At 41.2% G+C, this 57,671-nt stretch carries 55 protein-coding genes and 1 tRNA gene (2 of these 56 only partly in view); 28 read left to right on the top strand and 28 right to left on the bottom strand.

From position 1 onward, the window contains the following. The 5 genes from MJ761_RS03355 to MJ761_RS03335 form a co-directional block, all read right to left on the bottom strand. A protein-coding gene (locus tag MJ761_RS03355; RefSeq protein WP_176715015.1) for a metal ABC transporter ATP-binding protein crosses the window boundary here: on the bottom strand, positions 1 to 394 show its 5' portion. The gene continues 335 nt to the left of window position 1, outside the view; only the first 394 of its 729 coding nucleotides appear in the window; it begins with the start codon at positions 392 to 394; its stop codon lies beyond the left edge, outside the window. A gap of 201 nt (positions 395 to 595) precedes the next feature. Further along, a complete protein-coding gene (gene mnmC1 / locus MJ761_RS03350) occupies positions 596 to 2,161 on the bottom strand; it encodes an FAD-dependent 5-carboxymethylaminomethyl-2-thiouridine(34) oxidoreductase MnmC1 (protein WP_093090393.1) in 1,566 nt (521 codons plus the stop codon). Then, entirely contained in the window at positions 2,158 to 4,320 is a 2,163-nt protein-coding gene (locus tag MJ761_RS03345) for an AsmA family protein (RefSeq protein ID WP_093090395.1), read from the bottom strand. Before MJ761_RS03345 ends, mnmC1 begins: the two co-directional genes overlap by 4 nt. Positions 4,321 to 4,553: 233 nt before the next feature. Then, on the bottom strand, positions 4,554 to 5,027 hold the full coding sequence (locus MJ761_RS03340; protein ID WP_093090397.1) for a copper chaperone PCu(A)C: 474 nt from the start codon (positions 5,025 to 5,027) through the stop codon (positions 4,554 to 4,556). A 72-nt stretch (positions 5,028 to 5,099) separates the two neighbouring features. After that, positions 5,100 to 5,891, bottom strand: coding sequence for an inositol monophosphatase family protein (locus tag MJ761_RS03335; RefSeq protein ID WP_037405487.1), 792 nt, complete (start codon positions 5,889 to 5,891; stop codon positions 5,100 to 5,102). A gap of 252 nt (positions 5,892 to 6,143) precedes the next feature. Between MJ761_RS03335 and MJ761_RS03330 the strand changes: the two genes are divergently transcribed. The 4 genes from MJ761_RS03330 (at position 6,144) to clpP (ending at position 10,051) form a co-directional block, all read left to right on the top strand. Beyond that, positions 6,144 to 6,956: an RNA methyltransferase gene (locus MJ761_RS03330; RefSeq protein ID WP_093090399.1), complete on the top strand. Its 813-nt coding sequence runs from the start codon at positions 6,144 to 6,146 to the stop codon at positions 6,954 to 6,956. Positions 6,957 to 6,996: 40 nt separating this feature from the next. After that, positions 6,997 to 7,863, top strand: a complete 867-nt coding sequence (locus tag MJ761_RS03325; RefSeq protein WP_093090401.1) for a DUF1853 family protein — start codon at positions 6,997 to 6,999, stop codon at positions 7,861 to 7,863. 172 nt (positions 7,864 to 8,035) lie between these two features. Next, a complete protein-coding gene (tig, locus tag MJ761_RS03320) occupies positions 8,036 to 9,355 on the top strand; it encodes a trigger factor (RefSeq protein WP_037405494.1) in 1,320 nt (439 codons plus the stop codon). Between the two features lie 84 nt (positions 9,356 to 9,439). Next, positions 9,440 to 10,051: an ATP-dependent Clp endopeptidase proteolytic subunit ClpP gene (gene clpP / locus MJ761_RS03315; protein ID WP_037405496.1), complete on the top strand. Its 612-nt coding sequence runs from the start codon at positions 9,440 to 9,442 to the stop codon at positions 10,049 to 10,051. Between the two features lie 129 nt (positions 10,052 to 10,180). Here clpP and rodA read toward each other — a convergent pair whose 3' ends face one another. From rodA to MJ761_RS03290, 5 genes are read right to left on the bottom strand one after another with little or no spacing between them, the layout of a single operon-like run. Further along, positions 10,181 to 11,287 (bottom strand): rod shape-determining protein RodA, encoded by a 1,107-nt coding sequence (rodA, locus tag MJ761_RS03310; protein ID WP_093090822.1) that lies wholly within the window; start codon positions 11,285 to 11,287, stop codon positions 10,181 to 10,183. 8 nt (positions 11,288 to 11,295) lie between these two features. Continuing rightward, a complete protein-coding gene (mrdA, locus tag MJ761_RS03305) occupies positions 11,296 to 13,335 on the bottom strand; it encodes a penicillin-binding protein 2 (protein ID WP_093090403.1) in 2,040 nt (679 codons plus the stop codon). Beyond that, complete coding sequence (gene mreD, locus MJ761_RS03300; RefSeq protein ID WP_176715016.1) at positions 13,332 to 13,829, bottom strand: rod shape-determining protein MreD; 498 nt, start codon at positions 13,827 to 13,829, stop codon at positions 13,332 to 13,334. The genes mrdA and mreD overlap by 4 nt, the downstream gene beginning before the upstream one ends. After that, on the bottom strand, positions 13,822 to 14,712 hold the full coding sequence (gene mreC / locus MJ761_RS03295; protein ID WP_093090408.1) for a rod shape-determining protein MreC: 891 nt from the start codon (positions 14,710 to 14,712) through the stop codon (positions 13,822 to 13,824). Before mreC ends, mreD begins: the two co-directional genes overlap by 8 nt. Positions 14,713 to 14,741: 29 nt before the next feature. Further along, a complete protein-coding gene (locus MJ761_RS03290) occupies positions 14,742 to 15,779 on the bottom strand; it encodes a rod shape-determining protein (protein WP_037405504.1) in 1,038 nt (345 codons plus the stop codon). A gap of 191 nt (positions 15,780 to 15,970) precedes the next feature. On the opposite strand from MJ761_RS03290, the gene gatC reads away from it, so the two are divergent. The 16 genes from gatC to polA all read left to right on the top strand — a co-directional run bounded on the left by gatC (position 15,971) and on the right by polA (position 33,207). Continuing rightward, positions 15,971 to 16,258: an Asp-tRNA(Asn)/Glu-tRNA(Gln) amidotransferase subunit GatC gene (gene gatC, locus MJ761_RS03285; protein WP_093090410.1), complete on the top strand. Its 288-nt coding sequence runs from the start codon at positions 15,971 to 15,973 to the stop codon at positions 16,256 to 16,258. A 92-nt stretch (positions 16,259 to 16,350) separates the two neighbouring features. Then, positions 16,351 to 17,808, top strand: coding sequence for an Asp-tRNA(Asn)/Glu-tRNA(Gln) amidotransferase subunit GatA (gene gatA, locus MJ761_RS03280; protein ID WP_093090412.1), 1,458 nt, complete (start codon positions 16,351 to 16,353; stop codon positions 17,806 to 17,808). Between the two features lie 15 nt (positions 17,809 to 17,823). Next, positions 17,824 to 19,266, top strand: coding sequence for an Asp-tRNA(Asn)/Glu-tRNA(Gln) amidotransferase subunit GatB (gatB, locus tag MJ761_RS03275; RefSeq protein ID WP_255356332.1), 1,443 nt, complete (start codon positions 17,824 to 17,826; stop codon positions 19,264 to 19,266). Positions 19,267 to 19,284: 18 nt separating this feature from the next. Further along, positions 19,285 to 19,773: an LPS-assembly lipoprotein LptE gene (locus tag MJ761_RS03270; RefSeq protein ID WP_093090417.1), complete on the top strand. Its 489-nt coding sequence runs from the start codon at positions 19,285 to 19,287 to the stop codon at positions 19,771 to 19,773. Next, positions 19,770 to 20,753, top strand: a complete 984-nt coding sequence (gene holA / locus MJ761_RS03265) for a DNA polymerase III subunit delta (protein ID WP_093090419.1) — start codon at positions 19,770 to 19,772, stop codon at positions 20,751 to 20,753. The genes MJ761_RS03270 and holA overlap by 4 nt, the downstream gene beginning before the upstream one ends. Before the next feature lie 47 nt (positions 20,754 to 20,800). Then, positions 20,801 to 21,235, top strand: coding sequence for a type II toxin-antitoxin system RatA family toxin (locus MJ761_RS03260; protein ID WP_093090421.1), 435 nt, complete (start codon positions 20,801 to 20,803; stop codon positions 21,233 to 21,235). Beyond that, positions 21,228 to 21,509: an RnfH family protein gene (locus tag MJ761_RS03255; protein ID WP_093090423.1), complete on the top strand. Its 282-nt coding sequence runs from the start codon at positions 21,228 to 21,230 to the stop codon at positions 21,507 to 21,509. Before MJ761_RS03260 ends, MJ761_RS03255 begins: the two co-directional genes overlap by 8 nt. Before the next feature lie 47 nt (positions 21,510 to 21,556). Continuing rightward, positions 21,557 to 22,132 carry an aminoacyl-tRNA hydrolase gene (gene pth, locus MJ761_RS03250; protein WP_093090425.1) on the top strand — a complete coding sequence of 192 codons (576 nt, stop codon included), beginning with the start codon at positions 21,557 to 21,559 and terminating at the stop codon, positions 22,130 to 22,132. Between the two features lie 18 nt (positions 22,133 to 22,150). Further along, complete coding sequence (ubiD, locus tag MJ761_RS03245) at positions 22,151 to 23,629, top strand: 4-hydroxy-3-polyprenylbenzoate decarboxylase (protein WP_093090428.1); 1,479 nt, start codon at positions 22,151 to 22,153, stop codon at positions 23,627 to 23,629. A 55-nt stretch (positions 23,630 to 23,684) separates the two neighbouring features. Then, the gene (locus MJ761_RS03240) at positions 23,685 to 25,319 is read left to right on the top strand and encodes a phospholipase D family protein (protein ID WP_093090431.1); all 1,635 of its coding nucleotides are present in this window, start codon (positions 23,685 to 23,687) and stop codon (positions 25,317 to 25,319) included. A 57-nt stretch (positions 25,320 to 25,376) separates the two neighbouring features. Next, the gene (locus MJ761_RS03235; protein ID WP_093090433.1) at positions 25,377 to 25,970 is read left to right on the top strand and encodes an anthranilate synthase component II; all 594 of its coding nucleotides are present in this window, start codon (positions 25,377 to 25,379) and stop codon (positions 25,968 to 25,970) included. A 29-nt stretch (positions 25,971 to 25,999) separates the two neighbouring features. Beyond that, positions 26,000 to 27,061, top strand: coding sequence for an anthranilate phosphoribosyltransferase (trpD, locus tag MJ761_RS03230; RefSeq protein ID WP_037405524.1), 1,062 nt, complete (start codon positions 26,000 to 26,002; stop codon positions 27,059 to 27,061). A 73-nt stretch (positions 27,062 to 27,134) separates the two neighbouring features. After that, a complete protein-coding gene (gene serS / locus MJ761_RS03225) occupies positions 27,135 to 28,427 on the top strand; it encodes a serine--tRNA ligase (protein WP_093090436.1) in 1,293 nt (430 codons plus the stop codon). A 94-nt stretch (positions 28,428 to 28,521) separates the two neighbouring features. Further along, a tRNA-Lys gene (locus MJ761_RS03220) sits at positions 28,522 to 28,594 on the top strand. A 450-nt stretch (positions 28,595 to 29,044) separates the two neighbouring features. Then, positions 29,045 to 29,575, top strand: a complete 531-nt coding sequence (locus MJ761_RS03215; RefSeq protein ID WP_093090439.1) for an inorganic diphosphatase — start codon at positions 29,045 to 29,047, stop codon at positions 29,573 to 29,575. An 836-nt stretch (positions 29,576 to 30,411) separates the two neighbouring features. Then, positions 30,412 to 33,207, top strand: coding sequence for a DNA polymerase I (polA, locus tag MJ761_RS03210; RefSeq protein ID WP_176715030.1), 2,796 nt, complete (start codon positions 30,412 to 30,414; stop codon positions 33,205 to 33,207). A 361-nt stretch (positions 33,208 to 33,568) separates the two neighbouring features. On the opposite strand, the gene rpe is transcribed toward polA, so the two are convergent. Then, positions 33,569 to 34,264 (bottom strand): ribulose-phosphate 3-epimerase, encoded by a 696-nt coding sequence (rpe, locus tag MJ761_RS03205; protein WP_093090443.1) that lies wholly within the window; start codon positions 34,262 to 34,264, stop codon positions 33,569 to 33,571. Positions 34,265 to 34,362: 98 nt separating this feature from the next. On the opposite strand from rpe, the gene MJ761_RS03200 reads away from it, so the two are divergent. Continuing rightward, on the top strand, positions 34,363 to 34,782 hold the full coding sequence (locus MJ761_RS03200) for a Spy/CpxP family protein refolding chaperone (RefSeq protein ID WP_093090445.1): 420 nt from the start codon (positions 34,363 to 34,365) through the stop codon (positions 34,780 to 34,782). A gap of 113 nt (positions 34,783 to 34,895) precedes the next feature. Here the strand turns inward: MJ761_RS03200 and MJ761_RS03195 are convergent, their stop codons facing one another. From MJ761_RS03195 to dnaB, 6 genes are all read right to left on the bottom strand, one after another. After that, entirely contained in the window at positions 34,896 to 35,345 is a 450-nt protein-coding gene (locus MJ761_RS03195; RefSeq protein ID WP_093090447.1) for a type IV pilin protein, read from the bottom strand. 31 nt (positions 35,346 to 35,376) lie between these two features. Next, entirely contained in the window at positions 35,377 to 35,973 is a 597-nt protein-coding gene (locus MJ761_RS03190; RefSeq protein WP_141683393.1) for a pilus assembly PilX family protein, read from the bottom strand. A 34-nt stretch (positions 35,974 to 36,007) separates the two neighbouring features. After that, entirely contained in the window at positions 36,008 to 36,898 is an 891-nt protein-coding gene (locus MJ761_RS03185; protein ID WP_093090452.1) for a PilW family protein, read from the bottom strand. After that, positions 36,895 to 37,380 carry a type IV pilus modification PilV family protein gene (locus MJ761_RS03180; RefSeq protein ID WP_093090454.1) on the bottom strand — a complete coding sequence of 162 codons (486 nt, stop codon included), beginning with the start codon at positions 37,378 to 37,380 and terminating at the stop codon, positions 36,895 to 36,897. Before MJ761_RS03180 ends, MJ761_RS03185 begins: the two co-directional genes overlap by 4 nt. Before the next feature lie 23 nt (positions 37,381 to 37,403). Beyond that, complete coding sequence (locus MJ761_RS03175; RefSeq protein ID WP_093090456.1) at positions 37,404 to 38,084, bottom strand: GspH/FimT family pseudopilin; 681 nt, start codon at positions 38,082 to 38,084, stop codon at positions 37,404 to 37,406. A gap of 106 nt (positions 38,085 to 38,190) precedes the next feature. Beyond that, complete coding sequence (gene dnaB / locus MJ761_RS03165; RefSeq protein WP_093090458.1) at positions 38,191 to 39,582, bottom strand: replicative DNA helicase; 1,392 nt, start codon at positions 39,580 to 39,582, stop codon at positions 38,191 to 38,193. 213 nt (positions 39,583 to 39,795) lie between these two features. Here dnaB and MJ761_RS03160 point away from each other — a divergent pair, with 213 nt between their 5' ends. Continuing rightward, entirely contained in the window at positions 39,796 to 40,380 is a 585-nt protein-coding gene (locus MJ761_RS03160; protein ID WP_093090460.1) for a superoxide dismutase, read from the top strand. 67 nt (positions 40,381 to 40,447) lie between these two features. On the opposite strand, the gene MJ761_RS03155 is transcribed toward MJ761_RS03160, so the two are convergent. The 10 genes from MJ761_RS03155 to radA form a co-directional block, all read right to left on the bottom strand. Then, positions 40,448 to 41,260, bottom strand: a complete 813-nt coding sequence (locus tag MJ761_RS03155) for a MetQ/NlpA family ABC transporter substrate-binding protein (protein WP_051608157.1) — start codon at positions 41,258 to 41,260, stop codon at positions 40,448 to 40,450. Between the two features lie 298 nt (positions 41,261 to 41,558). Continuing rightward, positions 41,559 to 42,227, bottom strand: coding sequence for a methionine ABC transporter permease (locus tag MJ761_RS03150; RefSeq protein WP_093090462.1), 669 nt, complete (start codon positions 42,225 to 42,227; stop codon positions 41,559 to 41,561). Beyond that, complete coding sequence (locus MJ761_RS03145) at positions 42,224 to 43,237, bottom strand: methionine ABC transporter ATP-binding protein (protein ID WP_093090464.1); 1,014 nt, start codon at positions 43,235 to 43,237, stop codon at positions 42,224 to 42,226. Before MJ761_RS03145 ends, MJ761_RS03150 begins: the two co-directional genes overlap by 4 nt. A gap of 162 nt (positions 43,238 to 43,399) precedes the next feature. Then, positions 43,400 to 44,200 (bottom strand): ChbG/HpnK family deacetylase, encoded by an 801-nt coding sequence (locus tag MJ761_RS03140; RefSeq protein ID WP_093090466.1) that lies wholly within the window; start codon positions 44,198 to 44,200, stop codon positions 43,400 to 43,402. After that, the gene (locus MJ761_RS03135; protein WP_037490788.1) at positions 44,181 to 44,594 is read right to left on the bottom strand and encodes a GtrA family protein; all 414 of its coding nucleotides are present in this window, start codon (positions 44,592 to 44,594) and stop codon (positions 44,181 to 44,183) included. The genes MJ761_RS03140 and MJ761_RS03135 overlap by 20 nt, the downstream gene beginning before the upstream one ends. Then, positions 44,591 to 45,553: a glycosyltransferase family 2 protein gene (locus tag MJ761_RS03130; protein ID WP_093090469.1), complete on the bottom strand. Its 963-nt coding sequence runs from the start codon at positions 45,551 to 45,553 to the stop codon at positions 44,591 to 44,593. The genes MJ761_RS03135 and MJ761_RS03130 overlap by 4 nt, the downstream gene beginning before the upstream one ends. A 93-nt stretch (positions 45,554 to 45,646) precedes the next feature. Further along, positions 45,647 to 47,122, bottom strand: coding sequence for a glycosyltransferase family 39 protein (locus MJ761_RS03125; protein WP_093090471.1), 1,476 nt, complete (start codon positions 47,120 to 47,122; stop codon positions 45,647 to 45,649). A gap of 182 nt (positions 47,123 to 47,304) precedes the next feature. Next, the gene (locus MJ761_RS03120) at positions 47,305 to 47,955 is read right to left on the bottom strand and encodes a fumarylacetoacetate hydrolase family protein (protein WP_093090473.1); all 651 of its coding nucleotides are present in this window, start codon (positions 47,953 to 47,955) and stop codon (positions 47,305 to 47,307) included. 148 nt (positions 47,956 to 48,103) lie between these two features. Next, a complete protein-coding gene (locus MJ761_RS03115; protein WP_093090476.1) occupies positions 48,104 to 48,406 on the bottom strand; it encodes a putative quinol monooxygenase in 303 nt (100 codons plus the stop codon). A 97-nt stretch (positions 48,407 to 48,503) separates the two neighbouring features. After that, positions 48,504 to 49,877 carry a DNA repair protein RadA gene (gene radA, locus MJ761_RS03110; RefSeq protein ID WP_093090478.1) on the bottom strand — a complete coding sequence of 458 codons (1,374 nt, stop codon included), beginning with the start codon at positions 49,875 to 49,877 and terminating at the stop codon, positions 48,504 to 48,506. A gap of 902 nt (positions 49,878 to 50,779) precedes the next feature. On the opposite strand from radA, the gene putP reads away from it, so the two are divergent. From putP to secF, 5 genes are all read left to right on the top strand, one after another. After that, complete coding sequence (putP, locus tag MJ761_RS03105; protein ID WP_176715017.1) at positions 50,780 to 52,267, top strand: sodium/proline symporter PutP; 1,488 nt, start codon at positions 50,780 to 50,782, stop codon at positions 52,265 to 52,267. Positions 52,268 to 52,392: 125 nt separating this feature from the next. Continuing rightward, positions 52,393 to 53,067 carry a RadC family protein gene (gene radC / locus MJ761_RS03100; RefSeq protein WP_093090824.1) on the top strand — a complete coding sequence of 225 codons (675 nt, stop codon included), beginning with the start codon at positions 52,393 to 52,395 and terminating at the stop codon, positions 53,065 to 53,067. A gap of 125 nt (positions 53,068 to 53,192) precedes the next feature. After that, on the top strand, positions 53,193 to 53,492 hold the full coding sequence (gene yajC, locus MJ761_RS03095; protein WP_037405563.1) for a preprotein translocase subunit YajC: 300 nt from the start codon (positions 53,193 to 53,195) through the stop codon (positions 53,490 to 53,492). A 90-nt stretch (positions 53,493 to 53,582) separates the two neighbouring features. Further along, the gene (gene secD / locus MJ761_RS03090) at positions 53,583 to 55,436 is read left to right on the top strand and encodes a protein translocase subunit SecD (RefSeq protein ID WP_093090482.1); all 1,854 of its coding nucleotides are present in this window, start codon (positions 53,583 to 53,585) and stop codon (positions 55,434 to 55,436) included. A 6-nt stretch (positions 55,437 to 55,442) separates the two neighbouring features. Then, positions 55,443 to 56,378: a protein translocase subunit SecF gene (gene secF / locus MJ761_RS03085; protein ID WP_093090484.1), complete on the top strand. Its 936-nt coding sequence runs from the start codon at positions 55,443 to 55,445 to the stop codon at positions 56,376 to 56,378. Between the two features lie 175 nt (positions 56,379 to 56,553). On the opposite strand, the gene MJ761_RS03080 is transcribed toward secF, so the two are convergent. After that, a complete protein-coding gene (locus MJ761_RS03080; RefSeq protein ID WP_093090486.1) occupies positions 56,554 to 57,195 on the bottom strand; it encodes a hypothetical protein in 642 nt (213 codons plus the stop codon). A 196-nt stretch (positions 57,196 to 57,391) separates the two neighbouring features. Here MJ761_RS03080 and MJ761_RS03075 point away from each other — a divergent pair, with 196 nt between their 5' ends. Continuing rightward, positions 57,392 to 57,671, top strand: partial view of a Spx/MgsR family RNA polymerase-binding regulatory protein gene (locus MJ761_RS03075; RefSeq protein WP_093090488.1) — the 5' portion only. 74 nt of this gene lie beyond the right edge of the window; 280 of the gene's 354 nt are visible here — the first part of the coding sequence; it begins with the start codon at positions 57,392 to 57,394; its stop codon lies off the right edge, out of view.

Below are 57,671 nucleotides of genomic sequence, written 5' to 3'. Positions count from 1 at the left end.
ATTGGGCAATACTGCGCTGCTTATATTGCAGCATGCCTACCTCATTTAATACGCTCAGAATACGTTGATGCATGTTTGTAGATATACCGGAAAAAAAGCCGGTTTCATACCATAGTCCCATTGCTACCAGCTCAAAAACACTCATTGGCTGGCTGCGATCAATATCAGATTGTTGGGGTAGATAGGCAATATCCGACCGTTGCAAGTGTTGCCAGCGAATCTCACCACTATCAAGGGGGACAAGATGCATGATGGCTTTCAGCAATGTTGATTTACCCGCACCATTAGGGCCAAATATAGCCCACATTTCATTGGGATTAAAATCGATACTAATATGGTGAATAGCCGGACGGTGCCGATAGCTCACAGTAACATTCTCAACTTGAATACTCATGATGCGGATACTGCCCATGCATACATTAACCACAATAATCCAAGCATCACACCCACCCAGGATAAGCGTTTACCCACGCCACACAGCAAAAGAGAAAACATGTTATGCCCTTACCAAATTCAGTCTAGAAATAAATGTTACTATATAACATTACAGCAATGATACCTTATAACATTGCGCCAGCGCAAAATGTTATTGTGTTTAAGTTGATAATCGGAATGACTGGTGATGCGTCAGCGATCTGATGGGCAGGCGATTAGGGTGGAGTGCCTGTTGCAGCCGTACTGATAATGGTGATGGCAGGCCAAGCATAGTTGCGGCTATGGCTTCTGCACATAGTGGTGCGGTTACCAACCCACGGCTGCCATGAGCCGTATTAACAAATACACCCGGCTGCCACGGACAGGGCTGGGTAAGCGGGTAGTTTTTGTCCAGACGTAATTGTGCATACTGCACCAGCATGGCAGCTGTGTCTCCAACAGGCCCCACTACTGGTAGATGGTCGAAAGCATCGCAACGTATTGCTGCATGTCCCTGTGGGCTAGTATTCGGATTTAAGTTTGCAGCCAGATGTGGCAGCCATTGACGTAATTGTTCCCAGTTAAAATGTTCATCCGCGACGGATAAATCATCATTGGTTTGGTTAGGGTGAAATGTGGCGCCAAAGCATAGTTTATGCTGCCATGGTGGCGTAATATAGCTATTACCACTGAGTGCACACTTTATCTGAGTGGCTCCCGAGCGTAAGCTGGCTGTGGTTGTCTGCCCGCGTATCTTATGCAGTGGCCATCCAGCCACAGGATAGAGGGAGTTACTCTCAGCGCCAGCACAAATCACAATATGAGATGCATCAAGATAAAATGACTTTTGCTGATTCTGACAGCCAATCTGCCATAAATCATTCTGACGGGAGATTGTATTTGCTTTAGTGGCAGTTAACACGCTTATCAACGGATGCCTGAGTAAAGCCTCAGTTAAACTAAATGGATTAATTGCTGCACCATAAGGCCACCACAAACCACCATAAGGCACATCAATACCAGCAATCCGTTCAGCCTCAGCTTTTGTTACAGTCTGAAAAAGTGTATTGTGAGGATTTTGCTGTGCCAACAAAGTATTACGCTGCTTTTCGGCTGCGTTGTAATCCAAATGGATAACACCACAGTCCAGCCAGCCTTTCCCAGCTGGCAGACAGTTTTTCAGAAGCGCACGGCTGTACCCATAGCTGGCCAGTAACAATTCCGTTTGTATAGTCGCGTGTGCTGAGATTTTCGCATATAAAAGACCAAGATGATTGCCTGATGCCGCACTGGCAATTGAGTGTTGCTCAATCACTGTTACCGCTATACCGCGTTTTGCCAGTGCAAAAGCCGTGCTTGCTCCGGCAATACCGGCACCAATAATTACTACCGATTTAACCGGTATTGGGGTTGGCAAAGTAAGCCAAGGTTTATAAATAAATTTAGAGTATTCAGGTGTGGTGCAGACCATATTAGGATTAAACTGGCACCACTGTTCATATACTTGCGGCTGAATAAGCGTGAATTTACCGGCATCACCAAAGGGATAGCTGAATACCGGCTGTTGTTGCCAGAATACTTTTGCCTCAAGCCATAACTGTGCAATGTTCTGGCCAGCAGAAGATCTTGCTGTCAACGATTCTGGCCACTTTTCAGTCACAACCACTATCTCTGCCTGTTTATCATTGCCTAGCTGCTGGGCTAACTCATCTGGCTGTGGCCATTCATGAAAAATGTAAATACTCATTGTTGGTGTGCTGGCTCATGGTTTTCGGATGATGCACTACTTCCCTGATTCAACCACAGCCATTGCTGCTGCAATGTTTGCCGCAAACTGTCTTGTTTTTGCTGGGATGTATGCAGGCCAGCAGTCAAACGCTGATAATCAATGGTAAAAGCGGGGCGGGTAAATGTACCATTGATACGTAATGGTAACAGGTTTTGCTGTTTTTCCCGTCGTGTAGCAATCAACACATTGTAATCCATCTGCTGTTGCAACCACTTAACATTGCCCGTACCTTTAATATCAAAATTATCGGCATGCAATTCAATACGACTGTTTTTGGTGTAGCCATTATTTAATGGAATAGCCAGTTTAATAAACCGAAATGGTGTTTGGTTGGTCTCGTTATAGGTTACTGTAGTCTGGTTATCACTGTTCTGTAGAATATTATTGATATCAATGCCATTCCAAACACCTTGATGAATTTGGATTCGTGCCAGCCCACTCAGGCTGGATAACCACTGCTGACGGTTAATGCCAATACCATGAAAATCAAAGTCTGCATCGCCATTACCATCCAGATTATGCAAACCAAATGTGTCCTGTAGAAAAGACTTCATTTGCACACGTTTGGCGTGTTGCTGTACTTTCCATATCAATGGATTGGCATTAGTTACCTGCAACATACCATTACTGCTACCACCATACATTTGCACGTTGATTGGTGTCAAAGTGAAATTACGCTCATCTATAGCTAGTTGAGTTTTAAACTGGTTTAGCTGTATTGTCGGCGTGAAGATGGAATCAATAGCCAGTTGTGTTTTCAGCAAATTGTTTTTGAACCAGCGATGCCAGAGTTGTTGCCAGTCAGATGGTAGCAAACCTGTAGTCGTCTCTACGTAAGGACGTAAATTTAACTGTGCTAGGTGAATATTGCCACTTATTTTGCTTTGATGCCGGTCATTTTGGTAATCCAGTGCAATATTTATTGGTTGATTATCAAACTGACCTTGCAGATTGAGTTGGCCATTACCAGCATCATCACCTTGTACGATACCTGATAAATCACTAATAAAACGTGAATTGGGTAGGGCATTTACGGTATCTTGATGGCTGCTCACGGAAAAATTATCAATTTTCCAGTGACGCACATCCAGCCAAGATAATTGACCACTCAAGGTCAATGCAGTCTGATATAAATGACTTTGCCAGCCACTGTCGATTTGAAACTGAGGCAGAGACCAACGATTCTGCAACCAACTGATATTGCTTGCCGATAAGGTTGCATTAATTTCATTATCGCCAATCTGTGCCGTGGCCACACCATTTACCTGCGGTAAGAACAGTTTTGTCCATCCTACCTGCCAGTTTTGCCCGTTACCAGTAACATGTAATTGATTACGCTGACTGTGCCACTGCCATTGCACAGCAGTTGTCTGTAATAACTGCTGTTGCGGCAGCCAGCGAGCATTGAAATGCCACTGGCCATTACTTTCACCCAAAGCTGATAGGTAGGTTACTATACCGAGCTTAACATCCTGCCACTGCATTACTGCATCAGGGTGGTATACGGCACTCAGCTGGTATTGCATAGTTGGTATATCTGAAACACTTGATGTAGCGTTCAACTGAAGCAGACCGGTACGGCCAAGATTACGCCATTTTAGATTTAGCTGATTAATCTGTTGCAGATTAATTCCATCATGAATACGGAGACTGGCATTTTCCAAAATCAGACGATTAAGCTGTAAATTATTGCCCTGACGTGGCTTTTTCCATAAATCAGCTAAATTCCATTGTCCCTGATTATTGCGAGTCAGACTAATATGCGCATCTGTTAGCTGCAATTTTTCAATGGTCAGACGGCCAAACAGACTCTGCCAGCCTAGACCAATTTTCATATTACCAATACTGATATCATCTGTTTTGGTAGCTTTATCTCTGATGTGTACCTGATGCAAGGTTACAGTTGGACGTGGAAACATTGAGCGGCTGATATCGGAGTCAAAAACCACCTGACGTCCACTTTCAGCCACGAGTGCATTAGCACGCTTATTGATTTCTTCTGCATTAAACAAATAATGTAGCACAATCATATCAATGATTAAGAGCGAAATAATGCTCAGGCAGCTAAATACTACCAATTTCAGCCAGAATTTGCCTGAATGCAATAAGGAAATCATAAACAGTTAAAATAAAATTATTTTCAAAAAGCAGCAATCTGCTTAATACAAAATTATGTATTTAGAGAAATATCTGTTACGGACAGCAAAGATCATCTATGCTAAACGCACAGCAGAGATTAAACACTAAGTTAAACAGCTTAAATTCAACAAAAGTTACACCACGTCACCTTAACCAACTCAGGTTTGCAATTTAAGCAAGATTAGTTCAATTATCTAGCTAGGAGGCTAACTTAGTGATGCATATGCGAATGTTCTGGCATGGTTGGATCTGTTTTAGTAACAGGAGCTACACTAACCGGCACATTAAGCGTAACCGGTTTGGCATGGCGAAAAGTTAAGCGAATTGGAATAGTAGTCCCTTTTACCAGAGGTTTTTTCAAACCCAGCAACATAATATGCATTTTGCCCGGTTGTAGCTGAGTTACCTGTCCGGCAGGCAGAGACAGACCATGCGCTAAAGGACGCATTTTCATCACACCATTTACTTCAACAGTTTCATGTATTTCACTGGACTTGGCTATCGGTGAGGATGCACTCAGTAATACATCATCTTTACCAGAATGATTGTCCAAATCCATAAATACGCCGCTGGAAGACATGCCGGATACACTGAATCGTGCCCATGCATTATTGGCAATGATATCTTGTGCCATCACCAGACCGGCATATGAAGCCAACAAAGTGGTAAACAGAATTTTTTTCATGACTACTACCCCTAATCAAGGCAGATATAAAATTTGGTGGTGGTTTAACCACTTAAACCACCACAAAATATATTATATTACTAAATGTGGTGCAATTATTTGCAATAATTGTGCCAAAATTTTCGGATTGGCAGCCACAATATCGCCACTGTCCAGCCAAGTCTGCTCGCCTTGCATGTCAGTAACAATACCGCCGGCTTCCTGCACAATCAAAGCACCAGCTGCAATATCCCACGACTTCAAATTAAACTCAAAATAACCATCTACACGGCCACAGGCCACATTACATAAGTCTAGCGCAGCCGATCCTTCACGGCGCCCACCAGCTGTTTTTGCCAGCACATCTTTTAAAATAGCCAGATAAGTGTCCATCATAGTCTGATCAACAACTGGAAAACCCGTTGCAATTAGACTGCGCAGCAAATCAATGCGACTACTTACTCGAATGCGTTTATCATTCAGCAAAGCCCCCTGACCACGGCTGGCGACATACAGATCATTTTGTTCCGGCGCGTAAATTAGTGCTTCAGCTAAAGTTCCCTTATGCAGTAAAGCCATTGAAATGGCATACTGTTTATGACCATGCAAATAATTTGTCGTACCATCCAGCGGATCGATAATCCATTGATACTCAGCATTTTCGTTACCCAGATGACCAGCTTCCTCACTCAAAATGGCATGGTGAGGGTATACTTCCTGAAGAGTATTAACAATAATACGTTCTGCTTCACGATCAACATCTGAAACAAAATCATTGGCAGCTTTATTATCAATTTTAATAGTATTTAAGTTGCTGCTGGCTCGATGCATCATTTGGCCGGCCTTGCGTGCTGCTTTCCAGGCAGTAGTTAAAATAGGATTCATGCTCATTCTCGTGATAGGACTGATAAAAGCTTATAACAGATACAAAATGACGTGTGTTAAAGAACAAAAGCCGCATCTCAAAAAACATTGCGGCAATTAAACAGAATAGATAGAAAGCAATTATACGGCAAAAAGCATTTTTTCCCAAACCGGCACACCAGAGCTACCGTTTGCATAGAATGATTTTGCTATAATATACAGTATTTATCTACGTCCAGCTGCCAGAGTGCCCTCATTCTTAAAATTGCAAACATGAATAAACCCATACTCCCCGATTTTCTTAATAACATTACAGTTGTACTTACACGCACCAGCCACCCGGCCAATATCGGTTCCGCAGCACGAGCCATGAAAACAATGGGATTAAACAGATTGATACTGGTGGCTCCGAATCTGATGCAAACTCCAATGACACCACGGCCTGCCGTGTTTGATCATACCAATCCTGCTGCATTTGTTTTGCCTGAAGAAAGTTTTACTCTTGCATCTGGTGCATGCGATGTGTTGGAAAATGCACTAATTTTTGCTTCACTCAATGAAGCACTGGCTGATACAACGCTGTCGTGTGCTTTAACCAGCCGGCGTCGAGAACTGACTGCGCCATTACATACGCCACGTGAGATTATGCCATCGCTGATTGATGCCGCGCGAACAGGGCAAAAAATAGCACTGGTATTTGGTAATGAAACTTTTGGTTTGAGTATCGAAGAAGTACAAAGTTGCAATCGTCTGATTACCATCAATGGTAATCCTGATTATTTTTCTCTTAACTTGGCTCAGGCAGTGCAGGTAATCTGTTATGAACTCTTCAGCCATGTCGATATCAGCATGGCTTATTTAAAGCAGCAGCCAAATCTGGCCACACATCAGCAGACCAGTAGTATGGTGGAGCATTTACGTCAGGTGATGGATACAGCCGGATTTTTTAACCGTCGCAATGAAGAACGACTGATGCGGCGCATGGCTGCCATGTTTGATCGGGCTCAGCTAAGCACAGAAGATATCGACATCCTACGCGGCTTTTATAACACCGTAAATCAGCAAATACAGAAAAAGCAAAATTAGCATCTAATTGCAAGATTTACCGATATAGAGAGAAAAACTCATGAATTATGCTTCTGATGCACTCTGGTGGCGTTTGAAAAAAACGATTGTACGGGATTTGGCCAGTTTACTGACCGCACCATCACCTTGGATATCATCTGCTGAGCTACCGGTTTCGATATTATTAGGAGACGACGGATTTCGATTTCTGCTGTCTCTGGATGAAAAACCGGATGATTTATACCTGTTCCTGAAAAAGCATGGTGCTTACCACACTCATCTGGGGGTATACGCCGAACGTTTACTTCATTACTGGTTTTTACATGCACCACACAGCCGCTTAATTGTCCATAATCTACCTGTTCAGAATAATCAGCGCACAATCGGCGCTTTTGATTTTATCGTGCAGCTTAATAACCAGATATATCATCTAGAATTAGCGTGCAAATATTATGCTAGTCAGTCAGACAAGACAGAAAGCTTCATTGGTCTGAACAAAGCAGACCGGCTGATAGACAAAATGCACAAAATCAGACAGCAATTGGCATTAAGTACGCAGCCTGCTGCTGAAAGTGTATTGAAAGACTTGATACCTGAATCCAGCCAGTTACAACATGCAAGCATTATCCGTGGCATGCTATTCACCCCCTCAGCCAGCCAGCACTTTCAGCTACCTTTAAATCCCTTGTGTTGGCAGGGACGCCATATTGAAAACTGGGCAGAATTTGAATCTCAGGCGCACAATCGATTCTATGTACTTGATCACTTATCCTTTATATCACCAGTACGTGTAAGCAGTAATGCTATTGTTAATTTCAATCAGATTAAGCAAATCCGGCAGGGCATGATAGCATTGGTACAACAACGTAATGATGGCTATTGGTATGAAGTAGAACGGATAATGAAAACAAGCCATAACTGCAATTAGCCATAAGCAGCCACAAGTGTTTTCGTCATTACATAGGCTTTTATATAGGCTTATGGTACACTTGCCATTTAATTTTTGTCTGCATGAGTGAATGCCCGTGTGCGTACACCCTCAAGCAGTACTTTTAAGACAAATGAACCAAATCAGATCAACTGACATCTAAGGGTTTACGATGAGCGTAACAGTAGAAAAATTAGATAATTTAGAGCGTAAAATTGTTTTGGCTCTGAACTGGGAAGACATCCGAGCAAAAGTCAACGCACGCATGAAAGTGGCACAGAAACGTGCTCGCATTGATGGCTTTCGCCCAGGTAAAGCACCGCTGAGAATAATTGATTCCATGTATGGTTACGGCATTCGCGATGAAGTGCTGAATGAAATGACTCATAAAGCATTTGAAGAACTTATCGTAGCTGAAAAACTGAAAGTTGCCGGCCTGAAAAGCCTTACTGCACTGGAAGACGCTGATCAGGACGATGAAAAAGTCTATAAAATTGCGGTCGTATTTGAAGAATTTCCTGAAATTAAACTTGGTGATTTGAGTACTCAGGAAGTAACTAAATTCAGTACTGAAATTGGCGACGCGGAAATTGACAAAACCGTAGATATCCTGCGTCAGCAGCGTACCCGTTTCAATCATGTAGAACGTGAAGCGCGTAATGGCGATCGTGTAATTATCGATTTTGCCGGTAAGATTGACGGTGAAGTATTTGCAGGTGGTAGTGCAGAAAACTACCCATTCTTGCTGGGTAAAGGTCAGATGCTACCTGACTTCGAAGCGGGTATTGCTGGCATGAAAGAGGGTGATGTAAAAGAAGTTTCCGTAACATTCCCGGAAGATTACCAGAGCAAGGATATTGCCGGTAAAACAGCTATTTTCACCATTACCCTAAAAAATGTTTCTGAAGCAGTGTTGCCTGAAGTAAATGAAGAATTTGCCAAATCACTGGGTATTGAAGACGGCGATGTACAAAAAATGCGTGCTGAAATCAAGAAAAATGTCAGTCGTGAAGTAAACCGCCGCGTAAGTGAAATGACTAAAGACAGTGCCATCAATGCTTTGCTGGCTGCTACTCCGGTTGATGTTCCTTCATCAATGGTTACAGAAGAAGCAAAAACCATGGCCGCGCGCATGAAAGAAAATTTTGCGGCGCAGGGTATGGATCAGAAAGATTTGGAATTGCCATTGGATATGTTCAATGAGCAGGCAAGCCGTCGTGTGGCCATCAGCCTGATTATGGGCGAACTGGTGCGTGAAGAAAAACTGGAACCATCAGAAGAACAGGTACGTAACGTAATCAACGAGTTTGCTGATAGCTATGAAGACCCGCAAGAAGTTATCGACTGGTATTATAGCGATAAAAAGAATTTGCAGGCACCTACTTCACTGGCTATAGAGCAGAATGTAGTTGACTACGTTTTAAGTAAAGCAAAAGTGGCAGATAAAGTACTGACTTTTGATGAAGTTATGGGACAACAGGCTCAAGCCTGAATGTAATACGCATTAAACAACGACCAAAGCACCGAAGTAGTTGTGAAGCTGCTTGGGTGCTTTTATTTCAATTGAGGGAAAAACATGTCACATATTGAAAATCTGGGTCTGGTACCTATGGTTGTAGAGCAGAGTGGACGCGGAGAACGTGCGTATGATATCTATTCACGCCTATTAAAGGAACGGATTATATTTATGGTTGGTCCGGTTACTGATGAAACCGCCAATCTGGTTGTAGCTCAGTTACTATTTCTGGAAAGTGAAAATCCTGATAAGGATATTTCACTTTATATCAACTCCCCCGGTGGGTCAGTAACTGCTGGGATGTCCATATTTGACACCATGAATTTTATTAAGCCAGATGTAGCAACTTTATGTCTGGGGCAAGCTGCAAGTATGGGTGCTTTCCTCCTGTCCGCTGGAGCAAAGGGTAAACGATTTGCCTTACCAAACAGTCGGGTTATGATTCATCAACCACTTATCAGTGGTGGACTAGGTGGTCAGGCTTCGGATATAGAAATCCATGCGCGTGAATTACTCAAACTGAAAAAGCAGTTAAACGAACATCTGGCACAGCATACCGGACAAAAACTGGCTCAAATTGAAAAAGATACCGATCGCGATAATTTTATGTCTGCGGAAGAGGCGAAAAAATATGGTCTGATTGATGAAGTCTTAACTCACAGATCTAAGTAAAAAATTTTAGATAGCTATTTAGATTTAGCTTTGATATTTAATCAAAAAAATCGAAACCTTAATATTTAAAGGTTTCGATTTTTTTATTGTTGCTATAAACGCACAAATTAAATAGCAGTCTGATATCTGTTACTGTTTGCGCTGATTACTGATCCCCATCAGCATCGCCAGAATAACCATTACCGATAAAGTGGCCGTACCGCCATAGCTTACCAATGGCAAAGGCACGCCAACCACCGGCAAAATACCGCTAACCATACCCATATTGACAAATGCATAACAAAATAAGGTCATGGTTAACGCACCAGCCAAAGTACGACAATACAGAGTTGGTGCTTTAAAGGTAATATATAATCCTCGCATAAGAATAAATGTGTATACAGTCACTAGCAGAATATTTCCGATTAGACCAAATTCTTCACCGAAGACCGCAAAAATAAAGTCTGTCGTAGATTCAGGAATATAATCAAGATGGGTTTGAGAACCTTCTAGCCAGCCCTTACCCCAAATGCCGCCCGAACCAATTGCTGTCATGGATTGTAGAATATGGTATCCGGCTCCGAGGCGGTCTTTAGTGGGGTCAAGCAGGGTTAAAACTCGCATACGTTGATAATCATGCATTCCATAATTCCAAATTACAGGAAGCATGGCTATAAAGCCAATAACCGCTGAAATAATGACTTTCCACGGCAAACCGGCAAAAAATATCACAAACAGACCAGAAGCCATAATCAGCGTGGCTGTACCCAGATCCGGCTGTTTTAATATCAGTGCCACGGGAATAAGAATCAGTACAAAGGCACTGATGTAGTGGTACCAGCGAATATTGCTTTCATTTTTCTGAAAAAACCAAGCTAATAGCATGGGTACGGCAATTTTCATGATTTCAGACGGTTGAATACGAGCAATGCCAATATTCAGCCAGCGAGTTGAGCCATTGACAGTAATTCCGACAAAATGCACACAAAGCAGCAACAAAACACCCAAACAATATGCAGGTAAAGCAAAATTACTTAATATCTGCGGTGGCGTACGGGCAATCACCCACAGTAGAATAAAGCTGAGAATAGTATGCAGAGTTTTATTTTCCAGCTGTCCAAAATCCTGTCCGTCAGCAGAATACAGTAGAAATAGGCTCATAACATAAATAATCAGCATGGCATAGAACAACCATACATCCATTGGTGCCCATAATTTGTACCAGAAGCGTTTCAGCCATTGTTTTTCATTAATCATCATTTATCTCACAAGCCAGACTGAGGACGATAAGCGCGCAGTAATGGTGGCAAAGCAGCTTGACTGTGTTCATCGTGTCGCAAGGCATCCATCATGGCATCATTGGATAAATCATTTACGGGTAAATCCGCAGTATTGGTTGCCTGACCGGCACTAGGTAAATTTTTTAATTTCAATAGATAAAAATCAGCCAATTGCCGTGCAATCGGTGCAGCTGTAGCACCCCAACCATTATTTTCGAGAATGACAGCAATAGCGATCTGTGGTTTTTCCACTGGTGCAAATGCAATAAACCAAGCATGGTCGCGTAGCTGCATTTTAAGCGCCGCAGCATTATAACGAGCACCCTGTTTAATCTGTACTACCTGTGCTGTGCCGGTTTTGCCGCCCATGGTATAACTCAGACCAGAACCAACAGCTGCTGCAGTACCGCCTGGTTTCAATACCTTTTGCATCGCATCCTTAACATATTCAAAATTGCTGCGCTTAAATGGTACTGTTCGAACCGGCTGAGGGTCGATCAAAGTCATTTTTTGTGAGTTGTGATCAAGCAACGCTTGAACTAGGTGAGGGCGATAAACAACGCCATCATTACTCAGAATTGCTGTTGCAAAAGCGATCTGCAAAGGAGTATAGGCATTATAACCCTGCCCAATAGCCATACTAACGCTGTCTGCCGGCTGCCATACCCGTGCCTGTGGTTTATTTCGGGCAAATCTTTTTTCTTTCCAAGCACGCGTGGGCAATACACCCGCATATTCATGATTAATATCAATGCCAGTCTGTTTCCCCAGATTAAACTGGGCTAAATAGGGTGACATGCGGTCAACACCCATTTCATAACCTAGACGATAAAAAAATGTATCAGACGAGACTTGAATAGCTTTGCTCAGATTAGCTGAACCATGCCCACCGCGGGCAGCGTCGCGAAACTGATGGGTAGAACCGGGAATACTCCAAAAACCGGGTGCTGGCAAAACAGTACTTTGGGTCAGTTTGCCACTTTCAAGTGCGGCCATGGCCAAAAATGGTTTGAAGGTTGAGCCGGGTGGGTACATTCCCTGAGTAGCGCGATTTAGCAAGGGGTGACGCCAGTCTTCATTCAGGCTTTTCCAAGTATCCGTATCAATTCCATCAATAAACAGGTTGGGGTTATAACTTGGCTTAGATACCATCGCCAGTATTGCACCCGACTGTGGATTGATGGCCACCAAAGCACCTCGTTTATTTCCCATCAGGCGGTCTGCTTCCTGCTGCATACGGATATCCAATCCTAAACGAAGTGTTTGTCCAGGAATTGCCGGTACAGTTTTAATTGTACGGACAATATGCCCCTGAGCATCTTTTTCAACTTCACGATAACCTGGTATACCATGCAGCTGCCGCTCATAGTAATCTTCCAATCCCATTTTGCCGATATGTGTGCTACCACGGTATAAGCTAGTCAAATTCGCTTTATCAAGAGCCGTCATATCGCGGTCACTAATACGGCCGATATAGCCCACTATATGAGCCAGCAATTCGCCGTACGGATAATCTCGAAAAGTTCGCGCATTAATTTCTACACCTGGAAAACGATACAGCTCAGCTGCCAGACGGCTGGCTTCCTCCATAGTTAATTTGAGTTTTAATGGAACTTTGTCATAAGAACGATAATCAGCACGGAATTTATTAAAACGTTTCAGGTCACCATTGCTGATGTCTACATATGCTCGCAATGCATTAATTGTATCTTCAAGCTTACCCGGTACCTGATTTGGGATTAATTCCAGCGAATAAGCTGGATAATTATGCGCCAGTACCACACCATTGATATCAACTATTTCCCCTCTAATTGGTGGGATGGATATCAATGAAATGCGGTTATTTGTAGCAGCAGTGACATAGTCATCATATTTAATTACCTGTAGATATACAAAGCGTGCAATCAACAGGCAAAAACAGATAATTATTAATATAAAAGCAGCCGCAATCCGTAGCCCTAAATCACCATACTGGGTAGGTTTGGACGGACGTTTTTTTTTGGTTCGAAATTGCAGTGCTTTCATAGACGTCTGGAATAGGCGAGATAAAGCATGAATTTGGATAAAAGAGGCCAGAGCAGAGCACTGATAAATGGAGAAACAAACAGATTCCAGCCAGTAAACTGATGGGTAGCGAAGAAATGTACAATCACCAGTACCAGTGTCATCAGCATCAGACAACCCAAAATAGTTAGTGCCTGATATCCATAAGAATAACCAAGCATCTGATGCCTGTTATGCTCAACCAGATATACTGCTGCCATTATACCCAACGCATGTTGACCAAACGGCGTTCCTAGACCAACATCCATTATTAGACCCAATAAAAAAGCCATACCGATACCAATATTTTGTGGCCGGTGTAAACTCCAGTACAAGGTCATCATAGCCGTCGAGGCTGGCAGCCAGCCAGCTAATGGCTGCGGAAAAGGAATCAGGTCAAAAAATAGTGCAGCCATCAGGCTTAAAATAATAAGCCGTTTTCGGGTATGACGGTGCAGGCTGTCAACTTCAGTCATGATTGGCAGATGATAGGTTGGTAACTGCTGCATCAGCAGAATAATGAGCAGTCTGCCCATGCTTTTGTGGAATAACAAGTACAAAATTGCTATTACGTAATTGCGCAATAGGTTCAATCTGTGCACGATAATAAGGCGAACCATTACCACTTTGTGCTTGTGTCACAGTAGCAATAGGTATACCAGCCGGATAAATACTATCCATTCCTGAAGTGACCAGCAAGTCATTACGCAATAGGCTGGCATTCGCCGGAAAATAGCGCAGATCCAGACTGCCTGAACGGCCATAAACCAATGTACGTACTCCGGTTCGCATCACCATTGCCGGAATAACCGCATTACTATTGGTTATCAGCGTTACTTCAGAACTCAATGGCTGAACAGATGTGACCTGCCCAATTAACCCATGTTCGTCACTTACAGCATCGCCCTGACGAATCTGATGATGACTGCCTTTATCAATAACAAAGCGATCAGCCAGTGGATTAGTATCACTAGATACAATCTGAGCCACTTGTGCCTGAGGTAGTGCTGTTTTCTGTAGCTGAATCAGATTATCCAGATTCACCATAGACTTTAACCGTACCTCCTGCTGGCTGATTTGTAATTTTAGCTGCGCATTCTGAACCTTTAGCATCTTGTTTTCACTGCTCAGATTTTGCTGTTTCTCAAAAAAAACCATACCATTAGAAACAATATTTACTGGCTGCATAGCCAGCCATTGCAAGGGATATAAAGCCGTACCGATATAATTGCGGCTGATTTTAACCACATCATATCGATTATCAAGCAACAGCAATGCAACCGCAACCAGAGACAAGACAACTAGTTTACTGGTACTGCGCAGGCCATTGTGGACAAAATTGAGAGAAGGCTCTGCCATTATTAATTACAATAAAAAAACTACGGCTTTTAAGGGTTGGATACAAATACAGAATTCATTTTACCAATCATATCCAGCGCATGACCAGAACCACGAGCAACACATGTCAGCGGATCTTCAGCTATCATTACTGGTAGGCCGGTTTCTTCTGACAGAAGGCGATCCAGCCCTTTTAACAATGCTCCTCCTCCAGTAAGCACCAAACCACGGTCGGCAATATCTGCCCCCAGTTCCGGTGGCGTCTGTTCCAGTGCATTTTTAACAGCCTGTACAATCTGATTCAATGGTTCAGTCAGTGCTTCTAATACCTCATTCGAACTGATTGTAAAGGCACGGGGGATACCCTCAGCCAGATTGCGACCCTTCACTTCAATCTCTTTAACTTCCATGCCCGGGAAGGCGGAACCAATATTTTTCTTGATTTCTTCAGCAGTTGATTCGCCAATCAACATACCGTAATTGCGACGAACATAGTTGATGATCGCATCATCAAACGCATCTCCGCCAACACGGATTGAATGAGAATAAACCACACCAGACAAAGAAATTACACCTACCTCGGTTGTACCACCACCAATATCAACTACCATAGAACCGGTTGGTTCTTCAATCGGCAAACCAGCACCAATAGCTGCGGCCATTGGTTCTTCAATCAGATTAACAATTGAAGCTCCGGCAGCCAGAGCAGAGTCACGAATGGCTTTGCGCTCAACCTGAGTTGAACCGCATGGAACACAGATAACAATACGAGGTGCAGTAAAGCGACTATTGTTTACTTTTTTGATAAATTGCTTAAGCATTTTTTCAGTGACATTGAAGTCAGCGATTACACCATCTTTCATCGGCCGGATTGCCTGAATACTGCCTGGGGTACGCCCCAGCATTTTTTTCGCTGCTGTACCTACAGCCAGCATACCATTTTTCGCATTTATGGTATCGTTTTGCACAGCAACAACCGACGGCTCATTAAGTACAATTCCCTTATTTTTAATAAAAATCAAAGTATTAGCTGTACCTAGATCAATAGCCAGATCATTGGATAAATATTTTGTAAAGAAGCGAAACATGAGACTGTCCTAATGAACTTTAAAATTATAAGTATGGCAAAAGCTATTGTGTGACACATTACCCAAAGCAAATCAATGCGCCAAAGAATAGGGTTTTCGGTTATAATCTGACACTATGTAATAACCAAATCAGAACGCGCAATGATACCGCAGTTTGCCCGTTTTGCTAAATCAAATTTAAGGATTTTTTGATGGCTTTAACATTAAGTGATGTAGATAAGCTCGCACGCCTCTCTCGCTTGAGTCTTTCAGAAACCGAGCGAAATAACATGTTGGTAGAACTTAATCATGTATTTGAGCTGGTGGAAAAAATGCAGGAAGTCAATACTGACGGGGTTGAACCGATGGCGCATCCGCATGAACTGGCACTACGTTTACGCGAAGACAGTGTTACCGAAAAAGATCAGCACTATGCATTACAGTCATGTGCCCCACTAGTAGACAGAGATCTGTACCTCGTCCCTAAGGTTATAGAATAAGCCCATATTTTATTCCATTAACCTTACATTACTCCGATTGAATTCATTGCAGGCAACCTCAAGCAAGTGTTACCTGAAAGCTATATAATCTTATGCCGAAAAATTATACATTAAAACAGTGCAGTGATTTACTGCAATCAAAACAGGCTTCCGCCAGCGAATTGGCGCAAGAATATCTGGCAGCAATTGCACAGGACAATGCCGGCCTAAATGCATTTGTAACATTGGATAAAGATCGTACCATTGCTGAAGCCAAAGCTGCTGATACACTTATTCAACAAGGCTTAGCTACACCCTTAACAGGTATACCTATAGCTTATAAAGATATCTTTTGCCAGCAAGGTTGGCGCAGTGCCTGTTGCAGCAAAATGCTGGACAATTTTATTGCCCCCTATACAGCTACTGTTGTGCAAAATCTGCTTGATGCAGGCATGGTTACCCTTGGGCGAACCAATATGGATGAATTTGCCATGGGATCAACTACTGAGTCTTCCCACTATGGTATTACCCGTAATCCATGGCAGCATGAACATGTACCGGGTGGTTCTTCCGGTGGTTCTGCAGCAGTTATTGCTGCACGTCTAGCTCCGGCAGCACTGGGATCAGATACCGGCGGTTCTATCCGCCAGCCAGCATCTCATTGTGGTATCACCGGCCTAAAACCAACGTATGGCGTAGTCAGTCGTTTTGGCATGATTGCTTATGCTTCCAGCTTTGATCAGGCTGGGCCAATGGCACAGACAGCTGAAGACTGTGCTCTGTTACTGAACAGCATGGCAGGCTTTGATAAATATGACTCAACCAGTATTGAGCGTGATAAAGAAGACTATACTCGAGATTTAAACCGTCCGTTACAAGGACTGAAAGTAGGCTTGCCTCGTGAATTTTTTGGAGAGGGGCTTGATACTCAGGTTCATGCATCTATCGATAATGTTTTAGAATTACTGAAAAAACAAGGGGCAGAAATTGTCGATGTCACCTTGCCTCATACTGAATTATCCATACCTGCCTATTACGTACTTGCATCAGCTGAAGCCAGTACCAATTTGTCTCGTTATGATGGTGTCCGTTATGGTCATCGTGCGACTGAATTTAGCAATCTGGATGAAATGTATAGTAACAGTCGCGCAGAAGGTTTTGGCGATGAGGTGAAACGCCGGATCATGATTGGAACTTATGTTTTATCTCATGGTTACTATGATGCCTACTACCTGAAAGCACAAAAATTACGCCGGATGGTCGCAAATGATTTTCAGACTGTACTACATCAGTGCGATATCATTCTTGCACCTGTTGCACCTACTGCGGCACCTGCATTAGCAAGTCATAATAATGATCCAGTACAAATGTATTTATCCGATATATATACTGTTTCACTTAATTTAGCTGGTTTGCCGGGTATCGCAATACCTGCTGGCTTCACTTCCAGCGGACTGCCAGTAGGTGTTCAACTTATTGGTAATTACTTTGCAGAGAGCCGTTTGCTTGGTGTTGCACATCAGATTCAGCAACATAGTGACTGGCATACCAGAACACCATTTGAACATTAACTGCCAGTATACGAATTGAAAGAAGACAGAATGAATTGGGAAACTGTAATTGGTCTGGAAATCCACGTTCAGTTGAATACACAGTCAAAAATTTTTAGCGGCTCATCAACTGCATTTGGTGCTGCTCCTAATGCTCAGGCAAATGTCGTGGACTGTGCTTTGCCTGGTGCCTTACCAGTAATGAATCGTGAAGTAGTTAATAAAGCCATTAAACTTGGGCTGGCATTAGGTGCCACGATTAACCGGAAAAATGTTTTTGATCGCAAAAACTACTTTTATCCTGATTTACCCAAGGGATATCAAATCAGCCAGTTGGAGTTGCCTATTGTAGAGCATGGTCAGCTGGAAATTGTAGTAGGTAACGAAGTAAAAACCATTAACGTAACCAGAGCACACATGGAAGAAGATGCCGGTAAATCTATTCATGATGAATTTGAACAATTTACAGGTATTGACCTGAATCGTGCTGGCACACCTTTGCTTGAAGTAGTATCCGAACCAGAAATGCGTTCAGCTGCTGATGCTGTTGCATATGCCCGGGCAATGCATAGTCTGGTAACGTGGCTGGACATTTGTGACGGGAATATGGCAGAAGGTTCTTTCCGAATTGATGCCAACGTTTCAGTGCGCCCGAAAGGTCAGACAGAGTTTGGCACCCGTTGTGAAATTAAAAACCTAAACTCATTCCGTTTTCTGGAACAGGCGATTAATTATGAAGTGGGGCGGCAAATTGAATTGATTGAGGACGGTAGTAAAGTTATCCAGCAAACCCGCCTTTTTGATCCGAATAAAGGTGAAACCCGAGCCATGCGCAGCAAAGAAGATGCACATGACTATCGTTATTTCCCCGACCCAGATTTATTGCCAGTAATAATTACCGATGCCATGCTGGATGCTGCTAAAGCAGCCATGCCGGAGTTGCCAAAAGAAATGGCTAGCCGATTTATCGAACAGTATGGTATTTCTGACTATGATGCAAGGTTGCTAACCAGCAATCACATTCAGGCCGACTGGTTTGAACAGGCAGCTAAATTAAGCGGACATGGCAAGCTAGTTGCTAACTGGATGTTGGGAGAACTTGCCGCTGCACTGAACAAAGCCGGTGTAGATATCTCAGCCAGCCCAATCAGCGCCGAACGTCTGGCCGGTTTGATAAGCCGGATTGCAGACAATACCTTAAGTAACAAACTGGCTAAACAGGTTTTTGAAACCATGTGGGACAGTGATCTTACTGCAGATGCTATTATTGAACGTGATGGCCTCAAACAGATGACTGATACTGGCGCAATTGAGAAAATTATTGATGAAGTACTTGCCGCTAACCAGAAATCTGTAGAAGAATTCAAATCTGGGAAAGAGAAAGCATTCAATGCTTTAGTTGGACAAGTCATGAAAGCTTCACGTGGTAAAGCTAACCCACAACAGGTTCAATCTCTACTGCGCAGCAAACTGGCCTGAGCTTTATAAGGATCAAATATGAAAAACTGGCTGGTATTGATTATCTTATTCGGATTAACTAGCTGTGGCTTTCATCTGAAAGGCACTTCTGCATTTGATGCCCCAATGCCGTATCATAGCTGGAAAATTGATGGCGGTAGTATGCAACGAGCACTGGAAGTCGCACTGCGACGACAGCCAGATATTGTCGTGGATGCCGAAAAGCCGGAAGTGGTGATAAAAGTCATTTCAGCTACTCAGAATTCGTCTACATCAGCAGTTGACTTGTCTGGTGGAACCAGCGAATACATGTTGTCACTAAATGTCAGTGTACAAGCCTATCGTCATGATAAGCCACTGGGGGATCCAATTCAGGTAACTGTAAACCGCTATATGGATTATTCTGATCACGAAGTCTTGGCTAAGGAAGATGAACAGCGCATGATCTGGCGTGATATGCGCACAGATGCGGCTGAGCAAATTGTACGCCGTCTGGCTTTTCTGCCCGTAATGACTACCGACGAATGAGCGGCTTATCTACCCAGCCTTTAGCCACAGCCTATTTGATTCATGGTGAAGAAGATCTGCTGCGGCTAGAGGCTATAGACAGCATTCGTATAGCAGCACGCGAACAGCACTACGACGAGCGAGAAACTGTAGTTGTAGAGACTGGTTTCGACTGGTCATCTCTGCTGGCTTCGATACAATCTGTTGGCTTATTTGCGGATAAAAAATTATTGGAAATACATATACCCTCAGGTAAACCTGGTAAAGAGGGTGCAGCCGTACTACAACATCTGGCAGAACAATTGCCGGAAAATACCTGCCTGCTTCTAATACTACCTAAACTAGAACGTCTGCAAATTCAAAGTAAATGGTTTTCGAGCTGGGCCAAAGTTGCTCGTGTATTGGAAGCAAAAGCAGTTAGTCAAACCGCTTTACCGCAATGGATTAGGAGCCGTCTTGCTGATGTTAAGTTGGCCATCGACAATGATGCTCTGGAGTTATTTGCAGAAAAAGTGGAGGGCAATCTTTTAGCAGCGCGACAGGAAATTGATAAACTAGCTCTTATTCATTCAGCAGGCCATGTCGTTACCTTAACCGAAGCGCAGACAGCAGTGGCCAATGTGGCACGTTTCGATGTTTTTCAGTTATCAACAGCTTGGATGAGTGGGGACTCAGTGCGCATGTTGCGCCTACTTGATGGTTTAGCAGCAGAGGGCAATGAACCCGTATTATTATTGTGGGTTATTAGCGAAGATATACGTATCCTGTTGCGTTTACTTGCTGCATTAAAGCAGGGTAAAGCGATCAGTGAATTACGCCACAGTCTACGTTTATGGGGCGACAGGCAAACACTGGCGCCGCAGGCAGCAAGACGCATCGGAGTTAAACGTCTACTCAGTGCTTTACAGACATGTGCGCATATCGACCGGCAAATTAAAGGTGTTGAAGACGGCGACGCATGGACAGAAATTAAACATTTATTTTTATCTTTGGCAGCTTAAATAGTATGCAGACAACTTCATCATATAAGCTATTAATGTGACAAAAAATGAAAACAGTTGAAAAAAGCGTTTTGGTACTACACAGTGCCGAACACATATTCGATCTAGTCAACACAGTAGAAGATTATCCAAAGTTTTTACCTTGGTGCAATCGCACCGATATCTTAAAACGGGATGAGCAATTTCTGGAAGCTGTTTTGCACATGGACTACATGAAAATCCGTCAGTCATTTGCTACCAGAAACATCAATCACAGACCAAATCAAATTCAGATGAGCTTACTTAATGGCCCTTTTCGCAAATTGGAAGGCATCTGGCAATTTACCCCTATCGACAATCTGGGCTGTAAAATTGATTTCAAACTAGAATATGAATTTTCAAATACCGTACTTTCTGCGCTTATTGGTCCGGTGTTCAATCACATTGCCACCACACTGGTTGATGCCTTTATTCAGGAAGCAGACAGGCGTTATGATGACTGAGATTAATATAGAAATAGTATATGCTACAGCTGATCTTCAGCATCTCTGGCAGAGTAGAGTTCCTGCAGGGACTTGTGTACGTCAGGCTTTACTGCAATCAGACTTACCTCAACGATTTCCGCTAACTGACTTTCATACAGCACCTATTGGTATATTTGGTAAAAAAGTTAAAGATAACTATATGTTGTGCGACTGGGATCGCATAGAAGTGTATCGGCCATTACTTATCGATCCAAAAGAAAACCGACGGCGACGAGCACTACAGAAAGACTAGTTTCTTTTTAAAATTCATTCAGCTTGCAATATAACTGAGGATCACACATGTCTCATCTCCGGCTCATAGTAGGTCTGGGCAACCCGGGCTCAGAATATGAACATACACGCCATAATATAGGTTTTGATTTTATAGACGAACTGGCCAAATTATGGAAAACCAGTTTAAAAGAAGAAAAAAAATTTTTTGGACAGGTAGCACGAGTTAACCTGAATGAAGGTGAAGTCTGGCTCCTTAAACCACTAACATTTATGAATAAGTCAGGCACTGCTGTGCAAGCACTGGCTAAGTTCTACAAAATACTACCTGAAGAGATTCTGATAATTCATGATGAACTGGATATTCCTTGTGGGCAGGTAAGATTCAAAAAAGGCGGGAGTAACGGCGGTCATAATGGTTTAAAAGATATACAGGCCTGGCTGGGTACAGCAGAATTTTATCGGCTGCGCCTAGGAATTGGTCATCCCGGAGACAAAAATCTGGTTATCCATTATGTGTTGCATAAGCCTCAAGCACAGGAACAAAGTTTAATAACTGAGGCCATGCAAAAATCTCTGGCAGCTATACCTCAAATGCTAACAGGTGAATATAGTAGCGTACAGCAGCAACTGCATAGCAAATAAACCCAGAAAGTTCATGTCATGAAATATCGTGATTTACGTGAATTCATTGCGGCACTAGAGCAGCAACAACTTTTAAAACGGATTCATGTGCCAGTATCTCCCCATTTGGAAATAACAGAAATTGCTGATCGTGTATTGCATAAGCAAGGGCCGGCATTATTGTTTGAACGGACTGTCAATCAAGCAGGAAAACCATATCGTTTTCCAGTTTTAGCTAATCTGTTCGGCACACCTGAACGTGTGGCAATGGGGATGGGCGCAGATAGTATTAGTCAATTACGGGAAATAGGCAAAACTTTGGCTTACCTGAAAGAACCGGAACCCCCAAAAGGTATCAAAGACGCATTTTCCAAATTGCCATTACTCAAAGACTTATGGAGCATGGCTCCGCATATTATAAAAAAGGCACCTTGTCAGCAAATCATTCTTGAAGGCGAGAATGTTGATTTAACACAACTTCCTATTCAGAAATGCTGGCCAGAAGATGAAGCACCACTGATAACGTGGGGATTAACTGTTACACGTGGGCCAGAAAAAAAACGCCAGAATCTGGGGATTTACCGTCAGCAATTACTGAGTAAAAATAAATTAATTATGCGCTGGCTGGCTCATCGAGGTGGCGCTTTGGATTTTCAGGCGTTTAAACAAAAATATCCCGGTAAGCCTTATCCAGTCTCAGTCGTATTGGGTTGTGATCCGGCAACCATACTGGGCGCAGTGACCCCTGTACCGGACAGCCTAAGCGAATACCAGTTTGCTGGCTTATTACGTGGTTCACGTACCGAACTGGTAAAATGTATTGGCAATGATTTGCACGTTCCTGCCAGAGCGGAAATTATACTGGAAGGGTTTATACAGCCAGAAGAAATGGCACTTGAGGGTCCTTATGGAGATCATACCGGTTATTACAATGAGCAGGATTACTTTCCGGTATTTACAGTTGAACGCATTACCATGCGAGAAAATGCTATTTATCACAGTACTTATACCGGTAAACCACCGGATGAACCCGCAGTATTGGGAGTGGCACTAAATGAAGTATTTATTCCCTTACTGCAAAAACAATTTCCAGAAATAATTGATTTTTATCTGCCTCCCGAAGGGTGCTCTTATCGCATGGCTATTGTCAGTATCAAAAAACAATATGCAGGGCACGCCAAAAGGATAATGATGGGTTGCTGGAGCTATCTGCGCCAGTTTATGTATACCAAGTACATTATCGTCGTGGATAATGACATAAATATACGAGATTGGAAAGAAGTTATCTGGGCTATTACCACACGTATGGATCCTGTGCGAGATACAACTTTAATCAATCATACCCCGATTGATTATCTGGATTTTGCTAGCCCTATCAGCGGACTTGGCGGCAAAATGGGACTAGATGCAACCAACAAATGGCCAGGAGAAACAAATCGAGAATGGGGTAAAGTAATTTATAAAGATGCCGCAACCATAGCCAAAGTTGATGCCTTATGGCAGGATTTAGGTTTATAAATTTATACAGGCAATATGCAGTGTTTCAGCTCAATAACCCGCACTAAATATACACATGAACAGCAAATATATTAATCTTGCCTGTAACTTATGCCTCAAATTGTGCATACTGTGTATATTAAACGCCTGTCAAACCTTGCCATCACTGGAAGGGCGCAGCATCGAAACTCATATAGCTGCCGATATTCCATCTTCCCTAGCTTACGCAAATGCTTCTTTAGTTAACCAACATCCAGGATTATCTGGCCTCTATCCTCTAGATGATGGCTATGAAGCATTTGCAGCACGATTGGCTTTGATTCGTGCCGCAGAACACAGTTTAGACGTACAGTATTACATCTGGCGAAATGACACATCCGGCCAGCTACTTTTCCATGAACTTGTTTTAGCCGCTCAACGAGGTGTACATATCCGTTTACTGCTGGATGATAACAATACCGTTGGTCTGGATAAAGTATTAACTGCCCTTAATCAAGAACCCAATATCCATATACGATTATTCAATCCATTTATGCACCGGCATTGGCGAGCACTAAGTTACCTAACAGATTTTGCCCGTTTAAACCGGCGTATGCATAACAAATCAATCACAGCCGATAACCAGATAACGATTCTTGGCGGACGGAATATCGGCGATGAATATTTTGATATGGGTAAAGGTACATTGTTTGTCGATCTGGATATTCTGACCATAGGGCCAATCGTCAATCAGGTATCTAATAATTTCGATCGCTATTGGAACAGTGCTTCAGCGTATGATTTCAGCAAAATCGTTCACCGTCGTAACAAACTACAAGCCAGCACACCTGTATTTAAGCGCCGAAGTTTTAATTACTTGCGAGCTGATAGCTATGATAACGCCTACAACCGCGACAATTTTATAAACCGATTACTAGACGGCTCACTCAATTACCAGTGGGCACATCTGATTCTAGTAAGCGACAATCCAGATAAAGCTTTGCCCAAAGGCAAAAATCAATCAGACGCCGACCAGCCTGCCGACAGCCTTTTAGTTGCATCAGAAACCGTACAATCACCAGTATTCAAATATAAAAAAGCCAGCTTAACCCTGAACGAACTTATTGCATCTGTAGTAGAACCACAAAAAGATTTACTAATTATCACACCTTATTTTGTGCCAACACAAACAGGTTTGGAATATTTGTTCAAACTCAGAGATGAAGGCGTAAGAGTGCGCATTCTTACCAACTCACTGGCTGCAACTGACGTACCGGCCGTGCACTCAGGTTATGTACATTACCGTATTCCACTATTAAAAGAGGGTGTTGAGATTTATGAGCTTAAAAATCAGGGCTTCTTAAAAGGACCACGTGATCGGGCTTTCACAGGTAATTCCGAATCTAGCCTACATGCAAAAACCTTTACCATAGACGGGCAGCAGCTCTACATCGGTTCCCTTAATTTTGATCCGCGCTCAGCCCGGCTTAATACAGAAATGGGTGTAGTTATCCAGTCACCCGAGATGGCAAAATTCATGAATCAGGCCATCAACGAAGCCTTGCCGGATGTAACCTATCAGGTAAAACTTTCAGCACAGGGCAAACTCGAGTGGTTGAAAACCAACGACAAAAATCAAACCAAGGTTTATCATCATGAACCCGATACCAGTATTTGGCAGCGCGTATGGGTCAAATTGCTTTCGTGGCTTCCACTAGAAAGCTTACTCTGAAACAGCAGACAACAAACTGGTTCTACACAAATCATACTACCTTAGAAGGCATAACCAATGCTGCTATTTATTGATAATTATGATAGTTTTACCTACAACATCGTGCAATACCTTGGTCAGCTAGGAGAAGAAATAATTGTTAAAAATAATGATGAAATTACTTTGCAAGATATAAGTGTTCTGGCTCCAGAAAAAATTGTAATCGGTCCGGGACCTTGCACCCCAAAAGAAGCAGGTATCTCAGTAGCAGCCATTAAACACTTTGGCGGCAAAGTACCTATTCTTGGAATTTGTCTGGGACATCAAAGTATTGGATATGCTTTCGGTGCTAATATTGTACGTGCTAAACATGTTATGCATGGTAAAATTTCACCGGTTTACCATCACAATAGCTCCGTGTTTGCCAACTTACCCAACCCTGTAAACTGTACCCGCTATCATAGTCTGGTTATCGACAAAGAAACATTACCGGATTGTCTCGAAATCACAGCCTGGACTGATGATAATGAAATTATGGGCATCAGACATAAGACTCAGGCCATCGAAGGCGTTCAGTTTCATCCCGAGGGACTACTCACCGAAAATGGCTATGAAATGTTGCATAATTTTCTGCAACAACACCAAAATGATAGCAGCAGTAAAACCATTTAACAGACTAGTTACGCTTAGAAAGAATTAATATGATCACGCCGCAACAGGCACTTAACCGTCTTCTGGACAATAACGAATTGTTCTATGATGAAATGACTGATTTAATGCGCCAGATTATGAATGGAGAAGTGGCGCCAGAAATCATTGCTGCCATCCTTATTGGCTTACGTGTTAAAGTAGAAAGTGTATCGGAAATTGCGGCAGCAGCCACAGTAATGCGCGAATTTGCAACAAAAGTTCCAGTGCAGCAGCGTGAGAACCTAGTGGATATTGTCGGTACCGGTGGTGATAATGCACATACATTCAATATTTCCACCACCAGCATGTTTGTAGTGGCTGCGGCGGGAGCCAAAGTAGCAAAACATGGCGGGCGTTCTGTATCATCATCCAGTGGTTCAGCCGACATAATAGAAGCCATGGGTGCTGCACTCGAATTAACACCCGAGCAAGTGGGAGAGTGCATTGACATATTAGGGGTTGGATTCATGTATGCACCCAACCATCACAACAGCATGCGCTATGTTGCTCCTGTACGTCGTGCACTAGGCGTACGTACAGTATTTAATATTTTAGGACCACTAACCAATCCAGCAATGGCTTGCAATCAAGTATTAGGAGTATTTCATATTGACTTAGTAGGCATATTATCACGGGTATTAAAACAACTTGGTAGCAAACACGTTTTAGTAGTCCATGGTAGTGACGGTCTGGATGAAATAACGCTCACTGGTTCAACTCGCGTAGCCGAGCTGAAAAATGGCACCATAATGGAATATGATATTCATCCAGCACAATTTGACATGCCTGTTATTGAAGATCTGAAACCCTTAAAAGTTGCCAATAGTGCAGAATCTCTGCATATTATGAATGCAGTACTAAATGGCGAAAAAGGACCATGCCGTGACATAGTAGTACTCAATGCTGCCGCAGCAATTTACGCAGCTGATATCACTTCCTCATTAGAAGAGGGCGTTGATTTAGCGATTACTGCCATTGATTCAGGTAAGGCCAAAGCCAAACAAACTGAATTTATCCTGAAAACACAACAGCTGGCTACGCAACTAAATTTCTCAAGCCAGTTTGCCAAATAAGAGGTAATCCTCCATTACAGCCACTAATCGTTTACAATAACGGCTATAACCTGTCACTAAATAAATAATTATCATGCTAGACATTCAATTACTCCGTCAAGACATCAGCAGTATTGCCCAAAGATTACAGACTCGTGGCTACACACTGGATACTGTGGCTTTTTCTCAGCTGGAACAGCAGCGTAAACAATTACAGATGCGCACAGAAGAATTACAGGCCAAGCGCAACAACCTGTCCAAACAGATTGGTGTACTAAAAGGACAGGGCAAACATGATGAGGCCAATACTGTAATGACCGAAGTTGCTCAGATTAAAACAGAGCTTGAAAAAACCGATCAACAATATCAAAGTATACAAAACCAGATTAACAACTTAATCCTGACTATTCCCAATCTGCCGCATAGCGAAGTCCCCGTAGGTAAAGATGAAAACGACAACGTTGAAGTCCGTCGGGTTGGCACACCACGGCATTTTGATTTTCAGGTTAAAGACCATGTCGATTTAGGTGAACCATTAGGATTGGATTTCAAAAGCGCATCAGAACTGTCTGGTGCCCGGTTTGCATTGATGCGCGGGCCAATAGCGCGACTGCATCGGGCATTAGCGCAATTTATGCTTGATACCCATACACAGCAGCATGGCTACACCGAGCATTACACGCCCTACATTGTTAACCCAGAAATCTTAGTTGGTACAGGGCAATTACCGAAATTCGCTGAAGACATGTATAAAGTCAGCAGTGGCGACAAAGAAAATACACAAGAACAATATTTGATTTCAACCGCAGAAATCACCCTGACCAACACTGTACGAGAACGCATTCTGAGCAAAGATGAGTTACCCAAAAAATTAACCGCACATTCACCTTGCTTTCGTTCTGAAGCCGGATCATATGGTAAAGATACCCGGGGACTGATTAGACAGCATCAGTTTGATAAAGTAGAAATGGTGCAAATCCAGCGTCCCGAAAATTCTTATGCAGCACTGGAAGAAATGGTTGGCCATGCAGAAAAAATTCTGCAACTACTGGAATTACCCTATCGGGTAATCGTACTATGTACAGGTGATATGGGATTCAGCGCGGCCAAAACCTATGATCTAGAAGTATGGATACCGGCGCAAAACACCTATCGTGAAATTTCCAGCTGTTCAAACTGCGAAGACTTTCAGGCACGCCGCATGCAGGCGCGCTTCAAAGACAGTGATGGCAAAAATCAGTTAGTGCATACATTAAATGGCTCTGGTTTAGCCGTAGGCAGAGCATTGGTTGCCGTATTGGAAAACCATCAGAATGAAGATGGAAGCATCAACATTCCCTCAGCATTACAGCCTTATCTGGGTGGCCAAAGCGTATTAAAGGCCTAGTCCCAAGATAAAATAAAGAAGGGCAATATCTCTAAATCGCAGTGATAGATATTGCCTTCCAATGTAAAGACGCGTATAATTATCTGCAAAATTCGGGTCGTTAGCTCAGTTGGTAGAGCAGTGGACTCTTAATCCATTTGTCCAGGGTTCGATCCCCTGACGACCCACTACCAATTATTACATTATATTCAATGCTTTATACAGCTCTTTCGATGTTAATGAATAGTCCTTTGGTTTGCTAGTTTTGACATTTTTTTGACATGTATCTGTCATGAGATGGTTAATCTTTGCTGCTTGTGTGTGCAAATTTTCATTGTCCAGATGATCGTACCTTTGCACCATTTCTAACAATTGCCAGCTTCCAATTTCTTTATATATCCAAACTGACAGCTAACGAGTTTACCAGAACTCAACTATTATGCTAATTGGTGATAAAAAATCTGAAGCCAAAATCAAAGAGCTAAATAGTTATAAAATTTAGCATTAATGAAAAAGCCAAGTCTGACATGATTTGGCTTTTTATAATTTTAGCCATTAAATTTCTAATAAAATATGGGCAAACAAAAAGCCATTGTTTACAATACGGTCACTTAAACTCAAAAGCAGGACATTTAATTATGGCAGATTTTAATCAGATTTTGGATGCCGGAGATGTAGACGGCGGTATTATCAATGTAGTGGTCGAAATTCCGGCAGGTTCCAACCACAAAATAGAGTGGGATCGCAAGCTAGGTGCAATGAAGCTTGATCGCGTAGAACCCATTATTTTCGCTAAACCAACTAACTATGGCTTTATCCCGCAAACACTAGACGAAGATGGCGATGAGCTGGATGCCTTAATTGTTACCGATCAACCTCTAAGCACTGGTATCTTTTTAGAAGCACGGATTATTGGTGTAATGAAATTTGTGGATGATGGAGAGGTCGATGACAAAGTTGTTGTAGTCCCAGCAGATGATCGCAACAATGGTAATGCCATTAAAACATTAGCAGATTTACCAACACAATTGATCAAACAGATTGAATTCCACTTCAATCACTACAAAGATCTGAAAAAAGCTGGCACCACCCAAGTAACACACTGGGGTGACATCGAAGAAGCTAAAAAAGTTATTCGTGAATCTCAGCAGCGTTGGCAACAGCAATAAAATAAAAAACAATATTTAGGTAGCTATAACCTGTAAAATATTAATAAACAGGAAAAAGCTCTAAATGAGCTGCGAAATTTTTATACTTTTAATATTGAAGTTTCGCAGCATATTTTAAAGGCAAAATCTGAACATAATATAAGGAAGTTTAAATTGGCGTTCTAAAATATATCCGCCCCTGTTTTGATAAAGCATGGGCAGCTTCAGAAATAATTTACAATCAAGCTGATAATCAAGAAAAAAGACGGCAAAGAGTCGCTAACATTACTGGTGGCCAAGTTGCATATAATATATATTATCCAGACCCACAATTTCACTTGTTTATTTAGTATATTAGCATTCAGTTGCCATGCTTCAAACAATAATATCACATCACCAGAAGCGCCTAAACGAACAATTATTCAAAACTATAAGGACATGGTTTTAGCATTAAGAGTAATTGAACATCCTCAAGAAACATATAGAGGTTTAAATAGAAAAAATAATTTGTGAAAATCAACACATAGACAAGTAAACTTAAAAGTTAACAGTAGGAGAAGCCTGTCAATTATAAACTTGTATCATCTCTTAAATTTAATATTAAAATTTAACATAATATATATTATGCGAAATAAGCAAAGTTAAAAGCTGAGTTATTATTGCTATAATGAATTAGCCAGATTGCTTTTAATGAATATTGTTTTCCATGTTTTATATACTGACTTTACTAAGAAATCCATAGTTTAAAATCACTAGCAATATTTTTTATCGTAAAATACAAACTAATTAAAGCTTTTTATATCTTCATCAGGCTAACTAGTTTAACGAGACTACCAAGCTAAATTAACATTTCTGGAATCAGCATGCAAAAAACATTATTACTGGTTGACGGCTCATCATATTTATATCGAGCATTCCATGCTTTAGCGCCATTGACCAGTCCAACTGGTATGCCTACAGGTGCATTATATGGTGTACTAAACATGTTAAGGCGTTTACGTCTGGATACACCGCACGATTATGCTTGTTGCGTATTTGATGCTAAGGGTGAAAATTTCCGGCATCAGCTTTTTCCTGAATATAAGGCTAACCGTCCACCAATGCCAGAAGATCTACGTCCGCAAGCTGAGGCTTTACCGAAATTAGTAAAGTTAATGGGTTGGCCTGTTTTATCCATCAATGGTGTAGAAGCAGATGATGTAATTGGCACGCTAGCCTGTTGTGCACAAAAATCCGGCTATCAGGTCATTATTTCAACCGGTGATAAAGACATGGCTCAACTGGTTAATGATCAGATTACTCTAGTGAATACCATGAGTAATGAAAAGCTTGATAGTATTGGAGTTTTAGAAAAATTTGGGGTCAAACCTGAGCAAATAATTGATTACCTTAGTCTGATTGGAGACAAAGTCGATAATGTACCAGGTGTTGATAAATGTGGTCCCAAAACTGCGGTGAAATGGTTACAGGAATATGGTAATTTGCAAAAAATTATTGAGCATGCTAATGATATTAAAGGAAAAGTTGGTGAAAATCTACGTGTTGCATTACCAAATTTACCGTTATCTTATCAATTGATTACCATCAAAACAGATATTGATTTGCAGCAGGAATTGCCACATGGTCTTGAAGATCTCAAACGGCATACACCTTCATGGGCTGAATTGATTCCGCATTTCGAGCAACTTGGTTTTAAAAACTGGTTAAAGGAAGCACAGACTCATTATCATGAGAATACAACTATCTCGCAGCCAGCGGATGACTTATTTGCCGAAATTGAAACGAATGAAGGTGCTGATAATAAAATTTTAACAAATACATCGGCAGCAGATTATTTAAAGAATATTCCTAAGCAATATTCAGCGATTACTACAGTCACACAACTGAATGAATTACAGAAACAATTAGAAATAGTAGATACCATTGCTCTGGACACAGAGACAGATAGTCTGGATGCGATGAATGCCAGTCTCGTTGGTATCAGTATTGCTTTGGAGCCAGGAAAGGCATTCTACATTCCTGTTGGTCACACCCCTACCGCAGTTAGTGAACAATTACCACTCGAAATGGTTCTGAATGTTCTCAAACCTTATTTAGAAGCTGATAAACCGGGCAAAATTGGCCAGAATATCAAATATGATCAACATATATTGGCAAATTATAGCATTGATTTAAAAGGTATTGCCGGTGACTCCATGCTGGCTTCTTATATTGTTGAAAGTCATCTGGGGCATGGTTTAGATGAATTAGCTCTACGGCATCTTGACTGGCAAACCATTCATTATGAAGATTTATGTGGTAAAGGAGCCAAACAAATCAGTTTTGCTGATGTAGCACTGGAAGATGCCGTCAATTACGCTGCTGAAGATGCAGATGTATCTTTACGTCTTGAGATTTTACTTAGAGAACAGATGGATGAAGCTCAGCTTAAGCTTTACCATGAACTGGAAATTCCTGTTGAAAACATTTTATATATTATGGAGCGAACAGGAGTATTAATTGATCGCCAGGAACTGGCTCAGCAAAGTCATGAGCTTGGTACGCAGCTGGTTACGCTGGAGGAAGAAGCTTACCAACTGGCCGGGCAACCTTTTAATTTGAACTCCCCGAAACAACTGCAATCCATACTGTTTGAAAAAATGGCAATCCCTACTTCCGGCCTGAAAAAAACCGCATCAGGTGGTATTTCAACCAATGAAATAGTATTGGAAAAACTTGCAGCCGATTATCCCCTACCCAAACTTATTTTACAGACGCGCAGTCTGGCTAAACTTAAATCTACTTATACAGATAAATTACCTCAACTAATCAATCCACACACCGGACGTGTACATACCACTTATGCTCAGGCTGTAGCCATTACTGGACGTCTTGCCAGTAATAATCCGAATTTGCAGAATATTCCCGTACGTACTGAAGAAGGACGGCGTATACGAAGAAGCTTTATTGCCCCGCCCGACCAACTCATAGTTTCAGCAGATTATTCTCAGATTGAGTTACGCATTATGGCTCATCTTTCCAATGATGCCACTTTGATTGATGCGTTTCAGAAAAATGAAGATATTCATAAGCGTACAGCAGCAGAAATTTTTGCAAGTAGTCAGGAGCTGATAACCGCGGAGCAACGTCGCTATGCCAAAACCATTAATTTTGGTTTAATTTATGGCATGAGTGAATATGGCTTGGCCAAATCTCTTGGGATCGAACTTCAGGCGGCTCAGCATTTCATTTCCCGCTATTTTAGCCGCTATCCGGGTGTTCATGAATACATGGAAAAAACCAAAGAACTGGCACTACAGCGCGGCTTTGTAGAAACACTTTTTGGCCGCCGCCTTTATTTACCAGACTTAAAAAGTAGCAACGGTGCAGTTCGCGCAGGCGCATTCAGAGCGGCAATCAATGCGCCAATGCAAGGTACTGCATCAGATTTGATTAAACGAGCCATGATAGCCGTACAAAGTTGGCTAGAGCAGAAAAAAATGCAAACTAAACTGATTATGCAAGTACATGATGAACTTGTATTACAAGTACCAAAATCTGAATTAGCAACCTTGCAGGCTCATTTACCGGAATTAATGTCTGGGGTAGCCCAGTTAAAAGTACCATTAATTGCCGACCTTGGAACTGGATATAACTGGGATGAGGCTCATTAAAATCTGGATTAAACTATTTTGAAATGGTTTTATTTACCAAAATACAAATGCAGTCTGATGGTATCAGGCTGCATTTTATAAATAGGTTTTTAAATCTAAAACAAGCATAAGCAATATTTTTTTGATAATTTGCATATGTAAGCATATCTTTTGGTAAATGTGGTTCAATGGATTTTATGAGTGGCCACAGTCGCAATCAACCCCAGATTTAAAATTTTTACTGTCTTCGATGACTTTAATCGTGAGGTATTAGGCATTGATATTGCGGTCAGTTTACCAGCTAGTAGAGTTATCTGTTATCTAGCTAACTGGCCAACTGAATTTTGTACCCACTTTTGGGGTAATTATAATTAGGTAATCACTATTTTATATCAGCTAGTTGTGCACGCATCGCTCTAATTTGTTTAGCATAGTCTTCATGTCCAAATATTGCAGATCCTGCTACAAATGTATCAGCACCTGCTGCTGCAACCTGAGCTATATTATCAACCTTGATGCCTCCATCAACTTCCAGACGAATGTATCTGTCGTTTTCTCTGGCATATTCATCTAATAATGTTCGAACCTGCCTTATTTTTTTCAGGGTTGATGGAATAAAGCTTTGACCGCCAAAACCCGGATTAACTGACATTAACAATACCACATCAAGTTTGTCTATTACTTCTTTTAATACATGAATTGGAGTAGCCGGGTTCAATACCAGCCCTGCTTTACATCCTGCTGCATTTATCAGACTCAGGCTTCTGTCTATGTGCCGACTAGCTTCAGGATGAAAAGTAATGATATTGGCTCCGGCAGCTGCAAAAGCATTAATCATTTCGTCAACGGGTTCAACCATCAAATGTACATCAATTGGTACAGATGCATAAGGTTTTATAGCCCGACAAACCATAGGACCAAAAGTGAGATTTGGCACATAGTGATTATCCATTACATCAAAATGTATCCAGTCGGCACCACTATCAATTACTGAAGAGATTTCATTGCCCAGACAGGCTAAATTAGCCGATAAAATACTCGGTGCTATAATAAAATCTGATTTTATTAACTTATTCATATAAAAAGCCTTATAGTAAATAATACTATTTACGCAAGTTTACTACCATTATAGGTGCTTGACTGCTATTGAAGTATACTTTTAGCATTCTAGTTGAAATGAAAGGGAAAAACAAAATGGTAGTCCTAAGTTGGCAAAAATTAGTACGCTATTGGACTAGTTTTGTCATACTGGCATTTTCCTGCTCAACTTTTGCGTCTGGGCAAATTAATTGCGATATCCGCAAACTTGATTTAACTCAAATGCAAAAAACAAGACTTAGATTGATCAGAATACAATATAAGCGAAATCAAAATACAAATTTACAACACACTGCAAACAACAGACGTAAATATGAGCACTTGAATCAAATCCTAATGCAGCCTAGGTTTGACGAGACTGAAGCCAAACGCTATGTGTTGAATCATTACATGTCACGCCTACAGCAGGATGTTGATGAATTAAAAGTTCAATATGAATTTTTACAGGTTTTAAATCATCAACAACGTAAAAACTGGATCAATAATTGTCTACGTTAATTATTAATTTTAATTGATATTAGTTGGATTCTCACAATCTTCTTTAATGATACATTTGTTAAATCTTTTTTAAATTGTAAGAATAAATTAATTTTTAAATATACAAATCTGTATTATGCTTTTGTGCATTTATTATTGTTAGATGCATCACTTATGCTACTAACACTTCTCATATCACAAATATAAATACCGATATTACTTCCCAACCATACTGACTTTTTTAAGCTACTATTTTGGGGCTCAGCATATAAGTAATAAGTTGAACAATCATCATCGCTTTTACATTTAACACCAAAGCTATATTTATTACTGCCGCTACCAACCTGTTGCGCTACAATACCACTTAAATCATTCTGAACAAGACTGTTGCTAAATCGTTGCAATTTTTGTTCAGCAATTTTTAGACTCACATTTGTCAATATAGTACTCGCATCAGTTAAATTTGCTTTTTCGGTATAAGTTCTGTAACTAGGTATAGTAATAGCAGATAATATCCCGATAATAATGACTATAACCATTAACTCTACTAAAGTAAAACCATTGTTTAAAAGCTTGTTATTCATAAATGTAGATCTTTATATCTGTTTTAATATATTAATATTTTTCATACAGAGCAGCTTGTATATTTTCCTCAACTAAACTGGTTGTTGACTCATTACTCCCCCACCCTTTAGCTGTAATACGAAATAGATATATGCCCGCGCCTGCTGTTTTATCCGGACCTAAATATTCTATAACATATCGATATTTCTTTCCGTCTCGAGTTTCTGATAAAGATGATTGAATAGATGGATCATTCTCTGTATCGGTAAATACATTCTGTCTCTTCCAGACTTCAGGCAAACTAGAACAATTTTCTACAGTTGCCAACTTACTATTGGCCTCTGATGGTTGTATATCATTGGCTGCACATAAGCCGTCTGTACAATTACAGGAAAATTTTTTTCTTGCACCTTCTGAAGTAATTACAGCAGGCCAGCCACTGATAAGCTCCTCAGCTGCCATTATTCCTAATTGCGCATTTTGAAGAGCAAATTGATGGTCACTATCATTTGCGCTTGTACGTGAGTCCATTGAAGTACTCTGCATTGTAGCAACAACTAGAAAAGCAATAACAATCATCATAATCAGCACTAAAAAGAGTGCAAAGCCGGATTGCTTAATTGGTAAAGATTTATAATTAGTTTTCATGTTTGCCGCCATTAGTCTAGAACTATTTAAAAAACTACGGTTGAACCTGATTATTGACACAAACCTCGCCCTGTCTAACCATTGCATTAATGGCATAATTCACTGTCTCCCCATTCTGGGTTATGGATAATGTTGCTGTTATTAAAACAGGTGGTTGAGCAAAGTTAAAATCAAGCTGATTTCTTTCTGGATTCTCAACATGCTTAGCAGGAGAGCTTGCTTGCATTGTTGGCGGCGGGCAGCTTAAGTTTGTATTTGGGACTGCATTATGCCCATCGTAATGAAAATTATATCGTATATTTAATACATTGCTTACGAGAAGTTGGGGAGCACTCCAAATACCACCACTATAATTTACGCGATATAATCCGGGTTCGTCGTCTGAATTTGTGGTACCAACCACATATACAGCAGCATCTACATGCTGCCTCAACTGTGGTATATTTTTATAACAATCTGTAGCGACAAGGTTACTTGCATATTTTTCATTAATATAGGTTATTACTAAAGGCTGATTACCTGTAGTAGGAGTAACACCTATACTTGTGTTAACAAAACTGGTTGATAAAAATTGTTTGTTATTCGTGTCCGTAAAAGAACCGTTGAATATATTATTTAAATCACTTGCTGTTGGAGGACTCATGCAGCTGAAATTACCTAATTGGCGAGCATCACTACGTAATAGGTTTGCCGTATTTCTTACATCCTGCTCATAACTGATTCTAGTTTTAACCTGTTCTTTCAGTTTATATGTAGTTAAGAACGTTGAGCTGGCAGCCAATAATATAATTATACTGATAATTGAAGCAACCATCACTTCAACAAGGCTAAATCCACTTTGTTTACTTAACGTTGTTACCAAGTCTGAGGCGAATTTATTTGTGGTTTTACCCTGATTAATCTGCCCATGATAAGCTGTTTTCATGACTGACCTGCTGTTAAACTATATGAAAATTCATCATCACTTACATCATTACTCAGAGATTGTCCTCCCCATGTAACCGTAATCTCGCCATTGGCATTAATAGTACAACTATTTAAACTTGCATTAACTAGATGGATACCTAATTTGTTTGAACAAGTAGCGGTATTAGTGGTGGCATAGTGAGAATAATCTTTAGCAAGATATCGTATTTTAACATTTTTTGAATCAGTAGTTTCTCGAATCGTTAAACCAGGCTGAGAGCGCATTTTTTCTACATAATTTTGCACGGCTCTGGTTACCTCACTCTGATTAGCTGCATTAATTGTTGTATTTACCGCAGTAATCTGCGCCAGCATTAATGCAAGTACGCCAAAAGAAAGCACAAATATTGCTACAACAGCCTCAATTATAGTAGTTCCTTGTTGCGTTTGATATGCATACAAACTGTTGTATTGCGTTTTTTTAATATTATGCTGAGACATGTCAATTTCCCTATATATCAAAATTAAGGCAACGGCACTGTACAGAATGAGTTGGAGGTGTCATTTTGACATAACACCGGTTTGCCACTTGGTGTAGTGACAACACGACGGCTTAAATTCGGATATTTGCTATCGCTAACTTCCATTACTACGTACGATTGTCCGATAGTCCAGCCATTTGCTCCTTTACCAAAACCAAACTGACCATTAGGCAGGAAACCCAGTTTGTTTTCATCTGCTATATTGTTGCGATAGGTGCTTTGATCTGCTTTATAGTTTTGCCATTTGATCTTCACTTTAATTTTGTTAATATCATCAGTATTCTGGTTTAAAGCTACCACACGAACAGAAGAATCTGTAGCTGCGGCATACTTCCCATTTATATCATTATCAATGAATGCTAAAAACCCTTGCCAGCCCTTACCCTCATTATAGGCTGAAAAATTTTGGCAGCCATTAGGATCAGTGGTATTCTTTCTGATTTTTGTAGGACAGATTAATACTGGTTTATTGGCGCGGATAGCTTCTGCACGAGCAAACTGAAACAAAGCAAGCATTTGCTCCGCACGATTATTGATTCGCTGCGAAGCGATCATTCTTTCCATATTCGGTAACGCAATTGCAGCCAGTACTGCTGTAATTGCAACTACAATTAACAGTTCTATCAAGGTAAAACCAGCATTTGTAGGTTTGGATGGAACCATAAATTCAACCTTAAAGTTGCCAGACATAAATTAACTTACAATTATATTCAGGTAATTTTACAACATTTCACCTGTCTTGAACTAATTATTTCTGAGAAATTCAGAATTAATCATCAAAATACCCATCAGGCATGGCTGCATTGTCAAATTTAGTAAATTGCCCCTGAAAAGTCAAATGTACTTTTCCGGTTGGACCGTTACGGTGTTTACCGATAATACACTCAGCTAAACCTTTAAACTGACTGTCGGGGTGATAGTATTCATCACGATACATAAACATTATCAAGTCAGCATCCTGCTCAATTGCACCGGATTCGCGTAAATCTGACATCATTGGCCGTTTATCAGTTCTTTGTTCTACTGTACGTGATAACTGTGACAAAGCGATGATAGGAACTTGCAACTCTTTAGCTAATGATTTTAGGGAGCGGGAAATTTCCCCAAGCTCTGACGCGCGGTTGTCTGATCGGCCAGAACCAGACATTAACTGTAAGTAATCAAGCACAATCAGCCCCAGTTTACCGCCCTGCTGCCGAGCCAATCTTCGCGCACGTGCACGCACTTCCAGAGCCGTTAATCCGGGGGTTTCATCAATAAACATTGGTGCGTCGGTTAGTTTAACTACGGCATCATTAAGTTTGCCCCAATGCTCATCCTGCAATTGTCCGGTTTTGAGTACGCTTTGATCAACTCGGCCTACTGAACCTAACATTCGCAGTACCAGCTGTGCTCCCCCCATTTCCATCGAAAACACGGCTACTGGTAATTTTTCTGAAATAGCTACATGTTCGGCGATATTTAAGGAAAAGGCGGTTTTACCCATAGAAGGACGACCAGCTACAATTATCAAATCACCTGGTTGTAGACCGGATGTCATTTTATCCAGATCAATAAATCCGGTTGATATGCCGGTAACATCGTTTTTGTTGTCACGAGAGTACAGATAATCAATTCGGGTCACAACTTCTTTAAGTAAAACAGGCATACTTAGGAAGCCTTGCTTGGAGCGTGCGGTTGATTCGGCAATCTGAAATACGCTGTTTTCTGCTTCATCCAACATCTGTGCGGCATCTTTACCCTGAGGGCTATAAGCAGAACGGGCAATTTGTGTGCCGACCTGTGCTAGCTGACGCATGATGGAACGCTCTCGGACAATTTCCCCATAACGGCGGATGTTCGCGGCGGAAGGGGTATTCTGTGCCAGTGTAATCAGATACTCCAGACCACCCGCTGATTCCAGCTCTTCGCGTCGCTGCAATTCCTCTTGTACTGTAATCACGTCAGCAGGACGTGACAGCTCAACCAGTGTTTTAATTCCTCTAAATATGAGGCGATGCTCATGACGATAAAAATCATCTTCATCAATTAAATCCGCAATTCGATCCCAGGCACTGTTTTCCAGCATCAGTCCCCCAAGAACGGATTGTTCTGCTTCCATTGAATGCGGAGGTACTGCCAGCTGGTTTGTCTCTTCGTTACTTATATTAATTTCTTCCATGTCTTTTAACTTTAAGAACTCCTTTTTTAATTTTACCATTAAGCTTGAGATTATTTGCTGCTAATAAGTGCAGTGTATTACAATATTAATGAACCATATAATGGTTTAATGTGAGTTAAACATTTTTTATATTTGCAAATTAATCCAGTTTGCCTGAATAATAGACTCATTGTAAAACACTAAACAATCACTCTGTCAGAAGGAATCTCAACCATGGAACACAAATTACCGGTACTGCCCTATGCTCTTGATGCACTAGCGCCACATATTTCTAAAGAAACAATGGAATACCATTATGGTAAGCATCATCAGACTTATATTACCAATATGAATAATCTGATTAAGGGAACTGAATTTGAAGACATGCCTCTGGAAGAGATTGTAAAAAAATCTTCCGGCGGGTTGTTTAATAACGCAGCGCAAACTTGGAATCACACTTTTTACTGGTTTGGTTTTTCACCGAAAGGTGTACCTTTGGCAGAAAACGGTGCTTTGGCCAAGGCAATTAATGCTAAATGGGGTAGCTTTGATGCATTTAAAAAGGCATTTGATCAAGTGGCAGCAAGCACTTTTGGTTCTGGCTGGGCTTGGCTGGTAAAAACACCGGCTGGTGAGCTGGATTTAGTATCAACCAGTAATGCAGCTACACCACTCACCAGTACCAATACTCCGCTTTTGACATGTGATGTTTGGGAACATGCTTACTATATTGATTATCGTAACAGTCGTCCAAATTACTTAAGTAATTTCTGGGAAATCATTAACTGGAGCGAAGTAGAAAAGCGCTTTGCTGCCTGATTCATCTTTAATTATGAAAATCAAAAAACTGCCTTGAAATAAGGCAGTTTTGTTATTGAATTTTGATTTAGTTACTTTCTTTGGGTATGTACCAGTAATGTTTGGTGTTATGTGTTTGCATATACTGCTTGAATTCAGCCGAGTTATAAGCTGATTTGATCGCCTGCGCCCATGGTTTCTGTACATTATCTGCTCGTACTGCTGCTACCAGTTCAAATGCAGGTACGATATCTTCCTGTAATAGAGCAAGATCAGGGTTAATTTTAGCTGCATAGGCTCTGCTTCCCGGTATTACTGAGTAATCGAAATCAGACAATGTACGAGGAATATTACCGGGATCAAGTTCTGTAATGTTTAATTGATAGGGATTGGTTTTGATATCATTTTTTGAAATTTTGCCTAGATTGGCCAGTGGTTTCAAGGTAATCCAGCCTGCTTTCTCTAGTAACCGATATGCCCGGGCAGCATTTGCTGGGTCATTAGGAACGGCAATAGCACTGCCTTTTTCTATTGCTTGTAAGTTATCATGGCGTTTGGAATAAATTGCTGTAGGGACAGTTGGGATGTGGGTTAAAGCTACCAGACTGGCTTTTTTGTTTTGATTAAAAGCAACCATATAGGCGGTATGCTGATCAACATTTATGTCTACATTACCTTGTTGTAAGGCAATATCTGCCTGCATTAAATCTGAAAAATCTATTTGTTTAATTTTGTAACCCTGCTTTTCCAGAATCGGTTTTACTGCGTCAAGAAAAAGTTGGCTATAGGGGCCTGGCGAGGTACCAATAATTATCTGTTTGCTATTATTCTTATCCTGCTGACAGGCTGCCAGTACCCAACAGGCTATTATTAAAGTAAGAAGATGCTTTACCAGCTTCATGCTATCGACTCCAGTTTAGGTATGACTTAAATCTCACGGTTGGCAAAAAACAAAAAATTTATTCTATGTTTCAATAGAGCTTAGTGATTTACATTTGATTAAAATTTGTTTATGTAAAAATTTTGTGATTTAAATCATATTTAATGAAATTGACTACAATTTTGTAGAATAATATTAATTTGTGTAGTCTAATGTTTGCAGTAAAATATTAAAAGATTGGCTGTTTATATACATAGATTAAAAAATTATAAGCATCTAAGCAAAAAAACGGCCTTTTTCAAAGCCGTTTTTGTACCCGTTAATTCTTTTTGGCTTTAGCTGCGAGCCAATTGCCTAAGGTCTGAATAATTTGCACAATCAATATTAGCACGATGACGGTAGCAATCATGATTACGTAATCAAACCGCTGATATCCATAATTTACTGCCAAATCACCTATACCGCCACCGCCAACAGTTCCAGACATGGCAGTTGCATCAATCAAACCAATCAATGCGGTGGTTAAAGCCAGAAGAATGGACGGCATTGCTTCCGGCAAAATGAAATAGCGAATAATCTGGAAATTGGTGGCTCCCATTGATTGGGCTGCTTCAATAATCCCAGCGGGTACACTTAATAGTGAATTTTCTATCAGACGGGCTATATAAGGCGAAACAAAGATAATCAGTGGGATAATCATTGCTTTGGTGCCAATAGAGGTGTGAATAATCAAACTCGCAACGGGCAATATGCAAATCAGTAGAATAATAAAAGGTAATGAGCGAAGTATATTAATAATAATATTTAGTAAATTGTACAACATTGGTTTTGGCCACACTCCTCCCTGACGTGTGAGCAATAATAATACACCTAATGCTGTACCCAATATTGAACCCAGAACAAATGAGATGCTGACCATATTGAATGTCTGCAATAATGCAGTACCAAATTGCTCCGCAGTTAATGAAGTTTCAAACCACTGACTCATACACCACCTCTTTCAATTCGAACGCCTCTAGCCTGTAAAAAAGCTACAGCCTTTTGTATATCTATTTCAGTACCGTTCATCTGAATAAACATGCTGCCTAATACAACACCACTTATTTCACGCATATTGGCAAAAAGTATATTGATTTCCACTAATTGTTTTAAAATCAGTTCATTTACTACTGGTTCTCTGGCTGAATTGCCTAAAAACTCTAATCGATAAATATTATTTTGTTCAACCAGACTGTCTAGTACTGCTTCTGGTATGTCTGCATTGATTACGGTGCTGACAAATTTTTTCGTTGTTTCCTGCTGTGGTGCCGAAAAAATATCCAGTACTGTACCCTGCTCTATTACCTGACCTTTTTCCATCACAGCCACTTTGTTACAAATTGAGCTGATAACTTCCATTTCATGGGTAACCAGTAATATTGTAATATTCCGTTCACTATTGATTTGTTTTAATAATTTTAATATTGATAGTGTAGTCTGCGGATCCAGTGCAGATGTAGCCTCATCACATAATAATATGGATGGTTCGGTAATCAGTGCGCGTGCAATCCCAACACGCTGCTTTTGTCCACCTGATAGCTGTCCAGGGTAGCTGTGCTTTTTACTGGCCAAGTCGACATAAGTCAGCATGGCATCTACTTTACAGTCAATCTCTTCACGTTTTAAACCCTGCAAAACCAATGGTATCGCTATATTTTGGGCTACGGTTTTTGATTCTAGCAAATTAAAATGCTGAAAAATCATACCAATCTTTTTTTTGTGCGCTCGCTGTGCCTTAGCATCCAGTTTGTTTAAGTCAACTCCATCAACTCGAACTGTACCGGAGGTAGGCTTTTCTAGCTGGTTAACCAGACGGATTAAACTACTTTTACCTGCGCCACTCCAACCAATTAGCCCGTAGATATCGCCTGTATTAACAGTAAGGTTAATATCATTTAAGGCATTTACTTGCTGTTTATTTTTGATATAAGTTTTCTTTATATTTTCAAATATGATCATAACGACCCTTAAAATACTCTGTGTGTCTTGATTCCAGATGCGGTAGCTATCATGTAATTCAGATAGTGTACTTGATAATTCATAACTGTGCCGACTGAATTTTTTCAGTAAATAACTAAAAAATCTAGTATTATGTTAATAATAGTAAAATTTATAAGTAATTTACTGTATGTGACAGATATTTTTTTGTCGAATGTCATGCCAGTTCATTGCCTGACAATGATGTTGCTGCCAGTACTGGATAAATGCTTCACTTTGCAGCCATTGCCATTCGCATTCACGTGCATTTTTAATTTCATCGTTCCAACTTTTTGACGGAACTGCCGGATGGCACATTATGAGCAAACCTTGCTCTGAAGCACTTGTAAACCATTGTTTCCATTTAGTCTGCAAGGTTTTAATATCCGCATTAAAGTTGTAAATGCCTGCAAAAGCATGATTATGCGTGATGTTTGCCTGCTTTAATGAGTTGTCCAGCTGATAGCCGCCAAGTGCATAAATTAATTTTGCTTTGATATCGTGCTGCGGGCTTTTGGTACTGCGCACTGCTATTTTATTGCCATACCGTTGCAATAAAGTTTTTAGCATGACAGAACGTATTTGTGGAAATTGATGAATGTGCTGATGACCATCTATAAAAATAGGTTCGCAACCTATTTTGTCTTCAAAGGCATCAAGTTGGCGATTAATCGCATCCTGTATAATTCTTTTTGACCAAGCATGCAAATAAGATTTAATTAGAATCTGTTTCAGACTGCCCAGAGCTGTAAAACCGGTTAAGTCAAAATGCAGGCCGATATCAATATTTTGTTTTTTCAGCTCAGCCACTTCATCCGATGCAATGGTACCCATACTCATAAAACTAGTGGCTTGTATACGCCCTATTTGTGCTAAACGCAGCACGGCTTCGTTTACCGCTGCCGACAAACCTAAATCATCTACATTAATCATTACTGGCTTCATGATTTACTTTCTCATTAAAGGCCCAGAATTTACCCAAAACAAAAGATAAAAACGTTACTATGATGGTAACAATAAACCATAGCCACCAGTAAGCCTGATTACCAAAGCATTTTATGCCGGCCATGAATAAAATCTGATTGAGGCCGAAACCGGCCAGAGCGCTGCACAGCCAGCGCCACAAAGCCTGTAAGCATGAATGCTGGGTCTGACTAAAGGTAAGATGATAATGTCCGATAAAGCTGATAACAAAAGCACACAAAAAAGCTAATGGATTGGCTAAAACAGGTTTTAGCTGAACATGCTGTACCAGTAGCAACAGGCAGCAAAAATGCATAGCGGCTGCAATAGTTCCTACCAAACCAAACAATATTCCCTGTCTGGAAATAATTTTCATTTTTTATCGCGACTATCTAAGACTTTATCAACTAAATAAAGTGGCCGCTGTTTTACTTCTTCATATATACGACCAATGTACTCACCAATTACGCCAAGGCAAACCAACTGAACTCCGGCAGAAAACATAATTCCAGCGGCTAGCGTTGGCCAGCCAGCAAGGTCTTTGCCAAAAAATAAGGTATCGGCCACTATATACAGACCATAAATTAATGCCAGCAAAGAAATGATCAGCCCCATCCGGGAAATCCAGCGTAACGGTCGTTGAGAAAAAGAAGTGATGCCAATCAGTGCTAATTCAAACAGGCTAAGATAATTAAATTTACTTTTACCGGTTTGGCGCAAGGATGCCTGAAATGGAATATAGATGGTGGCGAAACCAACCCAAGCATATAATCCTTTCATGAAACGCTGTCGCTCAGGTAACTGAAGCAGAGCCTGTACTACTCTACGCGTCATCAGGCGAAAATCTCCGGCGTTGGGTGTCAGTTCAAAGCGGTGGGTATCCTGCATAAAATGATAAAAACCATTTTTTAATGTGCGGATTAATAAGCTTTCGTGCTCTCGCGAGGTTTGTACAGCGGCTACTACGTCTACATTATTGGAATGCATCACTGCAAGCATCTGTTCAAGTACAGATATTGGGTGTTGCCCATCAGCATCCATCATGGTAACCAGTTCGCCCTGCGATTGTGCCAGCCCGGCAGTCAAGGCAGCTTCCTTACCAAAGTTGCGTGAAAACTGTACTAGTCGTAAGGCTGTGTTGCTTGGTAGCTGTTGCCTGAGTTGTTCGTATGTAGCAGTTAAGTGATCAGTACTGCCATCATCAATCAGAATTATTTCACAAGATTTGTCTTGTTGATTGGTAAAAGTAAATAATTCTGGCAAAAAACGGCTTAGTGCGGCTGCGTCATTATATATTGGTAGAATAATGCTTAAACCAATGATATTTTTATCCATATAATTTACCTCACAGGCTGCTGACTGATTGAGACCATTTCAGCGCAGTATAGATAATGCCCGATTTCAGTTTTACAAGAAACAAGCACAATGTTATTTGAAACATTTTCTGGGTACATAAGCCTGCCAGACTACTTTCAGAGGTTCACGATCAGGTAATTTATCCCATGCAATTGTCCATTCCCCTTGTTTCATAATTAAGTCAGGCTGTTGCGCTAAGGGCTGTAGCCATGGTACTTGTGGCTGTTCGTTAGCTGGCCAGAGAGCAAGTGTACCATGCTGTTGCAAACGACTACTGTTCATCCACGGTGAATAGGACTCAGAACCCGACACCATTACGGATGGGGCAAATTTTGAATAGGAAGCAACCAGTAAAACCACCCAGTCTGAACCAGTTACGCTGTCCAGTTTACATGAAGATAGCGTTTGCCATTGTTCATCAGCCTGTCTGGCCAACGCAACTTGTGGCCAGTCCATGCGTGAAGGTTTGTGGCGTATACGTGCACCAAATTCTACATAGATAGCCATTAATATGGTGACGATTAACGCCCATATTGCTATGCCTTTAAGTAAGCACTTGCTTTTATTGTTAAATACTTCATCAGGTATCATGGCAACGATTATCAGCCCAGATAGCCCCCACATCGGCATACCCCACATGTCTCGCAAGCCAAGTCCGAAAATCAGTCCTGCACAAGTCAGTATCAATGTAGGAGCCATTCCCATCCATAGCAGAAAACGCCAGTCAGACCGATGCAATATCGGGCTGGGTGTGCGCAATCTCAGGCGGGTACGGGTAATAAGCAGAATCAGTATAAGAGGCAGATGATTGATTATCTGAGTTCCCAGATAACCCAAAGCAGCCAAATGGCCGTTGCGGCTGGCGTCTTCGGCGGAACGGGCAGAAGCATAAATCAATGGTAGCCAGTTATGCTGCATCAGCCAGTATAGATTCGGCGCAAATACCAGTAAGGCTATCAGAATTGCCAACCACGGTTTTGCTGTCAACCATAGACGGCGATATGGTGTGCATATTGAATACAACACCATGGTAATAATCAATATGCTAAACGTATATTTTACTAGCATACCAGCGCCAGCCAGCAAACCAAACAGCAACCAATATCGCCAGCGATTTTCTCGGCTAGCCAGATAAAATAGATATACCAAGCCAAGCCATACTGGCATTTGTGCTATATTATGATTGAATTCCAGTGACGGCCAGGTGTAGTAAAAGATAGCCAATAAAAACAGAGCACCTACAAATGCCCTGCCCGGGCTCATCAGGCGTCGTCCAAATAGATAAGCCAGCCATATACTTAGCGCAATAGTGCACTGGCTAAGAATGTACGGTCCGACGTGACCGAAAATATGATAGAAAGAATACAGTATCCAACTTGAAAGTGGTGGATGCTTGTAATATCCCAATTGCCATTCACGTCCCCAGTAAATACCTTCTGGTACATCTAGCGGATAGCTGGCAGAAAGCGCAAATGGTAATACAATCCATAAAACAAAATACAGGATTAACCATATTGGTAGCCGGACTGAGAATGGTTTACTGGGCATGGTACGGATATCAGTTTTTAAAACGCATCATTATAAAGGTACTGTAAAGATTCTGGGGGAATTTCACTATATAGCGTTGGCGGTAAACCGAGTAGATAGTGTAACGATCAGTTTGTTGTAAAAATATACAAGCGCAATTAATTACAATTGCGCTTGTGTATTAACTATCAGGCTGAATGAATTCATGCCACGAGAAATTTAACTGCAATTTTTTCCGACCAGATCAATTCCAGTACATCACCAGACTCAATTGCCGCAACACCTGCTGGTGTACCCGTATAAATGATGTCTCCAGCCTGCAAGCCATAAATACGGGACAAATAACTGATTATTTGCTGGCAGGAAAACATCATATCACGGCTATTACCCTGCTGGCGTATTTCACCATTAACCTTAAGGCAAAAATCCTGCGACTGGATATCGTTTACTTTATCTGGCGTAATAAAGTGCGAAACACAGGCTGCTGTAGGAAATCCCTTGGCTTTTTCCCATGGCAGCCCTTTGCTCTTTAACTCTGTCTGCACATCGCGCGCTGTTAAATCAAGTCCGATGGCATAGCCTCCTACATAGTTCAGTGCTTTTTCCTCACTTACATCAACAGCATCTTCTTTAATATAAATGACAAGCTCACATTCATGATGTACATCACGGCTATATGCAGGTAGTTTAATATTGTCGCCAGCCTGAGCCAGAGAAGAAGTTGGTTTCAAGAATACAACCGGTTCATCAGGTTTGGTATTGCGCAATTCTTTGACATGTTCTGTATAGTTTCGTCCAATACAAAAAATATTGCCTAAAGCAGCACGCTGCCCTTCAATTTGAATGGTTTTCATTGTTCGTTACCAATATAGAGTTTAAGCCAGAATAGGTTAACCGTTACGTGAAAATCCAGTTAATGAATCTGGCGAAAGCTGATTATTAAAATCACAGATTCTGGTCACATTATCCGTTATTCTTAAGTAAAATGCAGACAGATCCAGTTTAAAAGGTTGTAACTTCACTTAATTTTAATAATTTCATAGGTTCACGCAAATATGGTTCAACAGTTTTAATCAGATTTTGAAAATGGGTGGTACGGTTATGTTCATCAATTGCAGATTGATTAGCCCAGCATTCTATAAATACAATGCGATCAGCTTTATCCAAATCATTGTTAACTGTATAAAAAATATTGCCTAATTCCTGACTTGACCGTGTCACACACTCCTCAACTGCTGCTGCAATATTCGGCCATGCACCGGTTTTCAGTTCCATTATGGCAACTAGCTTTATTGGTTGTGACATATTTTCATCTCCATCAATTTTTATCAAAAAATATTTAAGCAAATGATAGTTACAAGCTTAAGCCTAATTTTTTAATCTGACTCAGGCAAATATCAATTCAATCGCGTCGGGTTGCATCCACACCTTCTTGTACCGAGTTTACTCCGATAATAGTCAAACTGGGAAAATCAGCTACACGTTTCGGACAATTAGCCGCCGGAACGATGGCATGCGTAAATCCCAGCTTTTCTGCTTCGCGTAGCCGTTCTTGTCCACGTGGTACAGGGCGAATTTCACCTGATAAACCAACTTCACCAAATACAATCAGTTTTTCCGGCAATGGGCGGTTACGATAACTGGACAACATAGCCAGAATGACAGCCAAATCGGCCGCCGGTTCGGTAATTTTTACGCCACCGACAGCATTCAGGAATACATCCTGATCATAACAGGCAATACCAGCATGGCGATTCAGCACAGCCAACAACATGGACAGGCGCTCCTGAGCTAGCCCCACAGTTAATCGCTTAGGCGAAAAGCCATGCGCATCATCAACCAGTGCCTGAATTTCCACCAGCAACGGGCGTGAACCTTCCTGTGTGACCAGTACACAGGAACCGGGTACATCGTCACGATAACTTGATAAAAATAAAGCCGAAGGGTTAGATACCCCTTTTAGTCCTTTTTCCGTCATCGCAAAAACACCCAGCTCATTAGCAGCACCAAAACGGTTTTTAATTGCCCGAATCATGCGGTAATTTGAGTGTGTTTCACCTTCAAAATACAACACTGTATCCACCATATGCTCCAGCACACGTGGTCCGGCAATCGCTCCGTCTTTGGTTACATGTCCAACCAGCAGCATACTGATGCCTTGCTGTTTGGCCAGTCGGGTTAACTGGGCTGCACACTCCCGCACTTGTGATACAGATCCGGGTGCAGAAGTAATACTATCCGAATACATGGTCTGAATCGAATCAATCACAACCACTCTGGGCTGCTGGCGTGCAATAGCAGCACTGATCGCTTCAACTCTGATTTCTGCCAGTAAATGTACTTTGTCTGCATGTACACCCAAGCGCTGAGCACGTAAAGCTACTTGTTGTGCCGACTCCTCTCCGGAAACATATAATACTGATTCCTGCTCTGCCATCTGAGCTATTGTTTGCAACAGTAATGTGGATTTACCAATCCCCGGATCCCCACCCAAGAGAATGACTGCGCCTTCAACTAAGCCACCACCAAGAACCCTGTCTAGTTCTCCCATGCCAGTAGCAGTGCGTTGCACCTCAACCGCACTCACTTCTGCCAGCAACTGCACCTGCGTTTGGCCGGCTGCCCATGACTGAAAACGGCTATTGGATGCAACAGCAGGTAAAACTGCTGTTTCTTCTAGTGTATTCCATTCACCACAATGCGGACAACGACCCTGCCATTTGGGTGAATTACCGCCACAATTGCGACATTGAAACTGAGTTTTTTGTTTTACCATACAATCTTTCCAATAAAATTTTCTCTAAATTTGGCAAAACAAAGAATGATATTGCTCACATTAATTCTGATGCTTGCCTGTAGGCGCGATTATGCAATTTCTTCTGATTACAGAATCAACAATTGGATATTTTAATAACCTGTTTATCGTCAATAGGGATGACTAAAATCATTGAGTGATATTTTTATTTTACCTGAGCTTCTGGCGTGATGGTAAAACCCTATATAATACTTTTATAACTATGTAATCTTATTTCAAGTTAAATCATACAGTCCTTTCAGTATGCTGCTTAATAGCGGAACTAAAACAGCAAATTGATATGTCTTCATTGTGCATCGCCCTTTTCAAATTAATCTGGGCTGACGGCTAATCTTATTTTTTTCTAACACTACTGTTCTTCTACTCTTTTAACGATTTTGCCTTAAGCAATTCTTAATATAATTGCTGGCATAAAAGAATTGCAGCTATATAAAAAGGCGCTGATGCGCGTAATATATTTTTTAACTTATCAATCCTAACGCTAAAATCACTCAGCTACATTGGGCTATTACTGAGTGATGTAAAGATTTGTTAACTTCTACATCTGTTATTTACTATCTAAGCAAAAAAAAACTATGGCAGAAAGCAGTTTAAGTAAATAATTGATAGACAGCTTCGCTCATTGGATATTTAATATGCACTTTTAACTTTCCACTGTTTGCTTTCAAGTGGTCTGTGCCAAACAACAAGTGTAAGCAATATGCGTATACAAAATATTATATACTTCATATACAAATGTTTATTAAAATACTAAACTATTGATATTATTATTTTAATAATTTGTCATGCGTTTTAGCATGAAACTGTTATGCTAAAGCCAGCTTACTATTTTTTTAATTTTATAAACGGGGTTTGTCAAAGATATGTCCTTACCAATGATTGTCACCTTTGCTGTGTACATTTTAGGAATGATCGCAATTGGTTTTTTTGCCTATCGATCAACGCAAAACTTTGGTGATTATATTTTAGGTGGACGGCGTATTGGCAGCATGGTGACAGCACTTTCAGCTGGTGCTTCCGATATGAGTGGCTGGCTGCTGATGGGGCTGCCGGGGGCTGTATTTTTGTTTGGTATTTCACAAAGCTGGATTGCTATTGGTTTGATAACTGGAGCCTATCTGAACTGGTTATTGGTTGCCGGCAGACTACGTGTTTTTACTGAAATTAATCATAATTCATTAACCTTACCAGACTATTTTGCTCACCGCTTTGATGACAACAGCTCATTGCTGCGCATCATTTCAGCAGTAATCATTCTTATCTTTTTTACTATTTATTGTGCATCCGGCGTAGTGGCTGGGGCTAAATTATTTGAAAGTACTTTTGGTATGAGTTATGGCTGGGCGATGTTAGCAGGAGCCGGAGCGACCATTACTTATACATTTATTGGCGGTTTTTTAGCTGTTAGCTGGACAGATACCATTCAGGCTAGTTTGATGATGTTTGCCTTGATTTTAACGCCAATCATGGTGATGATAAACGCTGGCGGTTTTTCTGACGCCATAGCTTATATTGAGTCTCTTAATCCAGAATATACAGACCTATTTGCTCATATGGATGTGATTGCAATAATCTCGTTGCTTGGCTGGGGCTTAGGCTATTTTGGGCAGCCTCATATTTTAGCCAGATTTATGGCCGCTGATTCGCACGAAGTAATGAAAAATGCACGTCGCATCAGTATGACATGGATGATTCTATGCTTAGCCGGTGCCATTACCGTTGGTTTTTTTGGAATAGCGTTTTTTGCTAATCATCCTGAACTGGCTTATCTGGTTAATAATGGCAAGCATGAACGCATATTTATAGAGCTATCAAAATTATTATTCAATCAGTGGGTTGCTGGCATAGTTCTGGCAGCAATTCTTGCTGCGGTAATGAGCACATTAAGCTGTCAGTTATTAGTCTGCTCAAGTGCCCTAACAGAAGATTTTTATCGAGCTTTCTTCAGACCAAAAGCAAAAGAAAGAGAGCTTGTCTGGGTTGGACGGATTATGGTCTTATTAGTATCTGTGATTGCAATCTTATTAGCGATTAATCCAAATAATAGCGTTTTAGATTTAGTGAGCCACGCGTGGGCTGGCTTTGGTGCCGCATTTGGTCCGATTATCATTTTCTCAGTATTTTGGTCGCGCATGACACGTAATGGAGCATTAGCCGGTATGATTGTTGGTGCGATAACCGTATTAGTGTGGATCTATTTTAAATGGTTTGATCTGTATGCACTGATTCCCGGATTTTTGTTTGCTTCAATTGCTATTATAATTTTTAGCTTATGCGATAGAAAACCCAGTGAAACAGTGAAATTTCATTTTCAACAAGCATATAAACGCTATCATAACCAAGAAGAGTAGATTTATCTTAAAAAATGCGCTGAGTTGGAAGCTGTTTAGTGAAGTGAGAAATTTATACCCAGAGCCAATTTATTTTATTGTCAAGTTATATTATGATTATGTCTTTAAATGACAATAACGTAATAATGAGCATTAAGCACTGGCCGCAACATGACCGTCCACGGGAAAAACTTCTTAAACTAGGTGCTACGGCCTTAAGTGATACTGAGCTACTTGCTATTTTACTGCGTACTGGTACACGTGGCATGAGTGCGGTAGACCTTGCCCGTGAGCTCATCTCAAAAATGGGCAGTTTACGAGCCTTACTGGAAGCGGACTGTCAGCAGTTGTGCCAGCACCATGGCATGGGTATGGCCAGTTATACCCAATTTGCCGTTATTCGCGAAATCAGCCGGCGCATGCTGGCAGAAGAAATGCAACGTCGCCCTGTTTTTACCCAGCCCGAAGCTGTAGCTGATTACCTACGTCTACACATTGGCCATGAAAAAGTTGAAGTATGCGTAGCATTACTGCTGAATCAGCGCAATGAATTAATGCATACCATCGAGCTGGCACGAGGTACCATCAATGAGACCAAAGTATATATCCGTGAAGTTGCTACCACCGCTTTAAATCATCGCGCAGCCTCAATCATTCTAGCTCATAATCATCCGGGACAATCTGCAATGCCTTCAAACAGTGATATCCAGTTTACCAAACAGATAAAAGCTGCATTGAACCTGCTGGAAATACGGCTGCTCGATCATTTCATCATCACCGCTGAAAAGATAACCTCTATGGCAGACTTAAGCCTGTTGTAACAACCTTAATAGCCAGAGGCGGTTTATTCACCGGTACTGCCGTTCAAAACTGGATAAAATTACCATTGCCGATTACAATGTCTGGTTTAATAGCGTTATTTACCTAAATCATACGGAGTATCCCCATGATTGATTTTGCTTATGCTGCAAACTCTGCCGGTTCACAGAGTAGCCTCATGCAATTTTTACCACTTTTATTAATTCTCGTTATCTTTTATTTTCTCATCATTCGTCCGCAGCAAAGCAAGCATAAAAAACATCAGCAGATGCTAACTGAGTTGAAAAAAGGCGACAAAGTTATCACTTTGGCAGGCATTGTCGGCAAAATTACCAAAGTTAATGAACAATACTTTACTCTGGAAATTGCACCAAAAGTAGAGGTTGAATTTGAACGCAATGCCATCAGTGGCAAAGTACCAGAATAAAATCAGTTTTCCTGCCGCAACTTTAAAGTTGCGGCCTTTATTTTCTTCACCTAAATTCTAAAACAACAGTCTGCAAGCAAGGCAGCAAATATGAATCGTTATCCTTTGTGGAAATACCTGCTTATCATCGTTTCAATAATACTGGGGCTGTTATATACCATTCCCAACTTCTTTGGCGAGATACCGGCAGTCCAAATCTCTACCAACCGTCAGGCCATTACCATTAATGAGCAAACCGAAAATTCGGTACAACAGGCACTTGCTGCGGCACATATCCAGCATCAGGGCATGTTCATCGCCGATGGTAGCTTAAAAGTACGCTTCAGCGATACTGAGACTCAACTCAAAGCGCGCGATGCCATTGCAGCCAAATTCGGCGATGGTTATATCGTGGCATTAAACCTATTGGCCAATACTCCTGAATGGATGGAAAAAATCCATGCCAAACCTATGTTTCTGGGTTTAGACTTACGTGGTGGTGTACATTTCACCATGCAGGTTGACATGGAATCAGCTGTAGACAAAACGCTCGACAGCTATGCCGGTGATATTCGTCGCCAGCTACGCAAATTACAAATTCGCAGTGGTAATATTGTTAAAAAAGGACAAACACTGATCGTACCATTTCAATCCGCTACTGATGCCAATACAGCCGTTTCAGGATTAAAGAAATATCTTAACGACGCTACACTCACCCTAAATGGCGACCGGCTGATTGTGAGCCTGAGTAACACAGCGCTAGCCAGAATTCGTACCGATGCAGTGACACAAAATATCAATACCCTGCATAACCGCGTTAATGAACTAGGCGTAGCAGAACCTGTTATTCAGCAGGCAGGACCGGATCGAATTGTAGTACAGCTCCCCGGTGTTCAGGACACCGCCAAAGCTAAAGATATCATTGGCCGTACTGCCACCCTGCAAGTGCGTATGGTGAGTGACGACCCAAATCAGTATCAGCAGGCATTGCAGGGACATAGTCCAGACGGTTATGAACTGCTGTCATCAGCTGGCAATGGTGCCCCAACGCTGGTCAGCAAACAGGTTGAGCTAACTGGTGACAACATCAATGATGCACAGGCCAGCTTCAATGACCGAGGCCAACCGGGTGTAAGCGTGAATTTTGATAGCACAGGTGCCAGCATCTTTGCCGACCTTACCCGCAACAATGTTGGCAAACGTATGGCCATGGTTCTTATTGATCAGGGCAAAGCAGAAGTCATTACAGCTCCGGTAATCAATGAACCTATTCCCGGCGGCAAAACTATCATTTCGGGCAATATGAATATTGCCGAAGCCAATGATACCGCCTTGCTGCTGCGTGCGGGTTCTCTGGCAGCACCTATGAAAATTATCGAAGAACGTACCATTGGTCCATCACTGGGTAAGGAAAATATTAGCAAGGGCTTCCATTCAACCCTATGGGGTTTTGTAATAGTAGCCGTATTCATGATGCTTTACTATCGGCTGTTTGGCCTGTTTTCAGTAGTTGCGCTGTCATGTAATTTGCTGTTTTTAATTGCCATCCTGTCTGCTATGCAGGCTACTCTAACCCTACCAGGTATTGCTGCTATTGCTCTTACACTGGGTATGGCCATCGACTCAAACGTATTGATTAACGAGCGTATTCGCGAGGAATTACGACATGGTAATACACCGCAGATATCAATTAACGCTGGTTACGATCATGCTTGGCATACCATTGTGGATTCAAACATCACTTCACTGATTGCCGGTCTTGCCTTACTGATTTTTGGTTCAGGCCCTATCCGTGGTTTTGCTGTAGTGCACTGTCTGGGGATTCTTACTTCCATGTACTCATCCGTAGTGGTGTCACGTGCCATTGTTAACTTGTGGTACGGCCGCAAACGTAAATTGAAAAGGCTGTCTATTGGCCATGTCTGGGTTGCTGATAACACTTCCAGCAGTAAAAGTAGGGCTTAATTAATTATGGAATTCTTTAAAATCAAACGCGATATCCCGTTTATGAGCTATGGCAAGCTAACAACGGCGATTTCATTAATTACTTTTATTCTGGCTGTATTTTTTCTCGTCACACGCGGTCTAAATTTTTCTGTTGAATTCACCGGTGGCACTGTGATGGAGGTAGAGTTCAAACAGAGTGCCGATTTAAACAAAATTCGCAGTGAGCTAGAAGGACTGAAATTAGGCGAAGTACAGGTGCAGGCACTGGGTACCAATAAGCAAATTATGATTCGCTTACCCAATAAAGCCAATATGACTTCTGCGCAACTGTCTAATCAAGTAATGGATTTGCTCAAACAGCATCAACAAGGTGTCAGTTTACGACAGGTTGAATTTATTGGGCCGCAGGTTGGCGAAGAGCTGGTTACTCATGGCTTGTTAGCTCTGGGTATGGTAGTTCTTGGCATCATCATTTATCTGTCTATGCGTTTTGAATGGCGTTTTGCTGTTTCTGCCATTATTGCCAATATGCACGACGTGGTGATTATTCTAGGCTGCTTTGCTCTATTTCACTGGGAGTTTTCTCTTACAGTACTAGCCGGAATACTGGCCGTACTTGGTTATTCAGTGAATGAATCGGTAGTAGTATTTGACCGTATCCGCGAAAACTTCCGCAAGCCGCAAATGCGTGGTAAAAGTGTTCCAGCCATCATTGACAACGCTATTACCGCAACAATGAGCCGAACCATCATTACCCATGGTTCCACTGAAGCAATGGTTATTTCCATGCTGATTTTTGGTGGCGCCGCCTTGCACGGTTTTGCTATGGCCTTAACTATTGGTATCGTATTTGGTATTTACTCTTCTGTGCTGGTAGCTAGCCCGTTACTACTCATGTTTGGCTTAAATCGGCAGAATCTGGTTAAACCACCAAAACGTAAGGAAGAAGCCGTAGTATAAATTGTATTATTACCGTGCCGTCTATTAATAAAAAATATCTCCAGACTGAATACTTTTCTGGAGATATTTTTTTGACTGTCAGCCTAAATTAGCAAATCTGATTGTACTACCTAACATTACCGAATCAGTAGCTGAATTTATCAATAGGCTGTAAACAAATATAGCAGGCTTTAATTTAATGCAGTACGCGCTCGTCTTTCCAACCTTTATCTGTTAAAACTAAAATAGCAGTACGACGTTGAGGCTCCTGTAAAGTTTTCCACCAGTTTTCATCTGTCGTTTTGAGTAGATGTTCTGCCCATTTTTCTGGTACAAATTTCGCATCATAGACTACCTTGGTAATGGTTACACCATTTGCCGGTGTCGGTTCAGTAAAGAGCACAATTTTATCGACTTTTTGTGTACCGAGACATAACAGGCTTCCCTGTGCATTATTCAGCATATTGGCTTCACCTTTAGCGGTACGATAGTATACAGCCTGCGCAATATCAGGTTTACCATCCACTGTCAGAGTAGTATCTTTACCTTTTTCATATAAATCTGCATCTGTAAGAATTTCCATCTGTTTCAAAGCAGTTTTATTAATTTTGTCACCATCACTATTTTTTTTGGCAATGCGAATTTCTTTACTGCCAAGAGTAACCATATTACTCATGCTTCCCTGAGCATTATCCAGCACCAGATTAACGGCCATACAAACCTTGTCGTTCTTGGCAAATTCATTAATCGCTTCTGTAAAATTATTTTTACTCGCCTCCTGCTTACCACCACAGGCTGCCAGCAACAGGCTCACAGCAAGTATACTAATCTTCTTCATTCCGGCCTTCCTCATCAAAAATAAAAACTGGACTGATTAAAGCATACTGCCAATATGTCAGATTAGCAACGCAGCCGGCATAACAGAAGCTTGCTAACACAATATTGAACAGCCAATCAAGCATAAAACCAACACTTAAGCTAGCATGAACAAACCGGTATAATACTAACCTAACTGAACATACAGGTTTTCATACATGAGTATCCGAATTTATGGTATCAGCCAATGTAATACAGTAAAAAAAGCGCGCCAGTGGCTAATAGAGCAGCATATTAGCGCTGAATTTATCGACTTCAAAAAAATACCACCTACAATCACAGACCTTCAACACTGGCTTACGCAAATTCCTAAAGAAACACTGATTAATCGTAAAGGTACCACATGGCGCAAATTAAGTGCCGATGAACAGCAGAATGCCCTAAGCAGTAATGAAGCAGCAATAAACCTAATGATGAATCAGCCTTCTGTAATTAAGC

The sequence above is a fragment of the Snodgrassella communis genome (genome assembly GCF_914768045.1).
GTDB classification, from domain to species: domain Bacteria; phylum Pseudomonadota; class Gammaproteobacteria; order Burkholderiales; family Neisseriaceae; genus Snodgrassella; species Snodgrassella communis.
This window is presented reverse-complemented; position numbering and strand designations above follow the sequence as displayed.

What these genes read in the sequence shown, in the direction of transcription:
- mnmC1 (WP_093090393.1), bottom strand. Translation starts at nt 2,161, where the DNA reads ATGAGTATTTACATTTTTCATGAATGGCCACAGCCAGATGAGTTAGCC.
- MJ761_RS03345 (WP_093090395.1), bottom strand. Translation starts at nt 4,320, where the DNA reads ATGATTTCCTTATTGCATTCAGGCAAATTCTGGCTGAAATTGGTAGTA.
- MJ761_RS03340 (WP_093090397.1), bottom strand. Translation starts at nt 5,027, where the DNA reads ATGAAAAAAATTCTGTTTACCACTTTGTTGGCTTCATATGCCGGTCTG.
- MJ761_RS03335 (WP_037405487.1), bottom strand. Translation starts at nt 5,891, where the DNA reads ATGAATCCTATTTTAACTACTGCCTGGAAAGCAGCACGCAAGGCCGGC.
- MJ761_RS03330 (WP_093090399.1), top strand. Translation starts at nt 6,144, where the DNA reads ATGAATAAACCCATACTCCCCGATTTTCTTAATAACATTACAGTTGTA.
- MJ761_RS03325 (WP_093090401.1), top strand. Translation starts at nt 6,997, where the DNA reads ATGAATTATGCTTCTGATGCACTCTGGTGGCGTTTGAAAAAAACGATT.
- tig (WP_037405494.1), top strand. Translation starts at nt 8,036, where the DNA reads ATGAGCGTAACAGTAGAAAAATTAGATAATTTAGAGCGTAAAATTGTT.
- clpP (WP_037405496.1), top strand. Translation starts at nt 9,440, where the DNA reads ATGTCACATATTGAAAATCTGGGTCTGGTACCTATGGTTGTAGAGCAG.
- rodA (WP_093090822.1), bottom strand. Translation starts at nt 11,287, where the DNA reads ATGATTAATGAAAAACAATGGCTGAAACGCTTCTGGTACAAATTATGG.
- mrdA (WP_093090403.1), bottom strand. Translation starts at nt 13,335, where the DNA reads ATGAAAGCACTGCAATTTCGAACCAAAAAAAAACGTCCGTCCAAACCT.
- mreD (WP_176715016.1), bottom strand. Translation starts at nt 13,829, where the DNA reads ATGACTGAAGTTGACAGCCTGCACCGTCATACCCGAAAACGGCTTATT.
- mreC (WP_093090408.1), bottom strand. Translation starts at nt 14,712, where the DNA reads ATGGCAGAGCCTTCTCTCAATTTTGTCCACAATGGCCTGCGCAGTACC.
- MJ761_RS03290 (WP_037405504.1), bottom strand. Translation starts at nt 15,779, where the DNA reads ATGTTTCGCTTCTTTACAAAATATTTATCCAATGATCTGGCTATTGAT.
- gatC (WP_093090410.1), top strand. Translation starts at nt 15,971, where the DNA reads ATGGCTTTAACATTAAGTGATGTAGATAAGCTCGCACGCCTCTCTCGC.
- gatA (WP_093090412.1), top strand. Translation starts at nt 16,351, where the DNA reads ATGCCGAAAAATTATACATTAAAACAGTGCAGTGATTTACTGCAATCA.
- MJ761_RS03270 (WP_093090417.1), top strand. Translation starts at nt 19,285, where the DNA reads ATGAAAAACTGGCTGGTATTGATTATCTTATTCGGATTAACTAGCTGT.
- holA (WP_093090419.1), top strand. Translation starts at nt 19,770, where the DNA reads ATGAGCGGCTTATCTACCCAGCCTTTAGCCACAGCCTATTTGATTCAT.
- MJ761_RS03260 (WP_093090421.1), top strand. Translation starts at nt 20,801, where the DNA reads ATGAAAACAGTTGAAAAAAGCGTTTTGGTACTACACAGTGCCGAACAC.
- MJ761_RS03255 (WP_093090423.1), top strand. Translation starts at nt 21,228, where the DNA reads ATGACTGAGATTAATATAGAAATAGTATATGCTACAGCTGATCTTCAG.
- pth (WP_093090425.1), top strand. Translation starts at nt 21,557, where the DNA reads ATGTCTCATCTCCGGCTCATAGTAGGTCTGGGCAACCCGGGCTCAGAA.
- ubiD (WP_093090428.1), top strand. Translation starts at nt 22,151, where the DNA reads ATGAAATATCGTGATTTACGTGAATTCATTGCGGCACTAGAGCAGCAA.
- MJ761_RS03240 (WP_093090431.1), top strand. Translation starts at nt 23,685, where the DNA reads ATGAACAGCAAATATATTAATCTTGCCTGTAACTTATGCCTCAAATTG.
- MJ761_RS03235 (WP_093090433.1), top strand. Translation starts at nt 25,377, where the DNA reads ATGCTGCTATTTATTGATAATTATGATAGTTTTACCTACAACATCGTG.
- trpD (WP_037405524.1), top strand. Translation starts at nt 26,000, where the DNA reads ATGATCACGCCGCAACAGGCACTTAACCGTCTTCTGGACAATAACGAA.
- serS (WP_093090436.1), top strand. Translation starts at nt 27,135, where the DNA reads ATGCTAGACATTCAATTACTCCGTCAAGACATCAGCAGTATTGCCCAA.
- MJ761_RS03215 (WP_093090439.1), top strand. Translation starts at nt 29,045, where the DNA reads ATGGCAGATTTTAATCAGATTTTGGATGCCGGAGATGTAGACGGCGGT.
- rpe (WP_093090443.1), bottom strand. Translation starts at nt 34,264, where the DNA reads ATGAATAAGTTAATAAAATCAGATTTTATTATAGCACCGAGTATTTTA.
- MJ761_RS03200 (WP_093090445.1), top strand. Translation starts at nt 34,363, where the DNA reads ATGAAAGGGAAAAACAAAATGGTAGTCCTAAGTTGGCAAAAATTAGTA.
- MJ761_RS03195 (WP_093090447.1), bottom strand. Translation starts at nt 35,345, where the DNA reads ATGAATAACAAGCTTTTAAACAATGGTTTTACTTTAGTAGAGTTAATG.
- MJ761_RS03190 (WP_141683393.1), bottom strand. Translation starts at nt 35,973, where the DNA reads ATGAAAACTAATTATAAATCTTTACCAATTAAGCAATCCGGCTTTGCA.
- MJ761_RS03185 (WP_093090452.1), bottom strand. Translation starts at nt 36,898, where the DNA reads ATGAAAACAGCTTATCATGGGCAGATTAATCAGGGTAAAACCACAAAT.
- MJ761_RS03180 (WP_093090454.1), bottom strand. Translation starts at nt 37,380, where the DNA reads ATGTCTCAGCATAATATTAAAAAAACGCAATACAACAGTTTGTATGCA.
- MJ761_RS03175 (WP_093090456.1), bottom strand. Translation starts at nt 38,084, where the DNA reads ATGGTTCCATCCAAACCTACAAATGCTGGTTTTACCTTGATAGAACTG.
- dnaB (WP_093090458.1), bottom strand. Translation starts at nt 39,582, where the DNA reads ATGGAAGAAATTAATATAAGTAACGAAGAGACAAACCAGCTGGCAGTA.
- MJ761_RS03160 (WP_093090460.1), top strand. Translation starts at nt 39,796, where the DNA reads ATGGAACACAAATTACCGGTACTGCCCTATGCTCTTGATGCACTAGCG.
- MJ761_RS03155 (WP_051608157.1), bottom strand. Translation starts at nt 41,260, where the DNA reads ATGAAGCTGGTAAAGCATCTTCTTACTTTAATAATAGCCTGTTGGGTA.
- MJ761_RS03150 (WP_093090462.1), bottom strand. Translation starts at nt 42,227, where the DNA reads ATGAGTCAGTGGTTTGAAACTTCATTAACTGCGGAGCAATTTGGTACT.
- MJ761_RS03145 (WP_093090464.1), bottom strand. Translation starts at nt 43,237, where the DNA reads ATGATCATATTTGAAAATATAAAGAAAACTTATATCAAAAATAAACAG.
- MJ761_RS03140 (WP_093090466.1), bottom strand. Translation starts at nt 44,200, where the DNA reads ATGAAGCCAGTAATGATTAATGTAGATGATTTAGGTTTGTCGGCAGCG.
- MJ761_RS03135 (WP_037490788.1), bottom strand. Translation starts at nt 44,594, where the DNA reads ATGAAAATTATTTCCAGACAGGGAATATTGTTTGGTTTGGTAGGAACT.
- MJ761_RS03130 (WP_093090469.1), bottom strand. Translation starts at nt 45,553, where the DNA reads ATGGATAAAAATATCATTGGTTTAAGCATTATTCTACCAATATATAAT.
- MJ761_RS03125 (WP_093090471.1), bottom strand. Translation starts at nt 47,122, where the DNA reads ATGCCCAGTAAACCATTCTCAGTCCGGCTACCAATATGGTTAATCCTG.
- MJ761_RS03120 (WP_093090473.1), bottom strand. Translation starts at nt 47,955, where the DNA reads ATGAAAACCATTCAAATTGAAGGGCAGCGTGCTGCTTTAGGCAATATT.
- MJ761_RS03115 (WP_093090476.1), bottom strand. Translation starts at nt 48,406, where the DNA reads ATGTCACAACCAATAAAGCTAGTTGCCATAATGGAACTGAAAACCGGT.
- radA (WP_093090478.1), bottom strand. Translation starts at nt 49,877, where the DNA reads ATGGTAAAACAAAAAACTCAGTTTCAATGTCGCAATTGTGGCGGTAAT.
- putP (WP_176715017.1), top strand. Translation starts at nt 50,780, where the DNA reads ATGTCCTTACCAATGATTGTCACCTTTGCTGTGTACATTTTAGGAATG.
- radC (WP_093090824.1), top strand. Translation starts at nt 52,393, where the DNA reads ATGAGCATTAAGCACTGGCCGCAACATGACCGTCCACGGGAAAAACTT.
- yajC (WP_037405563.1), top strand. Translation starts at nt 53,193, where the DNA reads ATGATTGATTTTGCTTATGCTGCAAACTCTGCCGGTTCACAGAGTAGC.
- secD (WP_093090482.1), top strand. Translation starts at nt 53,583, where the DNA reads ATGAATCGTTATCCTTTGTGGAAATACCTGCTTATCATCGTTTCAATA.
- secF (WP_093090484.1), top strand. Translation starts at nt 55,443, where the DNA reads ATGGAATTCTTTAAAATCAAACGCGATATCCCGTTTATGAGCTATGGC.
- MJ761_RS03080 (WP_093090486.1), bottom strand. Translation starts at nt 57,195, where the DNA reads ATGAAGAAGATTAGTATACTTGCTGTGAGCCTGTTGCTGGCAGCCTGT.